The 56,438-nt window shown below is 54.4% G+C and carries 57 protein-coding genes, 1 tRNA gene and 3 pseudogenes (1 of these 61 only partly in view); 35 read left to right on the forward strand and 26 right to left on the reverse strand.

Annotated elements, in window-relative coordinates; all coding sequences use genetic code 11:
- Nucleotides 1-17, reverse strand: the beginning of a protein-coding gene (locus QMG90_RS07960) for a hypothetical protein (protein WP_283283291.1). Its footprint begins 466 nt before the window's first position; 17 of the gene's 483 nt are visible here — the first part of the coding sequence; it begins with the start codon at nucleotides 15-17; its stop codon lies off the left edge, out of view.
- 196 nt (nucleotides 18-213) lie between these two features.
- On the opposite strand from QMG90_RS07960, the gene QMG90_RS07965 reads away from it, so the two are divergent.
- The 4 genes from QMG90_RS07965 (at nucleotide 214) to QMG90_RS07980 (ending at nucleotide 2,670) form a co-directional block, all read left to right on the forward strand.
- Complete coding sequence (locus QMG90_RS07965) at nucleotides 214-1,266, forward strand: DNA-methyltransferase (RefSeq protein ID WP_283283292.1); 1,053 nt, start codon at nucleotides 214-216, stop codon at nucleotides 1,264-1,266.
- Nucleotides 1,267-1,332: 66 nt separating this feature from the next.
- On the forward strand, nucleotides 1,333-1,581 hold the full coding sequence (locus QMG90_RS07970; protein WP_283283293.1) for a class II holin family protein: 249 nt from the start codon (nucleotides 1,333-1,335) through the stop codon (nucleotides 1,579-1,581).
- A 1-nt stretch (nucleotide 1,582) separates the two neighbouring features.
- Entirely contained in the window at nucleotides 1,583-2,107 is a 525-nt protein-coding gene (locus QMG90_RS07975) for a lysozyme (RefSeq protein ID WP_283283294.1), read from the forward strand.
- Nucleotides 2,104-2,670 (forward strand): hypothetical protein, encoded by a 567-nt coding sequence (locus QMG90_RS07980; protein ID WP_283283295.1) that lies wholly within the window; start codon nucleotides 2,104-2,106, stop codon nucleotides 2,668-2,670. Before QMG90_RS07975 ends, QMG90_RS07980 begins: the two co-directional genes overlap by 4 nt.
- Nucleotides 2,671-2,708: 38 nt before the next feature.
- On the opposite strand, the gene QMG90_RS07985 is transcribed toward QMG90_RS07980, so the two are convergent.
- Nucleotides 2,709-2,972, reverse strand: a complete 264-nt coding sequence (locus tag QMG90_RS07985) for a hypothetical protein (protein ID WP_283283296.1) — start codon at nucleotides 2,970-2,972, stop codon at nucleotides 2,709-2,711.
- A 345-nt stretch (nucleotides 2,973-3,317) separates the two neighbouring features.
- Here QMG90_RS07985 and QMG90_RS07990 point away from each other — a divergent pair, with 345 nt between their 5' ends.
- The 21 genes and pseudogenes from QMG90_RS07990 to QMG90_RS08090 all read left to right on the forward strand — a co-directional run bounded on the left by QMG90_RS07990 (nucleotide 3,318) and on the right by QMG90_RS08090 (nucleotide 23,640).
- A complete protein-coding gene (locus QMG90_RS07990; RefSeq protein ID WP_283283913.1) occupies nucleotides 3,318-3,806 on the forward strand; it encodes a DUF1441 family protein in 489 nt (162 codons plus the stop codon).
- The gene (locus QMG90_RS07995; RefSeq protein WP_283283297.1) at nucleotides 3,806-5,914 is read left to right on the forward strand and encodes a phage terminase large subunit family protein; all 2,109 of its coding nucleotides are present in this window, start codon (nucleotides 3,806-3,808) and stop codon (nucleotides 5,912-5,914) included. Before QMG90_RS07990 ends, QMG90_RS07995 begins: the two co-directional genes overlap by 1 nt.
- Complete coding sequence (locus QMG90_RS08000) at nucleotides 5,911-6,123, forward strand: DUF6148 family protein (RefSeq protein ID WP_283283298.1); 213 nt, start codon at nucleotides 5,911-5,913, stop codon at nucleotides 6,121-6,123. Before QMG90_RS07995 ends, QMG90_RS08000 begins: the two co-directional genes overlap by 4 nt.
- Complete coding sequence (locus QMG90_RS08005) at nucleotides 6,123-7,634, forward strand: phage portal protein (protein ID WP_430381675.1); 1,512 nt, start codon at nucleotides 6,123-6,125, stop codon at nucleotides 7,632-7,634. The genes QMG90_RS08000 and QMG90_RS08005 overlap by 1 nt, the downstream gene beginning before the upstream one ends.
- Nucleotides 7,579-9,603 carry a ClpP-like prohead protease/major capsid protein fusion protein gene (locus QMG90_RS08010; RefSeq protein WP_283283300.1) on the forward strand — a complete coding sequence of 675 codons (2,025 nt, stop codon included), beginning with the start codon at nucleotides 7,579-7,581 and terminating at the stop codon, nucleotides 9,601-9,603. The genes QMG90_RS08005 and QMG90_RS08010 overlap by 56 nt, the downstream gene beginning before the upstream one ends.
- Nucleotides 9,604-9,683: 80 nt before the next feature.
- A complete protein-coding gene (locus tag QMG90_RS08015; protein ID WP_283283301.1) occupies nucleotides 9,684-10,010 on the forward strand; it encodes a DUF2190 family protein in 327 nt (108 codons plus the stop codon).
- On the forward strand, nucleotides 10,003-10,278 hold the full coding sequence (locus QMG90_RS08020) for an ATP-binding protein (protein WP_283283302.1): 276 nt from the start codon (nucleotides 10,003-10,005) through the stop codon (nucleotides 10,276-10,278). Before QMG90_RS08015 ends, QMG90_RS08020 begins: the two co-directional genes overlap by 8 nt.
- A gap of 8 nt (nucleotides 10,279-10,286) precedes the next feature.
- Entirely contained in the window at nucleotides 10,287-10,841 is a 555-nt protein-coding gene (locus QMG90_RS08025) for a phage tail protein (protein WP_283283303.1), read from the forward strand.
- A complete protein-coding gene (gene gpU / locus QMG90_RS08030; RefSeq protein WP_283283304.1) occupies nucleotides 10,838-11,236 on the forward strand; it encodes a phage tail terminator protein in 399 nt (132 codons plus the stop codon). Before QMG90_RS08025 ends, gpU begins: the two co-directional genes overlap by 4 nt.
- A 7-nt stretch (nucleotides 11,237-11,243) precedes the next feature.
- Nucleotides 11,244-11,981, forward strand: a complete 738-nt coding sequence (locus QMG90_RS08035; protein WP_283283305.1) for a phage tail protein — start codon at nucleotides 11,244-11,246, stop codon at nucleotides 11,979-11,981.
- Nucleotides 11,982-12,017: 36 nt separating this feature from the next.
- Nucleotides 12,018-12,443: a phage tail assembly chaperone G gene (gpG, locus tag QMG90_RS08040; protein WP_283283306.1), complete on the forward strand. Its 426-nt coding sequence runs from the start codon at nucleotides 12,018-12,020 to the stop codon at nucleotides 12,441-12,443.
- A gap of 8 nt (nucleotides 12,444-12,451) precedes the next feature.
- Nucleotides 12,452-12,766 (forward strand): annotated as a pseudogene (locus QMG90_RS08045) (phage tail assembly protein T); the annotation flags it as partial.
- On the forward strand, nucleotides 12,750-15,260 hold the full coding sequence (locus tag QMG90_RS08050) for a phage tail tape measure protein (protein WP_283283307.1): 2,511 nt from the start codon (nucleotides 12,750-12,752) through the stop codon (nucleotides 15,258-15,260). The pseudogene QMG90_RS08045 and the gene QMG90_RS08050, both read left to right, overlap by 17 nt.
- A 5-nt stretch (nucleotides 15,261-15,265) precedes the next feature.
- A complete protein-coding gene (locus QMG90_RS08055) occupies nucleotides 15,266-15,613 on the forward strand; it encodes a phage tail protein (protein WP_283283308.1) in 348 nt (115 codons plus the stop codon).
- Nucleotides 15,610-16,365, forward strand: a complete 756-nt coding sequence (locus tag QMG90_RS08060) for a phage minor tail protein L (RefSeq protein ID WP_283283309.1) — start codon at nucleotides 15,610-15,612, stop codon at nucleotides 16,363-16,365. The genes QMG90_RS08055 and QMG90_RS08060 overlap by 4 nt, the downstream gene beginning before the upstream one ends.
- 1 nt (nucleotide 16,366) lies before the next feature.
- The gene (locus QMG90_RS08065) at nucleotides 16,367-17,077 is read left to right on the forward strand and encodes a C40 family peptidase (RefSeq protein ID WP_283283310.1); all 711 of its coding nucleotides are present in this window, start codon (nucleotides 16,367-16,369) and stop codon (nucleotides 17,075-17,077) included.
- Between the two features lie 30 nt (nucleotides 17,078-17,107).
- Nucleotides 17,108-17,443: a hypothetical protein gene (locus QMG90_RS08070; RefSeq protein ID WP_283283311.1), complete on the forward strand. Its 336-nt coding sequence runs from the start codon at nucleotides 17,108-17,110 to the stop codon at nucleotides 17,441-17,443.
- A gap of 44 nt (nucleotides 17,444-17,487) precedes the next feature.
- Entirely contained in the window at nucleotides 17,488-18,090 is a 603-nt protein-coding gene (locus QMG90_RS08075; protein WP_283283312.1) for a tail assembly protein, read from the forward strand.
- A 58-nt stretch (nucleotides 18,091-18,148) separates the two neighbouring features.
- The gene (locus tag QMG90_RS08080; RefSeq protein ID WP_283283313.1) at nucleotides 18,149-21,355 is read left to right on the forward strand and encodes a TipJ family phage tail tip protein; all 3,207 of its coding nucleotides are present in this window, start codon (nucleotides 18,149-18,151) and stop codon (nucleotides 21,353-21,355) included.
- A 1-nt stretch (nucleotide 21,356) separates the two neighbouring features.
- Nucleotides 21,357-22,322 (forward strand): DUF6453 family protein, encoded by a 966-nt coding sequence (locus QMG90_RS08085; RefSeq protein ID WP_283283314.1) that lies wholly within the window; start codon nucleotides 21,357-21,359, stop codon nucleotides 22,320-22,322.
- Between the two features lie 64 nt (nucleotides 22,323-22,386).
- Nucleotides 22,387-23,640 carry a pyocin knob domain-containing protein gene (locus QMG90_RS08090; protein ID WP_283283315.1) on the forward strand — a complete coding sequence of 418 codons (1,254 nt, stop codon included), beginning with the start codon at nucleotides 22,387-22,389 and terminating at the stop codon, nucleotides 23,638-23,640.
- Here QMG90_RS08090 and QMG90_RS08095 read toward each other — a convergent pair.
- Both QMG90_RS08095 and QMG90_RS08100 read right to left on the reverse strand, forming a co-directional pair.
- Entirely contained in the window at nucleotides 23,624-24,154 is a 531-nt protein-coding gene (locus QMG90_RS08095; protein ID WP_283283316.1) for a tail fiber domain-containing protein, read from the reverse strand. The two genes, QMG90_RS08090 and QMG90_RS08095, sit on opposite strands and share 17 nt — an antisense overlap.
- 101 nt (nucleotides 24,155-24,255) lie before the next feature.
- A pseudogene (locus tag QMG90_RS08100) lies at nucleotides 24,256-24,750 on the reverse strand (phage tail fiber protein); the annotation flags it as partial.
- A gap of 373 nt (nucleotides 24,751-25,123) precedes the next feature.
- Here QMG90_RS08100 and QMG90_RS08105 point away from each other — a divergent pair.
- Genes QMG90_RS08105 through QMG90_RS08115 form a run of 3 tightly spaced genes read left to right on the forward strand, consistent with a single transcriptional unit; the run spans nucleotide 25,124 to nucleotide 27,307 of the window.
- A complete protein-coding gene (locus QMG90_RS08105) occupies nucleotides 25,124-25,717 on the forward strand; it encodes a recombinase family protein (protein ID WP_283283914.1) in 594 nt (197 codons plus the stop codon).
- Nucleotides 25,718-25,760: 43 nt separating this feature from the next.
- A complete protein-coding gene (locus tag QMG90_RS08110) occupies nucleotides 25,761-26,045 on the forward strand; it encodes a hypothetical protein (protein WP_283283318.1) in 285 nt (94 codons plus the stop codon).
- Nucleotides 26,045-27,307 carry a Y-family DNA polymerase gene (locus QMG90_RS08115; RefSeq protein ID WP_283283319.1) on the forward strand — a complete coding sequence of 421 codons (1,263 nt, stop codon included), beginning with the start codon at nucleotides 26,045-26,047 and terminating at the stop codon, nucleotides 27,305-27,307. Before QMG90_RS08110 ends, QMG90_RS08115 begins: the two co-directional genes overlap by 1 nt.
- A gap of 45 nt (nucleotides 27,308-27,352) precedes the next feature.
- Here the strand turns inward: QMG90_RS08115 and QMG90_RS08120 are convergent, their stop codons facing one another.
- The 6 genes from QMG90_RS08120 to QMG90_RS08145 form a co-directional block, all read right to left on the reverse strand.
- Complete coding sequence (locus QMG90_RS08120) at nucleotides 27,353-27,724, reverse strand: winged helix-turn-helix domain-containing protein (RefSeq protein ID WP_283283320.1); 372 nt, start codon at nucleotides 27,722-27,724, stop codon at nucleotides 27,353-27,355.
- 284 nt (nucleotides 27,725-28,008) lie between these two features.
- The gene (locus QMG90_RS08125; protein WP_283283321.1) at nucleotides 28,009-28,554 is read right to left on the reverse strand and encodes a TSUP family transporter; all 546 of its coding nucleotides are present in this window, start codon (nucleotides 28,552-28,554) and stop codon (nucleotides 28,009-28,011) included.
- Nucleotides 28,555-28,782: 228 nt separating this feature from the next.
- On the reverse strand, nucleotides 28,783-29,454 hold the full coding sequence (locus QMG90_RS08130) for an SOS response-associated peptidase (protein ID WP_283283322.1): 672 nt from the start codon (nucleotides 29,452-29,454) through the stop codon (nucleotides 28,783-28,785).
- 172 nt (nucleotides 29,455-29,626) lie between these two features.
- Nucleotides 29,627-29,703 (reverse strand) — tRNA-Pro (locus QMG90_RS08135).
- A 75-nt stretch (nucleotides 29,704-29,778) separates the two neighbouring features.
- Nucleotides 29,779-31,539 carry an LPS biosynthesis-modulating metalloenzyme YejM gene (gene yejM / locus QMG90_RS08140; RefSeq protein ID WP_283283323.1) on the reverse strand — a complete coding sequence of 587 codons (1,761 nt, stop codon included), beginning with the start codon at nucleotides 31,537-31,539 and terminating at the stop codon, nucleotides 29,779-29,781.
- Nucleotides 31,540-31,558: 19 nt separating this feature from the next.
- Nucleotides 31,559-31,786 (reverse strand): YejL family protein, encoded by a 228-nt coding sequence (locus QMG90_RS08145; RefSeq protein WP_283283324.1) that lies wholly within the window; start codon nucleotides 31,784-31,786, stop codon nucleotides 31,559-31,561.
- Between the two features lie 133 nt (nucleotides 31,787-31,919).
- Here QMG90_RS08145 and yejK point away from each other — a divergent pair, with 133 nt between their 5' ends.
- Nucleotides 31,920-32,927, forward strand: a complete 1,008-nt coding sequence (gene yejK, locus QMG90_RS08150) for a nucleoid-associated protein YejK (RefSeq protein ID WP_283283325.1) — start codon at nucleotides 31,920-31,922, stop codon at nucleotides 32,925-32,927.
- Nucleotides 32,928-32,978: 51 nt separating this feature from the next.
- Here yejK and rplY read toward each other — a convergent pair whose 3' ends face one another.
- Together rplY and QMG90_RS08160 are read right to left on the reverse strand one after the other, a co-directional pair.
- A complete protein-coding gene (gene rplY / locus QMG90_RS08155) occupies nucleotides 32,979-33,263 on the reverse strand; it encodes a 50S ribosomal protein L25 (protein WP_283283326.1) in 285 nt (94 codons plus the stop codon).
- Between the two features lie 128 nt (nucleotides 33,264-33,391).
- On the reverse strand, nucleotides 33,392-34,225 hold the full coding sequence (locus tag QMG90_RS08160; protein ID WP_283283327.1) for a helix-turn-helix transcriptional regulator: 834 nt from the start codon (nucleotides 34,223-34,225) through the stop codon (nucleotides 33,392-33,394).
- 97 nt (nucleotides 34,226-34,322) lie between these two features.
- Here QMG90_RS08160 and QMG90_RS08165 point away from each other — a divergent pair, with 97 nt between their 5' ends.
- Nucleotides 34,323-35,213 carry an SDR family oxidoreductase gene (locus QMG90_RS08165; RefSeq protein ID WP_283283328.1) on the forward strand — a complete coding sequence of 297 codons (891 nt, stop codon included), beginning with the start codon at nucleotides 34,323-34,325 and terminating at the stop codon, nucleotides 35,211-35,213.
- Here the strand turns inward: QMG90_RS08165 and radD are convergent.
- A pseudogene (radD, locus tag QMG90_RS08170) lies at nucleotides 35,205-36,966 on the reverse strand (DNA repair helicase RadD). The gene QMG90_RS08165 and the pseudogene radD sit on opposite strands and share 9 nt — an antisense overlap.
- A gap of 150 nt (nucleotides 36,967-37,116) precedes the next feature.
- Between radD and rsuA the strand changes: the two are divergent.
- The 3 genes from rsuA (at nucleotide 37,117) to QMG90_RS08185 (ending at nucleotide 39,716) form a co-directional block, all read left to right on the forward strand.
- Nucleotides 37,117-37,824, forward strand: coding sequence for a 16S rRNA pseudouridine(516) synthase RsuA (gene rsuA, locus QMG90_RS08175; protein ID WP_283283329.1), 708 nt, complete (start codon nucleotides 37,117-37,119; stop codon nucleotides 37,822-37,824).
- 15 nt (nucleotides 37,825-37,839) lie between these two features.
- Complete coding sequence (locus QMG90_RS08180; RefSeq protein WP_283283330.1) at nucleotides 37,840-39,036, forward strand: Bcr/CflA family multidrug efflux MFS transporter; 1,197 nt, start codon at nucleotides 37,840-37,842, stop codon at nucleotides 39,034-39,036.
- Between the two features lie 335 nt (nucleotides 39,037-39,371).
- On the forward strand, nucleotides 39,372-39,716 hold the full coding sequence (locus tag QMG90_RS08185) for a YejG family protein (RefSeq protein WP_283283331.1): 345 nt from the start codon (nucleotides 39,372-39,374) through the stop codon (nucleotides 39,714-39,716).
- Between the two features lie 3 nt (nucleotides 39,717-39,719).
- On the opposite strand, the gene yejF is transcribed toward QMG90_RS08185, so the two are convergent.
- The 9 genes from yejF to QMG90_RS08230 all read right to left on the reverse strand — a co-directional run bounded on the left by yejF (nucleotide 39,720) and on the right by QMG90_RS08230 (nucleotide 51,351).
- Nucleotides 39,720-41,309 carry a microcin C ABC transporter ATP-binding protein YejF gene (gene yejF, locus QMG90_RS08190; protein ID WP_283283332.1) on the reverse strand — a complete coding sequence of 530 codons (1,590 nt, stop codon included), beginning with the start codon at nucleotides 41,307-41,309 and terminating at the stop codon, nucleotides 39,720-39,722.
- 1 nt (nucleotide 41,310) lies between these two features.
- Nucleotides 41,311-42,336 (reverse strand): microcin C ABC transporter permease, encoded by a 1,026-nt coding sequence (locus tag QMG90_RS08195; RefSeq protein ID WP_283283333.1) that lies wholly within the window; start codon nucleotides 42,334-42,336, stop codon nucleotides 41,311-41,313.
- On the reverse strand, nucleotides 42,336-43,430 hold the full coding sequence (locus QMG90_RS08200; RefSeq protein WP_283283334.1) for a microcin C ABC transporter permease YejB: 1,095 nt from the start codon (nucleotides 43,428-43,430) through the stop codon (nucleotides 42,336-42,338). The genes QMG90_RS08195 and QMG90_RS08200 overlap by 1 nt, the downstream gene beginning before the upstream one ends.
- Nucleotides 43,431-43,438: 8 nt before the next feature.
- Nucleotides 43,439-45,244 carry an extracellular solute-binding protein gene (locus tag QMG90_RS08205; protein WP_283283335.1) on the reverse strand — a complete coding sequence of 602 codons (1,806 nt, stop codon included), beginning with the start codon at nucleotides 45,242-45,244 and terminating at the stop codon, nucleotides 43,439-43,441.
- A gap of 70 nt (nucleotides 45,245-45,314) precedes the next feature.
- A complete protein-coding gene (locus QMG90_RS08210) occupies nucleotides 45,315-46,877 on the reverse strand; it encodes a cyclic di-GMP phosphodiesterase (protein ID WP_283283336.1) in 1,563 nt (520 codons plus the stop codon).
- A gap of 166 nt (nucleotides 46,878-47,043) precedes the next feature.
- Nucleotides 47,044-47,613 (reverse strand): bifunctional murein DD-endopeptidase/murein LD-carboxypeptidase, encoded by a 570-nt coding sequence (mepS, locus tag QMG90_RS08215; RefSeq protein WP_283283337.1) that lies wholly within the window; start codon nucleotides 47,611-47,613, stop codon nucleotides 47,044-47,046.
- A 418-nt stretch (nucleotides 47,614-48,031) separates the two neighbouring features.
- Entirely contained in the window at nucleotides 48,032-48,745 is a 714-nt protein-coding gene (locus QMG90_RS08220; RefSeq protein ID WP_283283338.1) for a phosphatase PAP2 family protein, read from the reverse strand.
- Between the two features lie 43 nt (nucleotides 48,746-48,788).
- On the reverse strand, nucleotides 48,789-49,766 hold the full coding sequence (locus QMG90_RS08225; protein WP_283283339.1) for a CobW family GTP-binding protein: 978 nt from the start codon (nucleotides 49,764-49,766) through the stop codon (nucleotides 48,789-48,791).
- Between the two features lie 118 nt (nucleotides 49,767-49,884).
- Entirely contained in the window at nucleotides 49,885-51,351 is a 1,467-nt protein-coding gene (locus QMG90_RS08230) for a mannitol dehydrogenase family protein (protein WP_283283340.1), read from the reverse strand.
- A 206-nt stretch (nucleotides 51,352-51,557) separates the two neighbouring features.
- Between QMG90_RS08230 and uxuA the strand changes: the two genes are divergently transcribed.
- Nucleotides 51,558-52,748: a mannonate dehydratase gene (gene uxuA / locus QMG90_RS08235; protein ID WP_283283341.1), complete on the forward strand. Its 1,191-nt coding sequence runs from the start codon at nucleotides 51,558-51,560 to the stop codon at nucleotides 52,746-52,748.
- A gap of 48 nt (nucleotides 52,749-52,796) precedes the next feature.
- Here uxuA and yeiP read toward each other — a convergent pair whose 3' ends face one another.
- Nucleotides 52,797-53,369 carry an elongation factor P-like protein YeiP gene (gene yeiP, locus QMG90_RS08240; RefSeq protein ID WP_283283342.1) on the reverse strand — a complete coding sequence of 191 codons (573 nt, stop codon included), beginning with the start codon at nucleotides 53,367-53,369 and terminating at the stop codon, nucleotides 52,797-52,799.
- Nucleotides 53,370-53,504: 135 nt separating this feature from the next.
- Between yeiP and QMG90_RS08245 the strand changes: the two genes are divergently transcribed.
- A complete protein-coding gene (locus QMG90_RS08245; protein WP_283283343.1) occupies nucleotides 53,505-53,771 on the forward strand; it encodes a YkgJ family cysteine cluster protein in 267 nt (88 codons plus the stop codon).
- 23 nt (nucleotides 53,772-53,794) lie between these two features.
- Here QMG90_RS08245 and copM read toward each other — a convergent pair whose 3' ends face one another.
- The 3 genes from copM to QMG90_RS08260 form a co-directional block, all read right to left on the reverse strand.
- Nucleotides 53,795-54,145: a CopM family metallochaperone gene (gene copM / locus QMG90_RS08250; protein ID WP_283283344.1), complete on the reverse strand. Its 351-nt coding sequence runs from the start codon at nucleotides 54,143-54,145 to the stop codon at nucleotides 53,795-53,797.
- 82 nt (nucleotides 54,146-54,227) lie between these two features.
- Entirely contained in the window at nucleotides 54,228-55,691 is a 1,464-nt protein-coding gene (locus QMG90_RS08255) for a Cu(+)/Ag(+) sensor histidine kinase (RefSeq protein ID WP_283283345.1), read from the reverse strand.
- A complete protein-coding gene (locus QMG90_RS08260) occupies nucleotides 55,681-56,364 on the reverse strand; it encodes a copper/silver response regulator transcription factor (protein WP_283283346.1) in 684 nt (227 codons plus the stop codon). The genes QMG90_RS08255 and QMG90_RS08260 overlap by 11 nt, the downstream gene beginning before the upstream one ends.
- Nucleotides 56,365-56,438: the final 74 nt, after the last annotated feature.

Raw genomic sequence — 56,438 nt, forward strand, 5'->3', positions numbered from 1 at the left:
TCATTTGCACCGAACATGTAGTCTCCTTAGTTCCATTTAGGATGTTAATCGCGCCTCCAATAACTGGGGGCTTTCTGCTGTGAAAATGGGCGGCTGGTGGGTGTTGTAGCACCCAACCAGCCATTCGCTCATGCTTCTGATCACAAGCGAACCAGGGCCCACCGCTTTAGCGCAAAAGCATAGTGAGCCTATCAGAGTCCCGCTTACTGATCTATGAAAAATACTGTAAAAATATCCAGTGTTGAATTGATCAACGCTGATTGCCTATTTTACCTCGGCTCTCTTCCTGATGACTCCATCGATCTAATTGTTACCGATCCGCCTTACTTCAAAGTGAAGCCGGATGGATGGGACAATCAGTGGAATGGTGATGAGGATTATCTGCGCTGGCTGGATAGTTGCCTCGCCGAATTCTGGCGTGTGCTGAAGCCCGCGGGAAGTCTTTATCTGTTCTGCGGTCACCGGCTGGCGTCAGATATCGAAATCATGATGCGTGAGCGGTTCAACGTTCTGAACCACATTATCTGGGCAAAACCTTCGGGGCGCTGGAACGGATGCAACAAAGAAAGCCTGCGGGCTTACTTCCCGGCGACCGAACGCATCATTTTCGCAGAGCATTATCAGGGGCCATACAGCCCGAAGAGTGACGGTTTTGCGGAAAAGAGCACCGAATTAAAACAGCATGTTATGGCTCCGCTGATTTCATATTTCAGGGGAGCGCGTGATGCGCTGGGTGTGAGTTCAAAACAGATAGCCGATGCCACAGGAAAGAAAAACATGGTGTCGCACTGGTTCGGTACCAGCCAGTGGCAGTTGCCGAACGAGCAGGACTATCTCAGGCTCCAGGATCTGTTTACCCAAACAGCGAATGATAAACACCAGAACGGTGAACTTGAACAGCCGCACCACCAGCTGGTGGCCACGTGGCATTCGTTAAACCGAAAATATTCAGAGCTTCTGGAGGAGTATCAATCTCTCCGGCGCTATTTCTCTGTGAATGTGACCGTACCCTTTACCGACGTATGGACACATAAACCCGTCCAGTTTTATCCCGGCAAGCATCCCTGCGAGAAACCGGCTGATATGCTGCGGCAGATAATCACTGCCAGCAGCAGGCCCGGCGATCTTGTTGCTGACTTTTTCATGGGGTCAGGTTCGACGATTAAGGCCGCTATAGAGCTGGGTCGTCGTGCGGTAGGGATTGAACTGGAAACCGAAAGGTTCATCCAGACCGTCAACGAGGTGCGGGGGCTGACAGGGAAATAATTCATGCGAGGCGGCTATGAGTCGCCTTTTATTTTCCCTCAATACACCTCAAGCGGGAGGTGTCGGATGAAAAACATCATGCCTGACAAAATAGCTTCGGTGGTGGGGTATTGCACATCAGGTAGCCTCATTTGCTGGGGCAGTTTCGCCAGATGGGTGCGAGACCTTGACTGGAACATGATCGCTGTCGTCGGCGGCTTCATTATCGGCCTGCTGACTTTCTTCGTGAACTTCTATTTTAAACGTCGCCAGATCAAAGCCTATGAGGCGGCGCTGGCGCGCGGCTATATTACGCCCCCTCCTCAGGATAAATGATATGGCAGCGCTAAAGAAAGCTGGTGGTGCAGCCGGTATCATCTGTTCCGTTGCCGTAATTATCTCGATTGTTCTTGGAAACGGACATGTACGAACCAATGAGCGCGGTCTCGAGTTAATCGGTAATGCGGAATCCTGCCGCCGTGATCCTTACGTTTGTCCTGCTGGGGTGCTGACTGATGGTATGGGCAATACTCACGGCGTTAAGCGAGGCACCATTAAGAACGACCAGCAGATCGCGGCAGAGTGGGAAGCAAACATCCTTGATGCTGAGTCCTGCGTGAATCGTTATGGCAATGGACGAAACCTGTCCGACGATACGTTCAGCGCCGCTGTGTCGGTAACTTTCCGCTCAGGATGCGGCAATATGCGCGGCTCGACTATGTTCTCTTTATTCCGCAGCGGTGACCTGAAGGCAGCCTGTTATCAGTTTTCGCGCTGGGTGTATGGTGGTGGCCGTGTTCTTCCCGGACTGGTTAAGCGTGCCGGTAAAGAAGAGACTCTCTGCCTGGATGGTGTGAAATGATAACCCTGGAAGATATCAAACTGTCCTGGCGCTCGTTGTCGCTGGTGGCTGTGGTGATCGTCATCGCTGTGCTGTGTGTATTGCTGGCAAATAGCCGCGCAAACCTTGCCACTGTGCAGAGCGACAATAACGTTCTGCGCAATGACAACGCTCTGCAGGGGCAGGTTATCGCCACGCAGGCATTCAATTTCAACCGGTTTAATCAGGTAGCAGAGCATGCCAGCAGCCTCAATTCTCTGATTGATGCCAGCACCGATAAAACCATCATTGAGTACCGGGAGATCCTTAAACGTGAAAAGACTTGTGATCTGCCTGTTCCTGCTGATGTCGCTGGTGGGTTGCTCGACTACGCGAACAGTTTACGTGCCAGCGCAATGCACACCGATTCCGGGAACGCTGACGCAGCCGGTGATAGCACCACTACCGCCAGCACGCTGACATATTGCCAGGCGGTTCTGTGGATTAAGCCGCTGCTGGCAGCGATCGAGAAAGCAAATAATCAGCTATCAGGAATACGTGAAATAGAGAAAACCAGAGCCTCGCATCGCGAGGCTTTTAAATAGTAAGCATAAAAAATCAAATCATTAAGTGTGGTGAGGGGTTATGACTCTGTACTTGAAAGTAAAAGCATCACTTTTTGATGCAACTGTTCTTCATAGCCCTCAGGTGCTGGATAATCAAATTTTATAGGCCTCGCTTCCTTCATGGCTTTTTCGTATCCTTTTGCGAGTAATCCTGGCTCCTTAGCCATACTATTAAAGCATGTCGTCAGGATAGTTATAGCTATTCGTGAAGCGTGTAGGTCGATGTTTAATTGATCGATGTTGTCTTCAAGGTCCTTTATTCGCATTTCAAGCTCTGACATGAAATCACCTATTAAGTTATGAACAAAATGTTCATGCCTATCATAACACTTACAAGCTGATTTAATGATCACGTGCCGTTAATGTCGAAATGAAATAAATGAAGCTAGCCAATTACCTGTTAGTTTCATCATCGAGCGTCTGTAACATAAGCCTTATCTGCGATATTGATAACCATTATCATTTTGCGGGTCCTCCCGGCAGGGTGGCCTGCCACGAGGCGGCGGGCACGCGGAAAACGGCTAGTTTTTGCGATCCGTAGTCATCATCATCATCTGCGCAGGTTATTGATTTTTCTACACCCGAATTTGCAAAGATGTCGAATTGTACAAAAAGTGTTCACCATCATGGACCAGGAAATCGCATCTTTAAAACTCAACATTAATCAGCTTGCCGGGATCACCGGTGTCCACCGCCAGACCGTGGCAGCGCGGCTGAAAAATGTCAGCCCAGCCACCGGCAGTAACAGCAAACTCAAGTTTTATCTCATCACTGAAATCCTGACAGAGCTGATGGTTCCAACGGTATCAGCTGATCTGGAGGATATGCCTCCGGCTGATCGCCTGGCGCACTGGAAGGCCGAAAACGAACGCCTCAGGTTTGAACTGGATACCGGCCAGCTTATTCCGGCAGATGAGGTGGCTCGCGAATATTCATTAATGGCGAAATCAGTCGTCATGATTCTTGAAACACTTCCGGACATCCTTGAGCGCGACTGCGGGCTGACGCCAGCAGCGGTCACCCGCGTCCAGAGCGTCATTGATGACCTGCGCGATCAGTTAGCGCAAAAGGTGCTGGAAGCTGAAGCAGAGGAGGTTGAGCCAGAGGAGGACTGATGGCAAAGCGGGCATCAGCACGAGGCATTCGCCGTGATATTTCCAGTATCTTACGTGCCCCACGCCGTATGCAGGTGGCCGATGCGGTCAGTGCTTATATGCGTGTTCCAGTGGGCGCAGGCAACTCCATCCCGTGGGATCCGGATCTGGCTCCCTATGTAATAGAACCCATGAACTGCCTGACATCGCGCGAATACGATGCCGTGGTGTTTGTGGGTCCGGCACGTACCGGGAAAACCATCGGTCTGATCGATGGCTGGATTGTCTACAACATCGTTTGTGATCCGGCGGATATGCTGGTCATTCAGGTGTCGGAAGAGAAAGCGCGGGAACACTCGAAAAAGCGTCTTGATCGCACATTCCGTCGCAGCCCGGAAGTTCAAAGCCGGTTAAGCCCACGTCGCAACGACAATAACGTGTACGACAGGACGTTCCGGGCCGGGAACTACCTGAAGCTGGGCTGGCCGTCGGTCAATATCATGTCGTCGTCGGATTATAAAAGTGTGGCGCTGACGGATTACGATCGCTTTCCTGAAGATATCGACGGCGAGGGTGATGCCTTCCTGCTGGCATCAAAACGTACACAGACTTTTATGTCCTCGGGCATGACGCTGGTGGAGAGCTCACCCGGTCGCGATATCCGGGACACGAAATGGCGCCGCAGCTCGCCACACGAAGCACCACCGACCACGGGTATTCTGTCGCTCTATAACCGGGGCGACCGCCGCCGCCTTTACTGGCCGTGCCCGCATTGCGGCGAGTATTTCCAGCCTGAAATCGACAATATGACAGGTTACCGGGACAACCCCGACCCTGTCACGGCCAGTGAATCGGCTTTTCTTCAGTGCCCGGCCTGCCACGGCAAAATTCAGCCCGAAATGAAGCGCGAACTGAACATGAAGCATGTCTGGCTTCGCGACGGGCAGCAAATTGACCGTCACGGGAAGATTACCGGGGAAGGCCGGCGTTCCCGTATTGCGTCGTTCTGGATGGAAGGCCCGGCAGCGGCATACCAGACATGGTCACAGATGATTTACAAATTCCTGACGGCAGAGCAGGAATATGAGGCAACACAGAGCGAGGAAACGCTGAAAACGGTGGTAAACACCGACTTCGGGCGTCCTTATCTGCCGCGCGCCAGCCTGGAACAACGTAAAAGCGAGTTGCTGGAGCAGCGTGCGGAGGAGGTTCCGAAGCGTTCTGTTCCGGACGGGGTGGCTTTTCTTACCGCAACGGTCGACGTCCAGGGTGGCCGGAACCGGCGTTTTGTCATTCAGGTGACCGGCTATGGTCAGCAGGGCGAACGATGGCTGGTTGATCGCTACAACATCCGTCAGTCGATGCGTATCAATGCCGATGGTGAAAGCTATCCCATTGACCCGGCGAGCTACCCGGAGGACTGGGATCTTCTCCTGAGTGATGTGTTCGAAAAATCTTGGCCACTTGCCAGTGATGAAACGAAGTGCATGCGGCTTATGGCGATGGCTGTGGACTCAGGTGGGGAAGATGGCGTTACGGACAATGCCTATAAGTTCTGGCGCAAATGCCGCCGGGAAGGTTTCGGCAAGAGAGTATTTCTCTTCAAGGGAGACGGGCAGCGCCGCGCCAAACTCATCACCCGCACTTATCCGGATAATACCGGGCGATCCACACGACGGGCAAAAGCTGCCGGTGACGTTCCTCTTTACCTTCTGCAGACCGATGCGCTCAAAGACCGTGTCAACAATGCGCTGTGGCGGGATTCGCCGGGGCCGGGCTATGTGCATTTCCCCAAATGGCTGGGCCCGTGGTTTTACGATGAGCTGACTTACGAGGAGCGTTCTCCCGATGGTAAGTGGAGCAAACCCGGCCACGGTGCCAACGAGGCGTTTGACCTGATGGTCTACGCCGACGCGCTGGCGATCCTTCACGGCTACGAGAAGATTAAATGGTCAGATGCACCGGAGTGGGCATGCAGGGAAACCTGGACTGAAAGCCGGCAGGAGAAATCGACCGAACCACCATCCGCAGTACCGGCAAAACCTGTTCCGGCAGTGAAAGCAAAACGGCGCAAGCCAGCGGCTGACTCAGATTCAAATCCATGGGCCACATCAGGAGGCTGGGTGTGAAACAAAGCGATATCGAAACCATGATCCAGAAATATGTGGACGCGGAAATGGCCGTGCTGGACGGGAAGTCCATTACGTTCAACGGGCAACAGATGACGTTTGAGAACCTCTCAGAGATCCGCAAGGGGCGGCAGGAGTGGGAACGCCGTCTGACAGTCTTCATCACCAAGCGCCGGGGAAATCCTGGCTATCGTCTGGCGAGGTTTTAATGTCAATCATTGATGATGCAATCGGCCTCTTTTCACCGGCATGGAAAGCGTCCCGGCTTCGCGCCCGGGCAGTGATCCGGGCTTATGAAGCGGCCAGACCATCGCGGACGCATAAAGCGCGACGTGAAAATCGGTCAGCAAACCAGCTCAGCCAGATGGGCGCTGTCTCCCTGCGTGAGCAGGCGCGATGGCTCGATAACAATAATGACCTTGTCATCGGCATTTTCGACAAACTGGAGGAGCGGGTGGTGGGGGCGAACGGGATCGTTGTCGAACCTCACCCCAGGCTGACCAATGGCAAGCTGGCGAAAAAGCTGGTGGTGGATATTCGCACGAAATTTGCAGAATGGTCTGTGAAACCGGATGTCACCGGGCAGTTTACCCGTCCGGTGCTGGAGCGCCTGATGCTGCGCAGCTGGCTGCGTGACGGTGAAGTCTTTGCCCAGCTGGTCAATGGTACCGGAAACGGACTGGAGCCGTCAGCACGCATCCCTTTCTGGCTGGAAGCGCTGGAAGCTGATTTTGTTCCGATGACCAGTGACGAATCAGCAAAGCTGAGCCAGGGGGTATACCTCGATGACTGGGGGCGCCCGAAGGGATATATGGTTTATAAATCTCTCCCGGTGACCGGCAAGCAGCTCGATACCAAAACTATCGATGTCGAAAATATGCTGCATCTGAAGTTTACGCGCCGTCTGCATCAGACCCGCGGGAACTCACTGCTTTCCGGTGTGCTGATGCGCCTCAGCGCGCTGAAAGAATACGAGGATGCTGAGCTTACGGCGGCGCGGATCGCCGCAGCGCTGGGGATGTATATCAAAAAGGGTGACGGGCAAAGTTACGACGAAGAGTCTACCTCAGGCACTAAAGACAGCGACCGCGAGCTGATGATTCAGCCGGGCATCATCTATGACGATCTGGAGCCCGGTGAAGAAATCGGGATGATCAAGTCGGACCGTCCCAATCCCAATCTCGAATCCTTTCGCAACGGGCAACTGCGTGCGGTTGCCGCAGGCTCCCGTCTCAGTTTTTCCAGCACAGCGAGAAACTATAACGGCACCTACAGCGCCCAGCGGCAGGAGCTGGTGGAATCCACCGACGGGTATCTCATCCTTCAGAACTGGTTTATCGGCGCTGTCACCCGACCGATGTACCGCGCCTGGCTGAAAATCGCTGTGGCGTCCGGGGAGATCAAAATTCCCCGTGGTGTCGACATGGATACGCTCTACACCGCGGTGTATTCCGGTCCGGTGATGCCGTGGATTGATCCGGTAAAAGAGGCCACTGCCTGGAAGATGCAGATTCGTGGCGGTGCAGCAACGGAATCGGACTGGGTTCGCGCCAGCGGCCGCAATCCGGATGACGTAAAGACGCGGCGTAAAGCTGAGATCGATGAAAACAACGAGCTGGGGCTGAAATTCGATACGGACCCGGCTAACGATAAAGGAGGCACCAGTGCCGAAGCCAAAGAACCGGGCGCTCAACCGTCCGAAAGCCAGCGCAGGCAGTAATTCGTGGTTCCGCATGCAGGCCAGTGCTGATAACGATGCAGATATTTATATCTACGACGAAATTGGTTACTGGGGAGTGACGGCGCGCCAGTTCGTCAACGAGCTGAAGGCGCTGGGTGATGTCACCCACATCAACCTTTACATTAATTCGCCGGGTGGCGATGTCTTTGATGGCATCGCCATTTTTAATGCCCTTAAACATCACGGCGCCGCGATCACCGTCCATATCGATGGTCTGGCAGCGTCCATGGCGTCGGTCATTGCGATGGTGGGTAACCCGGTGATCATGCCGGAAAACACCATGATGATGATTCATAAGCCATGGGGGTTTGCGGGTGGTGATGCCAGTGACATGCGGGATTATGCCGATCTTCTCGACAAGGTTGAGTCAGTTCTGATCCCGGCCTATGCGCAGAAGACAGGAAAATCTGCCGAAGAAATTGCGGCAATGCTGGAAGACGAAACCTGGATGGACGGTAACGAGTGCGTTGCGCTGGGTTTTGCTGATCAGGTTGCACCCTCCCTGCAGGCGATGGCCTGTATTCACTCAAAACGTATTGAGGAATTTGAAAAAATGCCAAACAGCATTCGTAATATGATCACCCCGCCGCGCAACAGCACTCAACGTGAGGCTCCTGCGGCACAGACCCAGACTACTCAGACCCTGACCACGCAAACACCGGCAGTTGCTGACGAGGCTGCAATCCGCGCTCAGGTGCTCGCAGAGCAGAAAGCCCGTGTGAACGCCATCGGCGATCTCTTTGCCATGTTTGGCGGTAAGCATCAGGATCTGATGGCGCAGTGCGTCGCGGATCCTGAATGCTCCGTTCAACAGGCGAAAGACCTGCTTCTGGCCGAACTGGGCAAAAACTCCACACCATCAGACAAAACTACCCAGGCGCATATTTACGCTGGTAATGGCAACTTTGTCGCGGATGGTATTCGCCAGGCGCTGATGGCGCGCGCCGGTTTCGACAAACAGGAGCGCGACAACGTCTACAACGGGATGACGCTGCGCGAGTATGCGCGTATGGCGCTGACAGAGCGTGGTATTGGTGTGTCCAGCTATAACCCGATGCAGATGGTGGGGCTGGCGCTGACGCACAGTTCCTCGGACTTTGGCAACATCCTGCTTGATGTGTCGAATAAGGCGCTGCTGCAGGGGTGGGATGAAGCAGAAGAGACCTTCCAGCGCTGGACGAAAAAAGGGCAGTTATCCGACTTCAAAACCGCACATCGTGTAGGTATGGGGGGCTTCCCGTCGCTCCGCCGGGTGCGTGAAGGGGCTGAGTACAAATACGTGACCACCGGGGATAAAGGCGAAACCATCGCGCTGGCCACCTATGGTGAAATCTTCTCCATCACCCGTCAGGCGATCATCAATGATGACCTGAATCAGCTGACTGACGTGCCGATGAAAATGGGGCGCGCGGCTAAAGGGACCATTGGTGATCTGGTTTATGCTGTTCTGACCACGAACCCGAAACTCTCTGACGGGAAAGCACTGTTCCACGCTGACCACAAAAACCTCTCCACCGGGGCGATTTCGGTATCCTCAATTGACGCCGCGCGCCAGCTGATGCGCCTGCAGAAAGAAGGTTCCCGTTCCCTGAATATCCGTCCGGCTTACATGCTGGTTCCGGTCGGTCTGGAAACGCTGGCCAGCCAGACCATCAAGTCGGCGAGCGTGAAAGGGGCAGATATCAATGCCGGAATTATCAACCCGATCCAGAACTTCGCAGAAGTGATTGCGGAAGCGCGACTGGATGAGGCTGATGCGAAAGCCTGGTATCTGACTGCGGCGATGGGCACCGACACTATCGAAGTGGCTTACCTGAACGGTGTCGATACGCCGTACATCGACCAGCAGGAAGGTTTCACCACCGACGGCATTGCGACAAAAGTGCGTATTGATGCCGGTGTGGCGCCGCTGGATTATCGCGGCCTGGTCAAATCAAGCGGCCAGTAACAGCACGACGAATCCGACGCCCGTAAGGGCTTTTTTTATACCTGAAATCAGCCCCGTCGGGGGCTGAGCGGAGAAGAACTATGTCGAAGAATTATGTGCAGGACGGGAAGACCATTCCCCTGGCGAATACCGGCACTGATGCAATCCTCAGTGGTACGCCGGTTGCCATCGGCACAGTGGTCGCCGTGGCGATCACGGATATTGCGCCGGGCCAGACGGGTGATGGTTTTGCGGAAGGCGTTTTCGTCCTTCCAAAACTGCCCGCGGATGCGATTTCTGCCGGTGTTAAGGTTTACCTCAAGGCTGGTGTTATCCAGCTGGCGGCAACGGATGCAGTCGCTGCGGGCGTGGCGTGGGAGGGTGCGGCAGCTGGCGTGAGCGTCGTTGACGTGAAGATCAATGGCTAACCCGTTTGACACAATGGCTGGTCGCATGGATGCGGCCACTGTCCGGAAAATGGGGAGAACCGCGGTTATCAACGGCGTGCCGGTGGATGTCATCCCAGCAGAGCTTATTGAACAAATGGGGCCGGTGTCGGGGAACATGGTATCGCTGGTGGTTTTCTCGGAGACTTACCGCCCGCGGCGCAATGACGACGTGGTGTATGAGGGCGAGACCTTCAGTGTTACCCGCCACGACAAATTCAACGGAAAGCCGCGCATCTTTATTGAATAGGAGGATTTATGTCAATAAAGGGGCTCGAACAGGCAATTGCCAATCTTAACAGCATCAGTAAAACCGCCGTACCGCGCGCATCTGCGCAGTCAGTCAATAATATCGCCGGGCAGGCGATAAATCGCAGTGTGTCAGTGGTGTCAAAGGCAACGCGGGTGCCGCGAAAACTGGTGAAGCAGCGTGCCAGACTGCGACGAGCGACCGTCAGAAAACCCCGGGCGTTAATCAGGGTGAACCGCGGTAACCTGCCCGCGATTAAGCTCGGTACCGCCAGCGTCAGACTGTCGCGCCGCAAACGTGATAAAGGGAGCGCAAATAGCGTGCTGCAAATCGGGCCGTTTCGCTTTCCGGGCGCATTTATTCAGCAACTGGCGAACGGGCGCTGGCATGTGCTGCGCAGAACCACAAAGAGCCGTTATCCCATTGAGGTGATCAGCATTCCCCTCGCAGCACCGCTGACGGCGGCATTCCGGACCGAGCTGCCGAAGCTCATGGACGACAGAATGCCGGAAGTCATGCGGCAGAACCTTAAAAACCAACTGAGACTGGTGCTCATCCGATGAAAAACCCCCAAATTCGTGCCGCGGTGCTTGCGGCATTAAAGCGAAATATCACTCAACCAGTGACCTATTTTGACGGTCGTCCGGGATTTATTGATGAGCAGGATCTCCCGGCCATTGCGGTTTACCTGACAGACGCCCGATCGACGGATGACGCCGTTGATGAGGACATGTGGACAGCGGTCCTGCATACCGAAGTTTTTCTAAAAGCGAGTGACACCGACTCGGCGCTGGATGAGTGGATGGAAAGTCAGGTCTATCCCGCGATGGCCGATGTACCGGAGCTGGCCGGGTTAATCGAAACCATGAGTGCGCTCGGGTACGACTACCAGCGCGATGATGAGGCGATGACGTGGGGATCGGCAGATCTCAGTTATTCAATCAGCTACGTAATGTGAGGACACTATGCCAACACCAAACCCGCTGGCGCCTGTAAAAGGTGCCGGTACCACATTCTGGATTTATGGCGGTTCCGGCGATCCGTTTGCCAACCCGCTGTCTGATATCGACTGGACCCGCCTGGCGCAGGTGAAGGATTTAACCCCCGGCGAAATGACCGCGGATTCGGAAGACGACACCTACATCGATGATGAAAACGCCGACTGGACCAGCACCGCGCAGGGGCAGAAATCTGCCGGTGACACGTCGGTCACGCTGGGATGGAAACCGGGCGAAGCCGGGCAGAAAGACCTGGTGAGCTGGTTCAATGACGGTACCGTCCGGGCGTACAAGATTAAATACCCCAATGGCACCGTGGATGTGTTTAAAGGCTGGCCGAGCAGCCTCGGCAAGACCATCACCTCGAAGGAAGTCATTACCCGCACGGTGAAGATCACCAACTCCGGGAAACCGAATCTGGCGGAAGAGAGTGGTGCGCCGGTGATTGCGGTTACCGGCGTCTCGCTCGATAAAACCACTGCGGCCGTCGCTGTCGGAGCAACCGTGACGTTAAACGTCTCGGTGCTGCCCGCCGGTGCGTCGGATAAATCGTTCCGCGTGTCCACCTCTGATCCCGAAAAAGCCACAGCCAGCGTCAGTGGCAACATCGTTACGGTGACCGGTGTTGACGCGGGTGTGGTGCCGGTGGTGGTGATGACGAACGACGGCAACTTTGTGGGCATCTGCGAAGTGACCGTATCCTGATAAACGGGGCTCCGGCCCCGCCTCCCGGAGTACAGCATGTTTTTAAAAACCGATGAAATGACCCGCAACGGGCAGACCATTATCCTGTTCGAACTGTCCGCGCTGCAGCGCATCAGTCATCTTGAATATCTGAAAAACATCGAAGCGATCGAAGAGGGTGATTTTCAGAAAGCCATGGAGGTGACCGTGCAGACCGGTGCCTGGGTGGTCGCCATGTCTCTCTGGCACGGGCATACCCTGAAAGGCACCCTTAAGGAAGGGGCGGTTGCGGAATACGTGAAAATTCAGCAGGAGGTGTTGTCCACCTGGCCGCTGGATTTAATCGCCGAAGCGGACTTCCGGGTGAAACAGCTCTCCGGCATGCTGCCGCCACCTGATGAGGAAGATGTTGCAATCGACACCACTGCGCAGGCGGATGATACCGAGCCGGTGTCCGCGGAAAAGTCCTTGCCAGTGAGCTGACCTTTGTCATGAAGCTGGCGCGTGAGTTCGGTCGCCCGGACTGGCGCACCATGCTGGCTGGCATGTCCTCAACAGAATACGGCGACTGGCATATTTTCTACCGGGACAACTACTTTCATGACGTGCAGCTTGATCTGCATTTTTCCGGGTTGCTCTACACCCTCTCAACGATGTTTTTCAGTGATCCTGAACTGACCCCCGGCGCATTCAGCGTCCTTTCCCCGACATCTGACACGCTCCCGGACGACGCGCCGGACGACGATGTGCTGATGGCAAAAGCAGCAGGCATTACAGGAGGCGTTCGCTATGGCCCAGACGGCAGTCGGTGATCTGGTCGTAAACCTTGACGTCAATTCGTCAAAGTTTACTGAGCAGGTCAGCTACGCTCAGCGGCAGCTGAAGCAAACCGGTGACGCTGCAAATGACGCGGCATTACGTATTCAGCAGTCGTTCAGCAGGCAGCAAAGCGCGGCGCAGAAGGCCGGAATATCCGTCGGCCAGTACACCGCGGCGATGCGGATGCTTCCGGCGCAGTTTACCGACGTGGCCACCCAGCTCGCTGGTGGCCAGAGTCCGTGGCTTATCCTGCTCCAGCAGGGTGGTCAGATTAAGGACTCCTTCGGCGGGATCATCCCGACGTTCCGTGCCCTGACCAGCGCGATATCACCACTGGCGATTGGTTTCGGCGCGCTGGCGACGGCGACAGGTGCCGTTGTGTATGCCTGGTACCAGGGCTCCTCCACACTGTCTGATTTCAATAAAACGCTGGTGCTGTCAGGTAACAGCGCGGGGCTGACGGCTAACCGGATGCTGACACTGGTCCGCGCCGGGCAGAGTGCCGGGCTGACGTTTAACCAGTCCGGCGAAGCGCTGACAGCACTGGTAAACGCAGGCGTTCGCGCCGGTGCGCGGTTTGACGACATGAGCCAGGCCGTGGCCCGATTCACACAGGCGTCCGGCCTGCCGCTGGACAAAGTCGCCGCGGCGTTCGGTAAGCTGACGAATGACCCGACGTCCGGTCTGATTGCGATGGCGCAGCAGTTCCATAACGTGACGGCAGAGCAGATTGCTTACGTCGCGCAGCTGCAGCGGTCCGGTAATGAAGCGGCGGCTCTGCAGGCGGCAAACGATGCCGCCACAACCGGGTTCAACACGCAGACCAAAAGCCTGCGCGACAACATGGGCACGATAGAGGCCGCGGCGGATTCCCTTAAGCGGGCGTTTAAATCCATGTGGGACGCGGCGCTGGATATCGGGCGCCCGGACAGCGCGCAGGAAATGCTGAGCAAAGCGGAGGCCGCGTTCAGGCGTGCGGACCAGACGTGGGAGCTGGAAAAAAACGACCGCTTCATTAACGAAGAGGCGCGGGCCCGCTTCTGGAATGACCGTGAAACGGCACGGCTGGCGCTGGATATGGCGCAGCAGCAGGCCGGAATAGCGAAAGCGAACGAGGCTAATGCAGAGAAGGAAGCTGCCGCCGAGGCAGACCGCCAGAAATATGCGGTTCAGGCGCAGGCGAATTACGCGAAAACGCAGAGCGCGCTGGAGAAATACACAGCACGCCAGAACGAGCTTAACAACGCGCTGAAAGAAGGGCGGATCCTCCAGGCTGACTACAACATCAACATGTCGGCGGCTAAAAAAGAGTACGAGGACACGCTCAAAAAAACGCAGGCAGTCAAAACCCCGGCAGGAACCCGCACTGTCGATACCGCGAGCGCGCAGACGCTGGAGCTGGAAACGCAACTGAGGACGCTGCAGGAGCACAGGGGTATCAACGATACCATCGGCCAGCAGCGCCAGAACCTGTGGCGACAGCAGGCGCGCTTTACGGTGCTGGAGGATGCGGCAAAAACCCGCACGCTGAGTAACGAAGAGAAATCCCTGCTCGCCAGTAAAAACGAGGTGCTGTCCCGCGCTGAACTGAATGCCCGTCTGGGCGATCAGATCGTGGCGCAGGAGCGGCTCAACCGCCTGCAGGATTCTTCGCAGAAATACGTCACGCAGATGGGTGAGAAAACCCGTGCGCTGCTGGACAGCGCCGGAGCGGGTAGCCGTGACACGCAGCGGCGCAATGAAGAAGCGCAACTTCGTCAGGGCTGGATGAATGCCGGTGGTTCTGATACCGACCAGGGTTACCAGAACGAACTGGCCGCACTGAAAAACTACTATGCTGCCCAGGATACCCTGCGTGGCGACTGGTTATCCGGCGCGAAATCGGCCTGGGCTGATTATGTCGATTCTGCGTCAGATGCCTACGGTCAGGTTAAATCAGCGGCTGCAAGCGCCTTTGACGGGTTTTCAAAAAACCTCGGCGACATGCTGGTATCAGGTAAAGCAAAGTGGGCCGACTTCACCCGCTCCACACTGTCGATGCTGGCTCAAATTGCCATGAAGCAGGCGCTGGTAGGGCTGGCAAATTCAGCCTCAACAGCGTTTGGTTTTGCCGGTGGCGGCTTCACCGGATCCGGCGGGAAATATGAGCCTGCCGGGGTGGTTCACCGTGGTGAGTTCGTTTTTCACAAAGAGGCGACCAGCCGGATCGGCGTTGACAACCTGTACAGGCTGATGCGTGGCTATGCAACCGGAGGTTATGTCGGCAATGGTTCAGGTGCAATGGCGACGCCGTTTGGTGTGAGTGTTTATGCGCCTGTTTCGGTGACAACCGGTCAGCAGCAGGCTGGGGCTGATACGCAAAACAGCAACGTTCAACTCGGTCAGGCTTATCAGCGTGTGATCGACAAATCTGTCAGGGACGGCATCGTCCGGGAAATTCGCCCGGGCGGTATTCTGTGGAATGCCAATAAAAACAGGTGATCACTATGGCTGTTGAAGTATTTATCTGGTCGATTCAGGCGACTGGTCAGCCAACGACCAAAAGCAAGGACACAATCCGTAAAGCTCAGTTTGGCGACGGTTATGCGCAGGTGAGCGGTTCGGGTCTGAATGACGAAACGTTGGAGTTTGATTACACCTTCCGCGGGCGACCGGAGACCGGGCTGGAGATTTATGCCTTCCTGCGCCGCCATAAAACGAAGTCATTTTTATTTGCGCCGCCCTTCGGTGAACTGGCGCTGTGGCGTGTTCAGGCGGACAGCCTTCAGAAGGTCATTCTTGGCAAAAAAGTGATGACGGTAACTGCAACCTTTGAACAGGCATTTGCACCATGAGTCTTAATGCTGACTATCAGAAACTGGAGCCCGGTAATGAAATCCGGCTTTTTGAAGTGGACGGTACCGCGTTCGGTGTATCGGATGTGATGTACTTCCATGCATATAATATCCAGCACACCCCGGAAGAGATCACCAGTGCTGGCGGTGATGAGTCAAAGCTGCAGGCCAAATCGGTCTGGTGGCAGGGAAACGAATACCGTGCGTGGCCATGCCAGATTGAAGGCATCGAGGCGTCGACAGATGGTACGAGCGCGCAGCCAAAGCTGTCGGTCGCAGACCTGGAAAGTTCGATCACGGCATTGTGCCTGGCTTATGACGATCTCGTTCTGGCTAAGGTCATTATCCATGACACGCTGGCACAGTATCTCGATGCGCGGAATTTTACTGGTGGCAATCCCGCGGCAGACCCGACGCAGGAAAAGCTGAGAAGCTTTTATATTGACGGGAAAGAGCTCGAAACAAACGAAGTTGTCCAGTTCGTTCTGAGCAGCCCGATGGATCTGCAGGGGCAGATGCTACCAACGCGCCAGCTTCATTCGCTGTGTACCTGGTGTATCCGCAACAAATACCGCTCCGGCGACGGCTGTGATTATGCCGGGACTCTGTATTTCGACAAAAATAACACCCCTGTCACTGATCCGTCGCTCGATGAGTGCAACGGCACGCTGACTGCCTGCAAGCTGCGGCATGGTGCAAACAATGAACTGCCGTTCGGTGGCTTCCCCGGCACGTCACTTATCAGGAGCTGATATGCGACAGAAAACCATTGATGCCATCATGGCGCATGCTGCTGCGGAATATCCGCGGGAATGCTGCGGTGTTGTCGCGCAGAAAAGCCGGGTTGAGCGGTATTTTCCCTGCCATAACCTGGCCCCGGCGCCGGAGGAACAGTTTCTTCTCTCCCCGGAGGATTATGCAGCGGCGGAAGACTGGGGGACGGCGATAGCGATCGTTCACAGTCACCCCGATGCCACGACACAACCGAGTGAGCTGGACAAGGCGCAGTGTGACACGACGCTGCTGCCCTGGCATATTGTCAGCTGGCCGGAAGGCGACCTGCGCACCATCCAGCCGCGCGGCGAGCTGCCGCTGCTGGAGCGTCCGTTCGTGCTCGGTCATTTCGACTGCTGGGGGCTGGTGATGAGTTACTTCCGGCAGACGCACGGCATTGAACTGACCGATTACCGGGTGGATTACCCGTGGTGGGAAGACCAGTATCCGGACAATTTTTACCGGGACTGCTGGTATGATTGTGGATTCCGGGAGTTCGACGGGCCGCCGTTACCGGGTGATCTTGTGATCATGCAGGTCCAGGCGAATAAATGGAACCACGCGGGGATCCTGATGGACGGCAACATGCTGCTGCACCACCTCTACGGTCATCTGAGCAAGCGCACACCCTATGGCGGCTACTGGATGGAACGAACTATGAAGGTTCTTCGTTATAAATCTCTGTGCTAACCTCTTTCTTATTTGATGAGGAACAGGGATATGAAACAAGCTATTTTCATTTTTCTATTGTTTGGTTTATTCGGTTGTAGTGCTTCCTCTTTACAGCAAGATGAACCAATTTATTCAGGACATTCATCTAAAAAGGCGTCTGATGTAAATAAGTGTTTGGCGCCAAAATGGCAGGAATTACACCCGCAAGCAACAAGTATTGAAACTGAATCAGGTTATAGAATTTCGGCAGCAGATGATTTATTTGGTGTCTTATCAATGGCGGTTATCCAGGATAATGTTAAGGGTGGCTCCGACATCAAAGTTTTTGCAGCCAGTAAAGGAATAGGGGACCCGTGGGGGAGCGCAGCACGCTCCTGTATTTAGTGAGAAAGCCACCGTTAAAGGTGGCTTTTTTGTTGGAGTGGTATATGCAGGAAATCATGACGCGTATTGAGTTAGGAGGCGTTCTCGGGAAAACTTTCGGGAAAGTACATAATCGATTAATAATGACCACAAACGAAGCGGTAAATGCACTTGCTAAAACTGTTAATGGTTTTGAAAAATTCCTTAATACAAGCAGAATGCGCGGACTTACATATGCCGTATTTAAAGGCAAAAAAAATATCGGCGTGGATGAATTAGGATTCCCTGTCTCTGGTGATGTTATTCGAATCGTTCCTGTTGTTATAGGTAGTAAAAAAGCTGGAGTCCTTCAAACAATACTGGGTGCTGTGCTGGTAGTCGCTGGTGCGCTTGGTGCCACTATCGGGCAAGCATGGGGCGGCGCTGCATGGGGACCAGCCGCCATGAAGATTGGCGCAGCTTTGATGATTGGCGGCGTTGTGCAAATGCTCTCACCACAAACCGCCGGTCTTGCCAGTAAACAGGATGCCGACAACCGTGCTTCTTATGCCTTTGGCGGGGTGACGAACACTGCTGCTCAGGGTTATCCGGTCCCACTTCTTTACGGTAAACGTCGTATCGGCGGTGCGATTGTTTCGGCGGGGATCTACGTCGAAGATCAGCAATAGTTCTCCATTCTTCTCATTTTCTCAGGCCACCTTCAGGTGGTTTTTTTGTGGGCAAAATATGGCTAAAGATATTAAGGGGCGCAAAGGTGGCGGTTCCAGTTCCCGCACACCCACAGAACAACCAGATGATCTGCAGTCGGTTGCTAAAGCAAAACTTCTTATCGCGCTGGGAGAGGGTGAGTTTGCCGGTGGCCTGACCGGGAGAAATATCTATCTGGACGGCACCCCGCTGGAGAACAGCGATGGTTCGCAAAATTTCGGCGGTGTGGTGTGGGAATTTCGCCCGGGCACGCAGGCGCAGAAATATATCCAGGGGATCCCCGGCACTGAAAATGAAATTAACGTCGGTACCGAAGTTTCAAGCACGACGGCCTGGACGCATACTTTCACCAGTACGCAGCTATCAGCCATTCGTCTTCGTATCAAGTGGCCGTCACTGTTCCGTCAGGAAGACGATGGCGATCTCACAGGTAACACGGTCAGTTATGCCATCGATTTACAGACGGATGGCGGCGCATGGCAGACCGTCCTTACCACAAGTGTTAAAGGTAAAACGACCTCAGGCTATGAACGCAGCCACCGAATTGATCTGCCGGTTGCAGGAACCACCTGGACGGTTCGCCTTCGTAAATTAACCGCTGACGCCAGTAGCGCAAAAATCGGCGATACGATGACACTGCAAAGCTATACGGAAGTGATCGACGCCAAGCTGCGCTATCCGAACACGGCGTTGCTCTACATTGAGTTTGACTCGAGTCAGTTCAATGGTTCTGTTCCGCAGATCTCCTGTGAGCCACGCGGTCGGGTTATCCGGGTTCCGGATAACTACGACCCGGAAACCAGAACGTATAGCGGCACATGGACAGGGGCCTTTAAGTGGGCATGGACGGACAACCCGGCATGGATTTTTTACGATCTGGTGGTTACCGACCGGTTTGGTCTGGGAAATCGCCTGACGGCAGCAAACATCGACAAATGGTCGTTGTATCAGGTGGCGCAGTATTGTGATCAGCCAGTTCCTGATGGAAAAGGCGGCAGCGGTACTGAGCCGCGCTATATCTGTAATGTGTATGTGCAGGATCGCAATGACGCATACACCGTTCTGCGGGATTTTGCCGCCATCTTCCGTGGAATGACCTACTGGGGTGGCGATCAGATTGTCGCCCTGGCTGATATGCCCCGTGACATAGACTACGTCTACACGCGCGCTAACGTGACAGACGGCGTTTTCAACTATTCCAGCAGCACATCCAAAACGCGTTACACAAACGCACTGGTGTCGTGGTCTGATCCTGCTAATGCCTATGCCGACGCCATGGAGCCGGTATTTGAGCAGGCGCTGGTGGCGCGTTACGGCTTCAATCAGCTGGAAATGACGGCGATCGGCTGCACCCGACAATCCGAAGCCAACCGCAAAGGGCGCTGGGGCATCCTCACCAATAACAAAGATCGCGTCGTTTCTTTTTCTGTCGGCCTTGACGGGAATATTCCGCAGCCTGGGTATGTCATCGCCGTTGCGGACGAAAAACTGTCCGGGAAAGTGACGGGTGGGCGTATCAGTGCTGTTAACGGGCGTGTCATTACGCTTGACCGGGTAGCCGATGTGAGCGCGGGTGGCAGGCTGATTCTGAACCTGCCATCCGGCGCGGCGCAGGCCAGAACGGTGCAGTCGGTAAACGGCAGGGCTGTGACCGTCACCACGGCATACAGTGAAACGCCACAGCCGGAAAGTATCTGGGTAGCAGAGTCTGGAGAACTGTATGCGCAGCAATACCGCGTTATCAGCGTGACAGACAACAATGACGGGACATTCAGTATTTCCGGGGCTTTCTACGACCCGGATAAATTTCCCCGCATTGATACGGGTGCCATCATTGACCAGCGCCCGGTCTCGGTTGTCCCGCCGGGTAACCAGAGCGCGCCGGGTAATATTGTCATCGGCAGCTACTCGACTGTCAGCCAGGGGATCAGTCAGAAAACGATGCGGGTGACATGGGACGTGACCACAAATGCCATTTCCTATGAAGCCCAGTGGCGGCGAAATGATGGGAACTGGGTCAATGTACCGCGCAGCTCCACCACCTCGTTTGAAGTGCCGTCAATCTACACCGGACGATATCTGGTAAGGGTGCGGGCAATCAATGCGGCGGAAATTTCCAGCGGCTGGGGCTATTCGGTCGAGAAAACACTCACCGGGAAGGTCGGTAATCCACCGAAGCCGGTAGGGTTTACCGCGACTGGGATCAACTGGGGGATCCGACTTAACTGGGGATTTCCGGCCAACACCGGCGATACGCTGAAAACGGAAATTCAGTACACGGCGAATGCTGACTTTTCGGAGCCGTTGTTGCTCAGCGATGTTCCGTATCCGTCATCAGAATACATCCAGCTCGGGCTAAAGGCGGGGCAGGAGTTCTGGTACCGCGCGCAGCTGGTCGACAAGTCCGGTAATGAATCCGGGTTTACCGACTGGCTTCGCGGTATGTCTAACGATAACGCAGACGACTATCTCGGCGATATCGCTGACGATTTCATGAAGTCCGCCGACGGTGACAGGCTGACCAGCGACATCAATACCAATCTTGAAGCTGTATTACAGAATGCGCTGGCGAACAACGATGCGGTTGACCACCAGTGGCGCCAGTATGGTGAAGTGCGTGCCGATATCCTGATTGTCAAAACAACCGTTGCGGAAGTGGATAAGGCAATGGCTGAGCTGTCGACCACTGTCCAGGCACAGATCAGTGACGTCACTGCCTCGCTCGAAGACAAGCTTACAGCGACAGTGGATGCCGATGGCGCTACCGCTATTTATACCCTGAAAGCAGGCGTCAGAATTAACGGGGTAATGTACAACGCCGGGATGAGCATTGCAGTACTTGCTCAGGCGGGGCAGCCGATTGTTACGCGGGTTGGTTTCAACGCTAACCAGTTTGTTCTGATGAGTGGCAGCGGAGATACGCAGTATTCGCCGTTTGCCGTCATCAACGGGCAGGTGTTCATCAGTTCGGCGTTTATCCAGGATGGCTCAGTCACCAACGCGAAGATCGGCAACAACATCCGATCAAATACCTTTGTTGCTGGACCTACCGGTTCCGGCTGGAACATCGACAAGAGCGGTGACTGTGAATTCCACGGGAAGCTGTATGCCACAAGCGGCCAGTTTGGCTTCGCTGGCAACGGCAATGGTGTCACGATTGACGGGAAAGGGATTACCGTTGCGCTGACGGGGGGCGGAAAAGTCGTGGTAGGGGAGTGGTCCTGATATGGCAAAGGGGATTTACATCGACCTGAACGACGGCAGACCGCCGATGGAAATAACAGCGGGGCTTCGTGCCCCGTCTTTTTGCATGCGCACCCCGGATGATTTCAACGGGAGAACGCGGACGATCACCGGACTAGTCAGCGGGAGCCAGGTCATATTCATTCCGGATGTTGGCTGTGTCTTTACCTACATTGGAACGGACACCATTCCGACGATCGTGAACCTGAAGAGCATCAGCATTTCGGGCGGCAGCATTACCATGAACAACGATGCCGGTAACATTGGTAATTTCGATAAAAAATGTTTTCCGGGCACCGTCATGCAGATCCTGCCTGCCAGCAGCGCAACGAATGGCATCGGACTGTTTGTCGCCAGTTCGACGGATTTCACTGCAATAACCACGAGTACACGTTTACTGACCTGCGTGGCCTCTGGCGTTAAAACGGTAACCGGCGCGACGACGGTATCTGCGATAGCGGGGAAAACGATCAGCGCCGGGGCCATTATGTTCGCGAAGTGGGATAACTCCGGCGTCAGCGTGACAAAATCTGGCGCAAATATCTGGGTGAATAACATCACTGACGCATTCCCTGTCGATGCTTCGGTGTCGATGACCTATGCCATTTTTGACAACGTTGATCCGGTGCCGGGAAGAGGAATAACCATCATGGCCGGGAGCCGGTGCGTGTTCTCCACCGTTTCCCGTCCTTTTGTTTACAGCGGTGCCGCCTGGACGCCTTCATGGAATAACACGGCGATTGGCTCACGAATGGTTTTGCTCGGGACTTTCGGCATGGCGACGACCTATTCCGGCAACCGGAATATCCTGAAGCACGCCGGGATCAGAATGTCCGGCGGAAACGTGGCGCTGGAGAGAGGTAAGGATATCGAATGGTGGGTAGATTCTGCATTTACCGGCCGTGACCAGATCGGGATATCCCTGCCTTTACTTGACCCGATTTACTGAATTTAACTGCATAACTGAACCCTGTTCCGGCAGGGTTTTTTATTGCCTGAAAACAGGAGCCATTATGTCTGCAGGAACATTAACCCTGACAAATAACTCAGCATCTGTGAGCGGAGCAGGTACGACGTTTACCACTGATCTGGCCGCAGGTGATTTCATTGTGGCGACGGTCGGCGGCGTGCCATACACATTGCCGGTTAAAGCCGTAAGCAGCAATACCGCGCTGACACTCGTCAGTAATTTCTCAGGTCCGACACAGGCAGGTGTGGCGTGGATGGCGGTTCCACGCGTAGCGCTCAATATGGTTACCGCTGCGCTGGTGGTTCAAAGCACCGAAGCATTGCGTGGTCTCAATTACGATAAGCAAAACTGGCAACAGATTTTCAGTGGTACCGGTACGGTCACAGTGACGCTCCCTGACGGTAGTTCTTTTAGCGGTCCTGCATGGGGTGGGATTATTAGTGCGTTGAATGAAGTCTCCGAATCTGTCTCCGGAAAGATGGACAAAAGCGAGAACCTTGCCGATCTGCCAGACGCTTCTGTCGCTCGCACAAACCTCGGTTTAGGAAGTAGCGCAACTAAGGATGTAGGCACCGAATCCAATAATGTCATGCAGGTGGGTGCATTTGGGTTAGGGACGGCGCTGCCGCCAAACACAACTGACAGCAATGCAAACAATGCTGTTTTAAACGGTATTTATTATTCAAATGGCGCAGCTGCAATCAATTATTACAGTGGTTATACCCCGCTGCTGTCCCTTTCCAGACTTTCAGGTAATCAGACACAAATCCAGGCAAATACCTCTGGAATACTTGCCGTCAGATGTAGCTCAAATAATGTGTGGTCAGCCTGGATTACTCACTACAACACTGCAAATACAACGAGGGCAAGTGACGGCACGTTGAAAGCGTCCTCGCCAGTAATACGACTATTCGCAGATGGTCGCTATGAGACGAATGAGGAGGCAGAAGGTTGCGTTGTAAGACGCCTTGACGTTGGCAGCTATCTGATTGAAGGCTGTAACGCGCTCAACTCGGACGCCGCCTGGGGCGGGATTGATGGTGGGTTCGACATTCCCACCGATCGAAACAGGCAGCCGCTGATCTGGCTCGATTACGAGGTGAATGCTGACGGCTCGGTGCTGGTTAAGACCTACCACCGGAGGAACGCCGGTTCACCGCCGTTCGCGCATAACGAAATTGATGGTCTCGCCGAGGGCGATCCGGTCGATATTCCCTGCGACCAGTATGTGAGCGTTCGGGTGGAAATGCCCGCGAACAGTATTTGGGAAATGAAAAGCACTATGACAAAAGTTTGATTGCTTCATTTAAATCAGATAGTTGTTTATCTCTTATTTTATCTTTTTCCATCAGTAAGGTGATTACGGTAAGGGCATCCATCAGCAAGGGATTAGTATCGAGTGTTAATATTTCCCGAAGCGACCCGTCTTCATTTACTGCACCGTTCACTCTCTTGATATATTGCGCGTCTATTTTTTCCAGATCCTGTGCGACAAATCCTCGACGAAGATGCCCGGTTTCGTCGTTTTTATATTTAAAGGTTACTGGCTTCATTGCCTCAATGTTGGCCCAGGATTCACTACCATCGGTATAATTTACATCCAGTTTAAGAGTGATGTCTGATACCGCGGTGGTAGTAATTTCCCGCCAGCCCTGCGCCGCACCAGACTCATGGGTCTGCGCAAAAAAGCGGTTGTTGCGCCCAGCGAAAGCGGATTGAATCGCTGATGTTAGTCGTATCTTAACCCCTGCTGCGTTGTAATTAAAAATGGGGGAATTTGTTGTACCTAAATAGAATCCGCACATATCCATAGCTGACCAGTCATTGTCGACAGCTAATGTACCGATGCCAAAATCCCCTTCAGAAAGTAATTCCCCTGTGGTGCTGTAGGCATCCCTTGTCGCGCTACTTCCTAAACCGACGTTTCACCTTCCGACACGGCCGCCAGCTCCGCTTCATTCTGCCGCATTTTTTTGTTGTACAAAGAATCGACAGGCATTTCGACCCGAACGCTCACATACTGATCGGCGGGGATATCGACTGGATCACCTTCGGCGAGGCCATCTATTATGTTGCGCGCGTACGGCGGTGAACCGGCATTTTCCCGATGGTAGGTTTTGACCAGCACTGAGGCGTCAGCATTCACTTCGTAATCAAGCCAGATCAGTGGCTGTTTGTTCCGGTCAGTGGGAATATCGAACCCGCCATCAATCCCGCCCCAGGCGGCGTCTGAATTAAGCGCATCACAGCCTTCAACCAGGTAAACCCCCGCAGACAGCCGCGTAACCGTGCAGCCTTCGGCTTCTTCATTTGTCTCGTAGCGCCCGTCAGAAAACAGCTTAATGACTGGTGATGCCGCTTTTAGCGTGCCGTCGCTGGCCTTAGTGGTGTTTGCTGTTGAATAAAACTCAAACCATCCAGCATAGACAGCAGCTTCAAGTGATCTCAAATATGCACGATTATTCCTGAATGCTAGCTGGGCGTTGTAATCCGATGATTGTGCATGCAGCAAGGTCATCCCCATGACTACTCCGCCGGTTGGTGTACTGAGGGAAGCGGTCCAGAAATTAGTCCTGTCTACAAACTCGTTTGCGTTTCGTCCTGACCCTCCTCGGCTTGCTCCGCCGACACCTGATGAGTCGACTGTAACAACATTGGAATTTCCGGTACCGATGTTTAAAACTGCCGCACCTCCTAAACCGACGTTTTATAGATTGCCTTTGCTGATGAAAAAGTTACCGTTTTCTTCATTTTCGCAGAAGAAAAGTAGGTTAAAAATTATGCAAATTGGCTATGTCAGGGTGTCAACAAATGACCAAAACACAGATCTGCAAAGAGAAGCGCTCGAGCGGTCAGGATGTGAGCAGATTTTTGAAGAAAAAATGAGCGGTACGATCGCAAACCGGCCAGCTCTGAAAAAGTTACTCCGTACGCTCAAAGAGGGTGACACACTGGTTGTCTGGAAACTCGATCGGTTGGGTCGTAGCATGCGTAATCTCGTGTTGCTGGTCGACGAATTACGCCAGCGCGGTATTCATTTTCGTAGCCTGACAGACAGCATCGACACTTCCAGCCCGATGGGGCGGTTTATTTTTCACATCATGTCCGCGCTGGCTGAGATGGAGCGTGAGCTTATCGTCGAGCGAACCCGTGCGGGGCTGGCGGCGGCGCGCGCAAAAGGGCGAATAGGCGGGCGGCGACCAAAGCTTTCGCCGGAGCAATGGGCTCAGGCGGGCCGACTCATTCAAAACGGCCTTGACCGGAAACAGGTGGCGATCATCTATGACGTTGCCGTCTGCACGTTATACAAAAAATTTCCGGCAAATAATGGCTTACAGGAAACTGTGGAAACAGGTGTTGATCTGCTGAGATAATAAATCTACTGTATATATAAACAGTATTTATTGGAGGTGCTTCATGCAGCAGTCAATCCTCACCGTATGCGGCATCCGACAGGGAGCGGAGGTGTTTGAAATTCAGTCGGGGTACGCGATTGTTGACCGAGCAGGCAAGCCGGATACCTCATGTGTTTTGCTGATAGCCTTTTGTGGGCATCAGCAGTTTGCCAGGCTCGCCGGTACATCACTCATCACGGAGGATGGTGAAGTAATCGAGGGTGATGGCCTTGATGATGTCGAAGTAATAGGCGTCGTAACGCATCTTATCAGCCGGGCTGGTTTCGACGATCTGCCGGTGATGTGATGTTCGCACTTGTCGATGTGAATAGCTTTTACGCAAGCTGCGAGCGGGTATTCAGGCCGGATTTAAAAGGAAGACCTGTAGTCGTGCTGTCAAACAATGACGGGTGCGTTATCGCGCGTTCTGTTGAAGCCAAACCATTTGTAAAAATGGGTGAGCCGTACTTCAAGCAGAAGGACCACTTCCGGCGCAATGGCGTCGTCTGTTTCAGTTCTAACTATGAGCTGTATGCCGACATGAGTCACCGAGTCATGACAACACTTGAGGAGCTGGCACCCCGTGTTGAAATTTACTCTATCGACGAGGCCTTCTGCGACCTGACTGGTGTGCGGAATTGTCGGGTGCTGGAAGAGTTTGGACGAGAGCTGAAAAATGCCGTTTACCGGAATACTGCTTTGCCAGTGGGAGTGGGCATCGCGCAGACGAAGACGCTGGCGAAACTGGCGAACTACGCAGCAAAGACATGGAAGGCCACCGGCGGTGTCGTTGACCTTTCGAACGTAGAGCGCCAGCGCAAACTGATGTCTCTGTTGCCAGTGGACGAGGTGTGGGGAGTCGGGCGCCGTATATCGAAAAAGCTGGAGATGATGGGGATCAAAACAGTTCTCCAACTGGCGGAAACAGATATCAGGTTTATCCGTAAGCACTTCAATGTCGTTCTGGAAAGAACAGTGCGCGAGCTGTGTGGTGAGCCTTGTCTCGAAATTGAAGAGTTTGCCCCGACAAAACAGGAAATTGTCTGCAGCAGGTCGTTTGGGGAGCGCATCACTGACTATGAAGACATGCGCCAGGCGATATGCAGTTACGCCGAGCGCGCAGCGGAGAAATTAAGGGGTGAGCATCAGTATTGTCGGTACATTTCAGCATTCGTGAAGACGTCGCCGTTTGCACTCAACGAGCCATATTACGGCTGTAACATGTCGGTGAAGCTGATGACGCCAACGCAGGACAGTCGGGATATTATCGACGCTGCTGTGCGCTGTCTGGATGAGATATGGAAGGACGGATACCGGTACCAGAAAGCGGGCGTTATGTTGGGCGACTTCTTCAGCCAGGGCGTGGCGCAGCTTAACCTGTTCGACGACAATGCACCGCGGAGAAATAGCGCGCAACTGATGGAGGTACTGGACCGCCTGAACGCTCGGGATGGGAAGGGCGCGTTGTTTTTTGCCGGGCAGGGGATTCAGCAGCCGTGGCAGATGAAGCGTGAAATGCTTTCCCCACGATACACCACAAGGTATTCTGATTTCCTTAGGGTCCGATGAATTTTAATGGATTCTTAGTCCGTTAAGTGCCATAAGCGGAGGTCGCTAGCTATCTCCGAAGATAATTTTTTCGAGATCCTGCAAGTCCTGCTGTGATTGCTCGTTAAGGTTAGCCTCTACCTTGTCGTACCATGTAAGAAGTTTCTTGCCAAGTGGTGTCAAAACCGAGCCTCCGCCTTTACTGCCGCCTGTTGATGTAATGACCACCGGCTTACCTATGCCTTTGTTGAGCGTATCAATCAGGAGCCACGCCCTTTTATAGGGGATTCCCAGATCTTTTGCGGCAGCTGAGAGGGAATGAAACCCATCTATAGCGCGTAACAGATCGATTTTCCCCGGTCCCAGCGAGATATTGTCATTGATGTAAATTCGGGGTCTGACCAAAATAAAATCAGACATAAGCGTTTTTTTATTCATCCTGAGAACTCCGGGCAAAGTTTTTTTACCGGGTGTGTTTGAAAGTTTTGATGGCAGAGATAAGAAGGATCACACCAAGTAAAGTCATAAGTGCTTTAACCGGGAACAGGCCGACCATAAGTCCACCAATTGCTGCGCCAATTACTGAACCGATGACCATCCATACAAACAGTGGCCTTTCTTTCTTCAGAACCAGGAAAGCATCTGCATTTGTATAACGGAAAAACCAACAATCATCGTTGGCAGGCTGATCATCAGTGAAAGGCTGCCGGCCAGTTTGATATCTACCCCGAAAAGGATAACGATTGTGGGGATAAGAAGCTCTCCACCAGCCACTCCAGCAAAGCTGCGACTATCCCGATAAAGAACCCTGAAACCACACCCGCAATAATTGTGGCAAGGCCGGGTTGAAATAACCCGCCTGAAATACTGTGCAGCGGCATCCAGGCTTCAGAGAGCATGACAAAAGACAGTAAAACAAGCAGGATCAGAATAATTCTGTCCAGCCAGATTCTGGACATCTTAATGGCACGACCTGCGGCCCACCATGCTCCAATAAGACTTCCTGCCAGCAAGTTTATGACAATATCAAGATGCGCCACCAACTGATCGAGAGATATAGATTTTGTTCGGAAAATTAAAGCAATAGCCACCACGGTGAGACTCATTGCTTTGTTAAAAATGACAGCTTCCAGGGTCGCGATTTTGAAACTACCGATCAGGACGGGAAGGCGAAATTCAGCCCCTCCGAGGCCAACCAACCCGCCTAAAGCCCCTATTATCGCGCCTGAGAAAACCCCTTTTCCATTCCTGTTTGAAACTGACGACATGCGTTCCTCTCTGATTCGTTATGTCATTTTTGACATAACGAAAGCATAGCATTGCAGATCAGTTGTCTGGTAGTTGATTGTAAAGGCGAGGATTGATCCAGATTAAAACTTATTCAATTTACCTGCTCCCCGTTGTTTTACACACCACAATTTATGTAATGCCTTCATGGGATATTAAAACAACTACGAACTTCTGCTATTCGCTCATAGCAGACGAGTTCACGTTCTCTAATTGACAGCCTCAATTAACTCCGGGCCTTGATTTTTCACATTACCAACGGCACGCGTCACGGCGTGCCAGGTGAAGAGGTCAGCAGACAATGAACAGTCACTAGCGATCTCTTCTGCTTCTTTCCCGCTAATATCCTGCCGCATCCATTCACGCGCTGCTTCAGGGGACAATACCAACGGTCGGCGGTAATGGATATCCACCAGGCCTCTGTCAGCTGCTGCCGTTACAATCAAAAAACCTTCAGCCTCATCTCCACGTTCAAGCGACGTGCTACCGATAGCCGCCATGAATATTGGTTTCCCGTCTTTCCTGTGAATGAAGTAGGGCTGTTTATGGCCGTCTTCCTTCGTCCACTCAAACCATCCATCCGCAAAAACGATTGCCCTGCCATGCTGCCACAAAGGTTTGAACATTCTGCTGGTGGCAGCTGTTTCGACGCGCGCATTAATCAACGGCGGCTTATCCCACCAACCGGGTGCATATCCCCAAAGAACAGGATCAAGATGCAGTTGTTCGTCCCGTTCGCTCAGTAATAAAACTTTGGTTCCAGGTGCCACGTTGTAGCGCCCAATCGGTTCAGGGTCATAGGGAATATCTCGTTCAGCCTCATCGGCCAGATACGCCAGATACTCTTCGCGAGTTTGTGCCTGGGCAAACCTTCCGCACATGAAAACCTCCAGTCGTCAGACTGAAAGTATAGGCAATGAAATAGGGGGAGTGGAGCAGGGGGACTGGTGCTTTTTCGTCAGGGTTTCACCTTCATTTCACCTTCATTTCACCTTGTGAAATAATTGTAAACGAAAAAAGCAGCCGTAAGGGGCTGCTTTAAAAGGGAAATTTTGGTCGGCACGAGAGGATTTGAACCTCCGACCCCTGACACCCCATGACAGTGCGCTACCAGGCTGCGCTACGTGCCGACACGTGCGCTAATACTACCCGTTTCAGTGTCGATTGCAAGCCAGCCTCCTGCTGAGTGATTCATAATTAATCAATCAGTTAGCGATAAAGCGTTTTTCGTCCGTGAGAACCTGCAACAGCAGACTTAGCTGAGGTTTCTGGTCGCGCAGCTTCTCGCCGTTACGATCCCAGGTGGTGTATTTGCCGTTGTGATCGAGCACCACGGTGATCTCCGGTGTAGTGATGGCCAGCGTGTTATTGTTGGCGGCGGTCACCCAGTTATGGCGACGCACTGCGGAGAACAGATCCTGGCCCTGCGAGTATTCGTTTGCTGGCGTACTGACGTGCAGCAGGCGCTGCATCAGCGTGGTCATCACATCTTTATGGTCAGTCAACGCGTTGATGCGCTGGGCAGGCGTTCCCGGCCAGTGAATGATGAGCGGAACCTGCAACGCATCGCGCGACCATTCAAACCCGTTACGTTTGTCGCCAAGTGGCACCCCGTGACCGGCGGTAATAATCACCACGGTGTTATCCAGTTTCCCGGCAGCCTCGAGCGTGGTCAGTACCCGGGCGATCTGGCTGTCAACATCCGCTGCCGCACGCGAGTAGCGGCGCGTGAAGCCCTGTTTTTGACTGTCATCGAGATTGGTGCCGTTGAAGGCAATCCACGAGAACCAGCGGTTATCTTCCTGGGCGTTGCCTTCCAGCCAGTTCACCCACTGCGTCGCGGTCTGGTCGTCAGTCTGCGTCTTCGCTGGCGGCAGCGAGAAGTCGGAGAGTAGCGCCTGGCGGTACATCGGGCTGTTGAAGCCATCAGAAGAGAAGAGCCCCAACTGGTAGCCCTGCTGATTGAGCGCGGTTACCAGCGCGGCAGGTGTGCGCGTAGACAACACGCCGTCCATATAGCCCGCGGAAATACCGTAGAACAGGCCGAAGATGCCGCTATCGACGGTATCGCCTGAACTCATGTGCTGGGTAAAGCGGATGTTTTTCTCCGCAAACCCGGCCAGTTCCGGCATCAGTTTTTCATAGCGGGAATAATTCAGGCCATCGACGGTAATCAACAGCACATTTTGCCCCGCGCCCATATCGCGGAAGTGCAGATCGCTTAACGGATACTGCACCGACACCGCTTCCGGATCGCCTTGCTCAATCAGGCGGCGCTGGTAATCCTGCGCATCAAGCAGACCATGTTTTTCCAGAAACCGACGCGCGGTCATCGGATAGGAGAGAGGGAGATTCGCTCTCTGCATGGTGATCGGGCGATAGAAATTGGCATCAGCCCAGATATACAACACGTGCGAGGCGATAAAAGAGATAAAAAACAGCCAGGCGACCGGTTTCGCATAGCGGCGGCGGCGCGTCAGGCTGCGCAGCTTTTGCCAGCTCCAGGTGGCGAACAGCATCTCAATGAGCAGAATGACCGGTACGCTGATAAACATCAGCTGCCAGTCGCGCGCCATTTCGTTCTGGTCCGGGTTAACGACCAGTTCCCAGACGATGGGATTAAGATGCAGGTGGAAACGGGTGAAAACTTCGCTGTCGATTAACAGCAACGTCATGCCCGCGGTGGCAAAAATGGCGGACAAAACCCGCATCAGCCGCTGCGACATGACGATGAACGTCAGAGGAAACAGGATTAGTACATAAGAGGCAAAGACCAGAAAACTAAAATGCCCGATGATCGTCAGGTACGAATAGAGGCGGCCCGCGAGCGTCGTCGGCCAGTCGGCGACAAACAGATAGCGGCTACCGAGAACCATGGCCAACAGCATGTTGAACAGGGCGAACCAGTGCCCCCAGCTAACCATCTGGGAGACTTTTTCACGGTAGGACTGACGATGCGTCACCATATGCTGTTGTTTGTTTTCCTTAGTGAGCCTGGTCGTCGCTGACGGAAGTTTGCAGAGCCTGGGCAAAAGAACGCACAATGGCCTGACGTTGTGCCGGCGCAACGCTGGTATTGATCAGATTCGTCACCATATTGCCCAGCACCATCAGGGAAAGATCGGTTGGGGCTTTATGTTTTTCCAGTACGTTGACCAGCTCATTGAGCAATTGTTCAACGTGTTCATCACTATAGCGGGAGAGTTGCGGCATAAATCAAAATCTGTTTGTTCATGAAAGGGCAACATATTACCGTAGCACCAGCTTTTTTTCCGCTTTTTTTCTACGCTTGCGCAGTCGCGCCGCGGGTGGTTGAATACCGCCCGGTCTAAAAGGAGAGTTTAACATGAGTCTGGATATCAACCAGATTGCCTTACATCAGCTTATCAAGCGCGATGAGCAAACCCTTGAGCTGGTGCTGCGCGATACCTTGCTTGAACCGACGGCAACCGTCGAAGAGATGATGGCCGAGCTGAACCGCGTCTACAGCGCAAAAAATAAAGCCTATGGCCTGTTTAACGAAGAGAGCGAGCTGGCGCAGGCGTTGCGTCTGCATCGTCAGGGCGAAGAAGACTTTCTCGCCTTCAGCCGCGCCGCCACTGGTCGCCTGCGCGATGAACTGGCGAAATACCCGTTTGCCGAAGGCGGTATTGTGCTGTTTTGCCATTACCGTTATCTGGCGGTGGAATATCTGTTGGTCACGGTGCTGAACAACCTGAGCAGCATGCGTGTCAACGAACAACTGGATATCAGCGCGACGCACTATCTCGATATCAACCATGCCGATATTGTGGCCCGTATCGATCTGACCGAATGGGAAACCAACCCGGAATCCACCCGCTACCTGACGTTCCTGAAAGGGCGTGTCGGGCGTAAAGTGGCCGATTTCTTTATGGATTTCCTCGGCGCCAGCGAAGGGCTTAACGCGAAAGCGCAAAACCGTGGGCTGCTGCAGGCCGTGGACGATTTCACCGCCGAAGCGCAGCTCGACAAGTCCGAACGCCAGAACGTGCGTCAGCAGGTCTATACCTACTGCAACGAGCAACTGCAGGCGGGGGAAGAGATTGAACTGGAATCGCTGTCCAACGAGCTTGCCGGGGTCAGCGAGGTCAGCTTCCAGCAGTTTACGGCAGAGAAAGGCTATGAGCTGGAAGAGAGTTTCCCGGCGGATCGCAGCACGCTGCGCCAGTTGACCAAATATGCGGGAAGCGGCGGCGGCCTGACGATCAATTTCGACGCCATGCTACTGGGCGAACGCATTTTCTGGGATCCGGCGACCGATACCCTGACCATCAAGGGAACGCCGCCAAACCTGCGCGATCAGCTTCAGCGCCGCACCTCCGGTGGTCGCTGACAGGCATAAAAAAACCCCGCAGCGCGGGGTTTTCTCTCAACTCGTCAGCGATCACGCGCGAACGAAGTCGATGTGAGACAGTTTCGGCTTGAACGGGTGACGCTGAACAGCCTGAACTTTCACTTTTTCTTCTTTGCCGTCGATGACCAGAGTCAGAACGTCGCTGTAGAACTCTGCTTTATTCTGCATGTTCCACACCTGGTCCTGATCCAGTTCGATAGCAACCGGAGCAGCTTTGCCACCGTAAACGATAGCCGGGAATTTGTTAGCTGCACGCAGGCGGCGGCTCGCACCCTTACCCTGCTCTTTACGTACTTCAACGGTAATAGTAAACATTGATATCTCTCTGTTATGTCAATTCTGCTACAGGCGACCCAGCAGCAGATCGTTATTCTGCTTTGCGAATGCAAAAGCGGGCGGTATTATAGCCGCGAATGCACGCCACGGCAATCAAAACCGCCGCTTCAGGCTGGCGGGGGCGTCGCCATCCACTGGCGGATGCGTAATTCGCTGTCGCGGTTTGCCGGATTAAAAATCATCAGGTTAAGATCCGCGCGTCCCTCCACTGAGAAGGTCGAAAATTCCAGATCGATATCGCCAATCGTCGGGTGATGCAATTGTTTAATGCCTTCGCCGTGACCGGTTACGTCATTGCGACGCCAGAGCGCATCGAACTCAACGCTGGTGTGCCGCAGGTCGCTCACTAACTGTGCCATCTCCGCCGAGTCGCCCGCCCGCGCCACGTCAGCGCGAAACGCGCCAACCACCGCCTCCGCCACGCTGGACCAGTTTTTCTGTGCCGCGCGGGTGTGCGAGTCACTGAATAAACGCCGCAGAATATTGCGCTGGTCGCGGGGCAGTTTTGCATAATCGGTCAGTACCACTGCGGCGGCAGGGTTCCAGGCGATCACATCCCAGAAAATGTTTTTTACGATTGCCGGACTGGCGGGCAGCGCGTCCAGCACCCGCTGCAGGCGCGGCGTGATCTCATCGGCGCCCTGATAGTGCGATTCCGGTAAATGACCGAATGCGAGAATAAAAACATGATCGCGTTCCGGCGCCGTCAACCGCAGGCCAGCGGCGATGCGGTTAAGCACCTCTTTTGACGGCGTACCGCCGCGCCCCTGCTCAAGCCACGTATACCAGGTCGGGCTGATGTTTGCCAGTTGCGCGACCTCTTCACGGCGCAACCCCGGCGTGCGGCGGCGTTCCGGTCGGAAGCCGAAAGAGACGGGATCAAGCCGCGCGCGACAGGCCTTCAGAAAACTGCCGAGGGCGTTAATGGTGTCTTCAGACATGCTTATCCTGTTAGTCGTTATACTACGATAATATCACTACTTTTATAGTATAACGCCGCGGGTAAGATGTCATGACTGACTTATCAGGAGGCATCTTATGCGTGTATTTCTTACCGGAGCAACGGGGTTTATTGGTTCCCATCTTATTCCTGAACTGCGCTCTGCCGGGCATCAGGTCATCGGTCTGGCGCGCTCTGACGCCAGCGCCAGCGCGCTGACCGGCGCGGGGATCGAGGTGCATCGTGGGTCGCTCGAGGAACCCGATTCACTACTGGCGGGTGTGGCGCAGGCCGACGCAGTCATTCATACTGCCTTCGATCACGACTTCAGCCGTTTTGTCGAAAATTGCCAGAAAGACAGCCGGGTGATTGCCGCGCTCGGTTCTGCGCTGAAAGGCTCGTCGCGACCGCTGATCATCACTTCCGGTACCGGGATGGGCGATCCGGGGCATGGCGAACTGGCGATAGAAAGGGTGTTTAACCCGGCGCATCCCAACCCGCGTGTCGCCTCTGAGCTGGCAGGTCACGCGCTGCTGGAGCAGGGCGTGGATGTACGAGTCATGCGGTTGCCACAGGTGCACGACACCCGCCGCCAGGGGCTGATCTCCTACTATATTTCGCTCAGCCGGGAAAAAGGCAGCGCGGCGGTCATTGGCGAGGGACTCAACAGCTGGTCGGCGGCGCATGTGACTGACGTGGCGCGGCTCTACCGGCTGGCGCTGGAGCAGGGCGCGCGCGGCGAACGCTACCATGCGGTTGCCGAGCAGGAGATAACTTCACGGGCGATAGCCGACGTGGTGGGCGCAGGGCTGGGCGTTCCGGTGGTGTCGCTGGCCGCAACGGAGGCGCAGGCCTATTTCGGTTGGTTTTCCACCTTTGCCTCGCTTGATTTACGCGCCTCGGGCGACTGGACGCAGCAGCGGCTTGGCTGGCGGCCTGTCGGACCGTCGCTGGTGGATGACTTACGGGCGATGGATTATTCAGCGTAACTCGTTGGCCCGGCGGAAGCGGCCTTCGTAATCGAAGACTTTTTCCCGCACCTGCCAGAATTGCCCTTTTTTACGGGCGACGACGAAATCCGGATGGCGCAGCAACGCCTGCTGCGCCAGAATGTCTGCGACGGTGATCCAGCGCAGCGGCACGCCGCCGGGCGTTCGGGTGTGCGGGCGAATAAACAGTTGCTCAAACGCAGTGCGCTGCGCGGGCGTCCGCAGGCGAAAACGTTCGCTGACGTCGGCGCCGTCTTCATCAAAATAGGTGACTTTCAGCCAGTCGCCTTTTTCATCGGCTCCCTGTTGCAGCACCATGCCGCTACAGCGCAGCACCAGCGCGTCCTTGAGCTTCAGCGCCGCTTTCAGCATATCGTCAGGGTCAACCAGTATTGTGTCGCACTCGCGGCAGCGGCGGGCAGCGATGTCATTTTCCGCGTTACACTGCGGACAGTTTTTAAAGCGAAAACGGTAGTCGCATTGTGCGCGGTGCCCGTCATCGTCTTCAAACCAGCCCTGGCAGCGGCGGCCGAAATGCTCAATCAGCGTGCCGTCGGCAGTAGTCTTTCCCCAGAATGTATTGGCAAAGCCGCAATCGGGGCAGAAAACCTGCACCGGGACATTGTCACTTTTCCCTTTGGGCGACCCCACTTCCGGCGTATAGAGATCGTGCGGGTTTCCGGCGTAATCGAGGATCAGACAATCGGTTTTGCCCGGGGCGAGACGCAGCCCGCGCCCGACGATTTGCTGATACAGGCTGACGGATTCGGTCGGGCGCAGAATGGCGATGAGATCCACATGCGGCGCGTCAAAGCCAGTAGTCAGTACTGAAACGTTCACCAGAAAGCGAAAACTGCTGCGCTTTAAAGGCGGCGATTAACGCGTCACGCTGTGGGCCGGGGGTTTCGCCGGTGATCAGCCGCGCATTGTCGGCGGGCAGCAGGCCGGTGATTTCCCGCGCATGTTCGACGGTGGCGGCGAAAATCATCACCCCTTTGCGCGTTTCAGCGAACTCGACAATCTGGCTGATGATATGCGGCGTGATGCGCTGCTGTTTTTTCAGTTCGTGGTTGAGATCCGCTTCGCTGAACAGGCCGTTGCTCTGCGCCTGCAGGCAGCTGAAATCATACTGCACGACCGGCATATCCAGCCGTTCCGGCGGCGTCAGATAGCCATGCTTGATCATGTAACGCAGGGGGAGTTCATAGATGCAGTCGCGAAACAGCGCCTTTTCGGTGCCGCGCACCATACCGTGGTAGTGAAACTGGTAGATCCAGCCTTTGCCGAGGCGAAACGGCGTGGCGGTCAGACCCAACAGACGAAGGTGCGGGTTCACGGTTTTCAGGTGGCTGAGAATTTGCTGATACTGGCTTTCGTCGTCATCGCCAATACGATGGCATTCATCAACAATTAGCAGTGAAAACTCGCCCTGAAAGCTTTCCAGATTGCGGGCAACGGACTGCACACTGCCAAAAACTACTTTGCCGTGGCTTTCTTTGCGCTTCAGCCCGGCGGCGAAAATGTCGGCCTCCAGCCCCAGCGCACGGTATTTGGCGTGGTTTTGCGCGACCAGTTCTTTCACATGCGCCAGCACCAGCACGCGCCCACGAGCCAGCCGCGCCAGTTCGGCAATCACCAGGCTTTTCCCGGCGCCGGTGGGCAGCACGATCACGGCGGGTTCAGAGTGATGGCGAAAGTGGGCGAGGGTGGCGTCAACGGCTTCCTGCTGATAGGGGCGAAGTGTAAAAGTCATAAGTCTGCTGTTTTCATGATCACGCCTACAGTATGCCACGAATCTTTTTCCTTGAGTGACGAAAGGAGCCCGTTATACTGATCACAGTTATTGCTTCTTTTTCGGGATGTTTTCCCGACCTCCGGCATTTTGACAGGCTAAAAAAACCTCATGCGACTTGATAAGTTTATCGCTCAGCAACTCGGCGTCAGCCGTGCTATTGCCGGGCGTGAAATTCGCGCCAGCCGCGTTACCGTGGATGGCGACATTGTGAAAAACACCGCTTTTAAACTGCTTCCTGAGCATGTTGTGGATTATGATGGCAACCCGCTGATCCAACAGAGCGGCCCGCGCTATTTTATGCTGAACAAGCCGGAAGGCTACGTCTGCTCCACAGACGATCCGGATCATCCAACCGTGCTCTATTTTCTTGACGAGCCGGTGGCGCACAAGCTGCATGCGGCAGGGCGTCTGGATATCGACACCACCGGGCTGGTGCTGATGACTGATGACGGCCAGTGGTCGCACCGCATCACCTCGCCGAAACACCATTGTGAAAAAACCTATCTGGTGACGCTGGAATCGCCGGTCAGCGATGAAACGGCTACGCGGTTTGCGCAGGGCATTCAATTGCACAATGAAAAATCGCTCACTAAACCCGCTGAGCTGGAAGTGATCACCCCGACGCAGGTGCGTCTGACGATCAGCGAAGGACGCTATCATCAGGTGAAACGCATGTTCGCTGCGGTCGGCAACCATGTTGTCGGCCTGCATCGTGAACGGATCGGCGGTATTACGCTTGATCCGCAACTGGAGCCGGGGGAATACCGCCCGCTCACCGAAGAAGAAATCGCCAGTGTCGGCATGCCTTCCCACTAATCTGAGGAGCTTTTTGTGACATCCAGGCAGAATTCTTCACTGGGTATTGTTTTTATTCTTGGCCTGCTGGCCATGCTGATGCCACTGTCGATCGATATGTATTTACCCGCGCTGCCGGTGATTTCGTCGCAGTTCGGCGTTCCGGCAGGCAGCGCGCAGATGACGCTCAGCACCTATATTCTGGGGTTTGCACTGGGCCAGTTGTTGTACGGCCCGATGGCGGACAGCATCGGGCGTAAGCCGGTGATCCTCGGCGGTACGCTGGTGTTTGCCGCAGCGGCGGTGGCCTGTGCGCTGTCACAGACCATCGATCAACTGATTGTGATGCGTTTCTTCCACGGCCTTGCGGCGGCAGCGGCAAGCGTAGTGATCAACGCCCTGATGCGTGATATCTACCCGAAAGAAGAATTCTCCCGCATGATGTCCTTCGTCATGCTGGTGACGACCATTGCGCCGCTGGTGGCGCCAATGGTCGGTGGCGCGGTGCTGGTCTGGTTCAGCTGGCATATGATTTTCTGGATCCTCGCCATTGCCGCGCTGCTGGCCTCGTTGATGGTGTTCTTTTTTATTCACGAAACGCTGCCGGTCGAGCGGCGGCAAAAGTTTCACATTCGCACCACAACCGGCAATTTCGCGACGCTGTTTCGCCATAAACGCGTGCTGAGTTATATGCTTGCCAGCGGTTTCAGCTTCGCCGGCATGTTCTCCTTCCTGAGCGCCGGTCCGTTTGTCTATATCGAGCTTAACCACGTCTCCCCGCAGCACTTTGGTTACTACTTTGCGCTCAACGTCGTCTTCTTGTTCATCATGACCATTATTAACAGCCGCTTTGTGCGTCGGGTAGGGGCGCTGAACATGTTCCGCGCCGGGTTATGGATCCAGTTTGTGATGGCGCTGTGGATGGTGGTCTGTGCGCTGCTCGGTGTGGGGTTCTGGTCACTGGTGATGGGCATTGCCGTGTTTGTTGGCTGCGTGGCGATGGTGTCGTCAAATGCGATGGCGGTCATTCTTGATGAGTTTCCGCACATGGCGGGCACGGCGTCATCGCTCGCGGGGACGTTCCGTTTCGGTATTGGCGCCATTGTGGGCGCTGCCCTGTCGCTGGCTACGTTTACCACCAGTTGGCCGATGCTGATTTCCATGATTTTGTGCGCCAGTTGTTCGTTGCTTTTCTATCTTTACGCCAGCCGCCCCAGGAAAATCATTCACTAAACCTGCTTCTATGGGGGTAAATTGGCCCCCTTTCTTGACACATATCAACGGAGTTTCTGTTCGTTGTTCTGATGGATGTTTCTTTTATGTAAAATCAATTTATGTAAAAAGTCACATCGTTGTAGACAAAAAGGTTGTGTTAGATCACAGAAACGGGTACATATAGCGCAAAATGCATTCGTAGCAGTTTTGTAAAACGCAGGATAATAAATCGTTAAACCTTGCCAGGTGCAGATGTAAACGTTTTCCTGGCGGCTTGCAGGACGATCTGTCAACGATGTGTTAATATAAATGTGAAATTATTGTGAAGTTTTGTTTTTTCCTGGGGAAAAATCGTGAATACCATGCAGCTTTCCATCGTTCACCGCTTGCCGCAGAGCTATCGCTGGTCTGCCGGTTTTGCAGGTTCAAGAGTTGAACCGATTCCGCAAAACGGTCCACTGAGCGATAACAGCCTTGTTGGCCTCAAACTGCTGAGCCCGGACGGTGAAAAAGCCTGGCCGGTGATGCATACGCTCAGTCAGGCATTAACGGATATCGAAGTGGCGTGTTCCGTGCTGGAATGCGAAGGCGAACCCTGCCTGTTTGTGAACTGTCAGGACGAGTACGCCGCAACCTGTCGCCTGAAAAATTTCGGCGTGGCGATTGCGGAGCCGTTTTCCGGTAATAATCCTTTCTGACCGTCAGCTCAACGACAGTAGCTGACGGGTATACTCCTGCTGCGGTGCGGCAAAAACGCGCTGACACTCTCCTTGCTCCACAACTTCCCCCTGACGCAACACAATCACCTGATGACACAGCGATCGGACCACATGGAGATCGTGGCTGATGAATATGTAAGCCAGGCGATGTTTCTCCTGTAATGCCTTGAGCAGCGCAAGAATTTGCGCCTGCACGGTTCTGTCCAGCGACGAGGTGGGTTCATCCAGCACAATCAGTTCGGGCTTGAGGATCAGCGCGCGGGCGATGGCAATACGCTGTCGCTGGCCGCCGGAAAACGCCGCCGGGTAACGCTGACGGGTTTGCGGATCAAGCCCCACCTCCTGCATCACGCGGATCACTTCTTCTTCACGCTGCGCGGGAGTGAGCGTGGGCTGGTGAACGCGCAACCCCTCTTCGATAATCTGCAATACGTTAAGACGCGGGTTCAGCGACGAGTTCGGGTCCTGAAACACTACCTGAATGCGATGACGCAGCGGCAGCATCTGCTTGCGGTTGCGGCCCTGTAACGCCTGCCCGTCAAAGACAATCGAACCTTCCGAGGCAATCAGCCGCAGCAGTGCCAGCCCGGTGGTGCTTTTACCTGAGCCTGATTCGCCGACCAGCCCCAGCGTTTCCCCCGGACGCAGCGAAAAGCTGATCGCTTTCACCACGCGGTTGCTGTCGACCACGCGACGCAACACACCTTTGCGCACCGGAAACGCCACGCTCAGTTTCTCAATCTGCAACAGGGGTTTGGCATCCCCGGTGATCGGGACAGGATCGCCGGACGGCTCACTGTCGATAAGCTTGCGGGTGTAAGGGTGAACAGGGGCAGAAAAGAGCGCGCTGGCGCGGTTCTGCTCCACACAGCGACCGTCCTGCATCACTGCCACATTGTCGGCCAGTTTGCGCACGATGCTCAGGTTGTGGGTGATGAACAACAGGCCCATATTGAGCTCGTCGCGCAGTTCGCGCAGCAGTTGCAGAATTTGCGCCTGCACCGAAACATCCAGCGCGGTGGTGGGTTCGTCGGCGATCAACAGCTCAGGTCGTGTCAGCAACGCCATGGCAATCATAACGCGCTGGCGTTCGCCGCCGGAAAGCTGATGCGGGTAATCCGCCAGTCGCTTCGGCGCATTGCGGATCCCGACGCGCTCAAGGCAGTCGAGGATTTCCGCCCGCGCAGCCTCCTTGCGCATCCCCCGGTGCAGTGAAAGCACCTCGTACAGTTGTTTCTCCAGCGTATGCAGCGGGTTCAGCGACACCATCGGCTCCTGGAAAATCATCGCGATGCGGTTACCACGAATTCCCCGCAGGGTGCGTTCATCGGCATGCAGCAAAGACTGACCGTGAAAATGGATATCCCCGGTCGGGTAGCTGACCGGTGGGGAAGGGAGCAGCCGCAGCACCGAAAGGGCGGATACGCTTTTCCCGGAACCGGACTCGCCCACCAGCGCCAGGGTTTCGCCCGCGTTAACCTGCAACGACAAATCGCTCACCACCGTACGGCTTTCGCCGCGATCGGTAAAGGCGATGGAGAGGTTTTCGATGGTCAGTAAGGGAGAGGTCATCCTACACCGCCTTGTTGGGGTCGAAGGCATCGCGCACGGCTTCGCCAATAAAAATCAGCAGCGACAGCAGCACTGCCACTGATAAAAACGCGGTAATACCAAGCCACGGCGCCTGCAGGTTATTTTTCCCCTGCAACAGTAACTCGCCGAGCGACGGCGAGCCCAGCGGCAGCCCGAAGCCGAGGAAATCCAGCGAGGTCAGCGTAGTGATGGAACTGCACAGAATAAATGGCAGGAAGGTAAGCGTCGCGACCATTGCGTTGGGCAGCATATGACGGAAGATAATACCGCGGTCGCTCACCCCCAGCGCCTGTGCGGCGCGAATGTAGTCGAAATTCCGTGTGCGCAGGAATTCAGCGCGCACCACGCCCACCAGCGCCATCCAGCCAAACAATACGGTGATGGCGAGCAGCCACCAGAAATTGGGTTGTACCACGCTCGACAGCAGGATAATTAAAAACAGCGTCGGCATGCCGGACCACACTTCAATAAAGCGCTGGCCCCAGAGATCGACTTTTCCGCCGTAATACCCCTGCAATGCGCCCGCCAGCACACCCATCACGCTGGAGCACAGCGTCAGCATCAGGCCGAACAGTACGGAAATGCGGGTGCCGTAGAGAATGCGCGCCAGCACGTCACCGCCATTGGCGTCAGTCCCCAGCCAGTTAGTCGCCGAGGGCGGAGAAGGGAAGGGGCGATCGGTGGCGAAATTGATGCTGGTGGCACCAAAGCGAACCGGCGCCCAGAGCACCCAGCCGTTATCTTCCAGTTGCTTTTGCAGCCACGGATCCTGGTAATCGGCGCTGGTGGTAAAGACGCCGCCAAACTGCTGCTCGGTGTAGTTTTTCAGAAAGGGCACGTACAAGCTGCCGCGATACTCGACAAGTAACGGTTTGTCGTTCGCCAGCAGTTCTGAAAACAGGCTACAGGTAAACAGGATGAGAAATAGCCACAGAGACCAGTAACCGCGACGGTTATGGCGAAAGCGCGCCCAGCGGGCCTGGTTGACGGGACTTAATAGCGGCATCAGCGGCCCTCAAAATCAATGCGTGGGTCCACCAGCGTATAGCTGATATCGCTGATGATATTCAGCAGCAGACCAATCAGGGTGAAGATGTAAAGCGTGCCAAACATTACCGGGTAATCGCGGGAGAGCGTGGCTTCGTAGCCCAGCAACCCCAGGCCGTTGAGGGAGAACATCACTTCAATCAGCAGGGAACCGGTAAAAAACATGCTGATGAAGGTGGCAGGAAAGCCGGCGATCACCAGCAGCATCGCGTTACGGAAAATGTGTTTCCACAGAATGTTATGTTCGCTTACCCCTTTGGCGCGTGCGGTGACCACGTACTGCTTGCGGATCTCATCAAGGAACGAGTTTTTGGTCAACATGGTCAGCGCTGCAAAGCCGCCAATCACCGTCGCCAGCACCGGTAGAGTGATGTGCCAGAGGTAATCGGTAATCTGTTTATACCATGGCAGGGAATCGAAATTGGCGGAGGTCAGCCCGCGCAGCGGGAAGAGATCGTAATAGCTGCCGCCCGCGAAAAAGACGATCAGCAAAATGGCGAACAGGAACGCCGGGATCGCGTAGCCGATAATGATGAATGCGCTGCTCCAGATGTCGAACCGGCTGCCGTTTTGCACCGCTTTACGAATGCCAAGCGGAATCGAGACCAGATAGATGATAAGCGTGCTCCAGATACCGAGCGACACGGAGACCGGCAGACTGTCCTTCACCAGTTGTAATACCGACGCGCTGCGGAACAGGCTGTTACCGAAGTCAAAACGCAGGTACTCGCCCAGCATTTTGAAATAACGCTCATGAATGGGTTTATCGAAGCCGTAGCGGTGCGTGATTTCAGCAATGACTTCCGGATCCAACCCGCGTGCGCCGCGGTACTGGCCGTCGCTGACGTTACCGACGCCAGTGCGAGCATGCGTGGCGCCCATTCCTTCGCCACCCGCGCCGGGCAGGGCGCTGCGATCGCCGAACTGAATCGCCGCAATGGCCTGGTCAACCGGGCCGCCAGGCGCAATTTGCACGATAAAAAAGTTGATGGTGATGATCGCCCACAAGGTCGGGATCACCAGTAATAATCGGCGGATCAGGTACGCGCCCATAGGGTTCCTTAACGTCTGTCTGCGGGCAGCTTCGCGGCTTTATTCACGTCATACCACCAGGTATCGAAGCCGAGCGAGTAAACGGGGCGCATGACCGGGTGGGAAAACTTATCCCAGTATGCGATGCGATCTTCTGCCATGTACCACATGGGTAACTGATAGTAATTCCATGTGAGGACGCGGTCCAGTGCGCGTCCGAGGGGAAGGAGTTTCTCTTTGTTTCCCTGCCAGCGGATGATCCCGGCGATGAGTTTATCGATCACCGGATTTTTAACGCCCGGGGCGTTATAGGTGGAATCGACATACTGCGAGGCCCAGGCGATTTGCAGATCGGAGCTCGGCCACGGTGTCGCCTGCCACAGCACCGGCATCATGTCGTAGTCGCGGCTGCGCAGACGATTGTTGAGTTGCGCGTTATCCACCTGACGAATCTCAAGCGTGACGCCGAGACGGCTGAGGCTGTGCTGGAAGGGAAGTACCCACTGATTGTTGCCGCCGGACCCCAGCAGCAGTTCAAAGCGCAGCGGCTTGCCGGTCTGCGCGTTCACCCGCTGCTGACCTTTCAGCGGCCATCCGGCTTCATCAAGCAATTTGCTGGCTTTCAGCAGGTTATCGCGATCAAACCCGCCACCGTCTGATACCGGCGGCTGGTAGATGCTGGTAAACACTTCTGGCGGCAGGTCAGGTTTCATGGGCGCCAGCAGCACGAGCTCATCGGCGTCAGGATAGTTGCGCGCCGCATATTCGGTGTTCTGGAAATAGCTGTTCGCGCGGCTGTAGGCAGAATAGAACAGGGCTTTGTTCATCCATTCGAAATCAAATGCCAGCGTAATGGCTTCACGCACTTTGCGGTCGCTGAATACCGGACGCTGGACGTTGAACGCCAGCCAGCGGGTATTCTGCGCTGAGGTGTTCTTCTGCGCATCCATGACAATGTTGTGATTATCAAAGTTTTTGCCGATGTAGCGGGTCGCCCAGTTTTTAGCGCTGCTTTCGATGCGCATGTCGAACGCGCCTGCCTTAAAGGCTTCAAAGGCCACATTGTCATCGAGGTAGTAGTCGTAGCGGAGGGTATCGAAATTCCAGCGTCCGCGGTTGACGGGCAGGCTGGCACCCCAGTAATCCTTCACCCGGGAATAGATAATATACTGCCCCATTTTCCAGCCAGTGATGCGGTAGGGGCCGCTGGCAAGCGGCGGCATGGCGAGCGGGTCGCTGAGCTTGTGATCGCGCCAGAAGGATTCCGGCATAATGGGCAGAGTGAACAGGCTGAGCATGTTCTCTTTGCCCGGCTGGCCCAGCTCAATGCGGACAGTGAGCGGCGCGATGGCTTTGACCGTTGTGCCTTTGTAGTACAACCGGAACTGCGGCACGCCTTCGGTCATAAACTTCTGAAAAGTAAACGCGACGTCTTTCGCGGTGATCGGCGAGCCGTCATGATAACGGGCTTTCGGGTTCAGGGTGATTTCGGCCCAGGAAAAATCCGCTGCGTAACGCGTGGTTTCCGCGACGAGCGGGTAGTAGCTGCCGGGTTCATCATCCGAGGTGGTAAACAGGGAGTCGTAGAGCGATTCGGTACGAACACCCGCTTTGCCGCGCAGGGCATAGCGGTTGAAGTTATCAAAGGTGCCAATTTCCGATAGCGTCACCGCACCGCCTTTTGGCGCGGCCGGGTTAACGTAATCAAAGTGGTTAAAATTAACGGCATATTTAGGTTCGCCGATCACGGCAAACGCATAGCTCTCTTCGATTGTCTGCGCCTGGACTGGCAGGCTGAGCAGGGCAATCAGTATGAGACACAGACGTAGAATCATAACCGGGCAGCATCCTTTTGCGGGCCGTTCAACGCGAACTAACCTCTTGTCCCTGAATAATATGTGACACTCAGTCGCTTGTGAAATATTTCGCAGGTTCGTTCCAGGCGTCAAGGAAGCGGTCGAGGGGGATCGGGCGGCTAATCCAGTAACCCTGCAGAAAATTCACGCCATGATCACGCAGCCATTCCGCCTGCTCCTGCGTCTCCACACCTTCGGCAACGGTGACCAGATTCATTCGTTTCGCCAGCGTCAGCACAGCATCCAGCACCGGTGAGGTTACCGTTTCCGTCCCGATGGCCTTGATAAACCCACGGTCGATTTTCAGGTAATCAAACGCGTAGCGTTCGAGGTAAATCAGCGCGCTGTGCCCGGTGCCGAAATCGTCAATGGCGATTTCAAACCCTTCGTGATGCAGCCATTCGAAGACTTTCATTGCCTCCTGCTGCTGGAGCGTATCGCGTTCGGTAATTTCGAGCACCACCTGGAAATAATTCGGCGGTAAGGCGGCGCTCAACGCACGCATATCGTCCTGAAAACTCGGGGTATGCAAATGCCCTGGCGCGATGTTGATCCCCAGTTTTGCCCCCGGCGGCAGGATTTTCTGCAACACCGGCGCGTCGCGGGCGATCAGTTCGAACAGATGTTGCGTCAACGGCACAATCAGATTTTGCGCTTCGGCGAAGTTGATAAACGCATCCGGGGGAATTTCGCCGGCTGAGGGATGTTTCCAGCGCATCAGCACTTCAGCACCGCGAATTTTCATATCGCTGGATGAGACTACCGGCTGGTAAACCACATAAAACTGGTTGCGCTTAATGGCAGTGAGGATCTCTTTCCCGGGGCGATTACCGATGTTGAGAATATAAAAGCACAGCAACCCGGTCAGCAGACCAACGACGATCATCAGCAACACCGCATATTGCGTATCCTGTACGCTCCACATGGTGCCGTAGAGGTAAACCTGAAGCGGCAGCTTATCGATTTTCGCAATACGCACCGGTTTGACGTTGAGCATCGCCGGATCAATCAGCTTACTGGAAAACGTTGCCAGCGCGCGGTTGTGCACCACCAGCGCGATACCGGAAAAGTTATTCTGCTTTGCCGAGTAGAGCAGGAAAGGGGTCAGGTTGGCATTCACGGAAGCAAAAACGCCGTGATTTTTCATCAGCGGATTGCGCACCCAGATAGCGAACGCCGGGCTGGAGGGCATCATCGGCGTGCCGGAAAGCAGTTGCATATCTGACACTTTGCCGGGATCGACATCGGTGGAGAGGCTGTCAAACGGCAGGTTCATGGCGCCCGTGGCGGACGAACAAACCGCACGTTTGTCGATGACCAGCAAAAAGGCGCGCACGTTAACGCTGAAGGCCGCCCGGGCGGTAAGCTCCTGCTGGATCTGGTTGCAGGGGCTCATGGTCAGCGGCTGCAGGTAATCGATGGTCGTAAGAAGCTCATTAAAATAGTTGTTCAGGTAGGAATGCAGGTTCTTGATTATCGAATCGAACTGTTCGGTCCGTTTATGATGGATCACCGTGTACTGGAGGCTGCCGGCCAGCAATGCAGCCAGCACTCCCGCCAGGAAGCTGTATAACACAATCTTCCGGCCGACAGAAAAATAGCGGGTAAGCATAAACGGACATTATCCCTGAAGGTTGGATATGAAGGGCAAACGGCTAAACAAAGTATAGATACTGTCATGGCCGCTTCTCTGCGCATCAGCATAAAAAAAAACACTGCCGCAGCAGTGTTTTTTTCGCTTCCTGCCGTCGGCCAAGGGTAACCGACAACAGAAGAAATTACGAGCGGCTCAGTACGCGACGCGCTTCGTTGTAGCGCTTGTTCCAGTATGGCTCATTCATGCTGGAGATCGTTACGCCACTGCTGGTAGACGCATGGACAAACTGATTATTGCCAATGTAGATGCCCACATGGCGACCGGTTGACCCGGCACGGAACAGAACCAGATCGCCGGTGCGCAGTTGACCACGCTTAATAGACTTACCGGTTTCCTGTTGTTCCCAGGTAGAGCGAGGCAGCTCTAAACCAAACTGTTCGCGGAACGTGCGCTGAACAAAGGCAGAGCAATCGATGCCACGTTTGGTATCGCCACCCAGACGGTAACGAACACCTTTCCAGCTGGCGTATTGATCCATCAGGCGCGTCTTAACGTCGAGGTTACGCACCATGGTTTCAAATTCATCCTGAGAGGCTTGCAGTGAAGAGGGATCTTCCATACCCACAACACGCGTCTCAGGATGCATATTCTTAGCGGTATTTGTTGAGCTACATGCAGAAAGCAGAACGGCGACTGCAACCGCGGGAATCGCCCGCAGAATATATCTCAAAATCGGTTGAGATTTGACCATTTCGTTTATTTTCCCTTGAAGTCCTTAACGAAGAAATCGTTATAAAAAATGCCAAACGTACCGAGACTAAATACCGACAGACAATGAGACAATCGAGAATCCGCAAAACTGTGGACTGACACACAAAATTATTCACAGTGCGAATAATTAACGCCTGCACGGCAAAACGAGATTGAGGTTACCTGATCGGGTTTGGCATTGCGAGCGCTTTTGCCTCTTTTTTTATAAGAAAAAGTGATACAGAAAGTGACAAACCGGCATAGCGAGAAATAGGCCCTTTTTTGCTGCTTAATTAGCCAATTGATTCATTTCTAAGGCACTTTCGTGTGACGGGAAGATGACAGGGTTGAATAATAAAACATCACTTTAGCTTCAGGGATCATTGTGATCCCTGATAGCGAATGTTAATTGATTTTGCTTAATTGTATATTTTTTGTTTCTTTATATGCGGAAGATATTTATCAAACAGATGAATAATCTTATCGCTGAGCGGTGTCATGAGCACCCATGGCAAACCCATCAGCACCGCAGTCATTGAACCTACCGCAATATCGGTAAACCAGTGTGCGCCAATCATCAGGCGAGGAAACGCAAAAACCACCACAATAATAAGGGAAATAGCGAACGCTTTCGCGCCGAAATAGCGCCACATAAATCCGGCGAAAATGAGCAGCATCATTCCGTGATCGCCCGGGAAACTGTCTTTCGATGCATCCTTGGTCGGAAAAGGCAGCAGATCGTTAACCCGATAAATATCGCTGAAAAAGAGCGTCGGGCTGGCGCGCTTCACTGGCATCAGATGTTGCGCCAACTGGTTGATGACCACCGCTGTCAGCAGCATAGTCAGGCCGATCATCACCACGCGGCGACGTCCGGCATCATCGGCTTTGCGCCAGAAGCTCAGCATCAGGCAGCCCATCGCCAGTAGTGAACAGGCATCAAAGGCGCGGTTGTTGGTGATCGCCAGGAACCAGACGTAAGCGCGGCTTTCGCCCAGACCGTGGTTAAAGAAGTGGAAAATAGTCGAATCAAACACAGACCAGTAACCGTGATTGACCGGCAAGTACCAGGACAAAAATAGCGCCACGCCTGCGGCGCTCAGCAGAACGTTAAGGAAAAATCGGGTTTTCATTGTTGTATCATGGGTAATAGTAATGGTGGCAACGATAACGAGGTCAATCTAAACGAAGCTTCAACAGAGCCGCCTGTAAGGGGTTCCAGTCAACGTCAGCGTCATTGATAAGCTCAATGCGACTATCCGGGGGCGCGACGTTCTGTGTTTCAATATGCAGATCCAGCCCCTGACGATTAATGCGCACCAGCCCTTCCGGGATACGCAGCACGCCCTTCACACGGGTCACCGGCGCGAGCCGCGCCCATTCGAGCAAGCCGATGGTATCGAACTTGGTGTCTGCATCGAAAATCCAGCCGCAGGCGTGATAGCCCTGACCGCTGTTGGTGCTGCGACGCCAGCGCTGATGCTCGGGAAGGCTGAGTGCCGCCAGCCCTTTGGTGACCGCATGTGAATGGGAATGCTCAGCGCTTTCCGGCAACGGCGCCAGGTTCTGACGCGGTGCATCGAGCAATGTCAGTGGGATTGCGCCCTGAGTGGCATGGTGTAATTCACGACCATCACCGCTCTGAGCCCACCAGTTTTCCAGCGCCTGCTGGCTTTCCGGCGTTTCGCGATCCTGCTTGTTGGCAATCACCATATCTGCGGCAGCAAGCTGATCGCGGAAGTTCTGATTATTGAGAACTTTATCATCCAGCAACTGGCGGGGATCCAGCACGCACAGCGTGGCGCGCAGATCAATCCATGGTTCGTAGACTGGCGCGGTGAGTATGTCGAGGATCTGTTTCGGATGGCCCAGCCCGGTCGGTTCAATCAGCAGCCGGTCGGGCTTGCCCTGTCTCAGCAGGGTATTCAGCCCCACCTGCATTGGCAAACCATTCACACAACACATGCATCCGCCGGGAATTTCCTTCAGCAACGCGCCACTGTCTGCCAGTAGCGCGCCATCAATACCTACTTCACCAAATTCGTTGACCAGCACGGCCCACTTTTCATCGGCAGGCTTGTGCGCCAGAAGATGCAGGATCGACGTGGTTTTTCCGCTACCAAGGAAGCCGGTAATCAGATTCGTTTTGGTCACGAGCACTCCAGAAAAGGTTACAGTCATCACATAACTGACCATCCTGGCGAAAAAATATCAGAATGAGAAGTTGTAAGGCGGACAAATATCCCGCTTGCCCGCTAAACCGCAGAAAATGCTAACTTCGCAGCGTGGTAATCAGCGCGTTCAGCGCGCCGTTATCGGCAATGCACTGCCAGGCCTGCTGCACCGCCGCCACAAAACGGGCATCGCGCGGCAGGTCGTTGCCAAAGATTTCGCTCAGCGTCAGCAGCGCCGTGACGCGTTCATCGTCGCGGCTCCCGGCGATCCGCTGGCGAATTTTCTCTGCCAGCGGGTCGCGCACGTCGATGGCGTGACCGGCATCATCCGTGCCGCTGACGTAGCGCATCCACCCGGCGACGCCGAGCGCCAGTAAGGGCCACGCGCTGTGGCGCGCCAGATGTACGCGAATGCCGTCCAGCATGCGCTGAGGCAGTTTCTGGCTACCGTCCATCGCAATCTGCCAGGTGCGATGTTGCAGCGCCGGATTGCTGAAACGCTCGATCAGGCTGTCGGCGTAGGCCGTCAGATCCACGCCAGTGATGCACAGTGTTGGCGCCTGTTCAGTGAGCATCAGGCGCCTGGCCGCCTGGCGGAAATCCGCATTCTGCATGCAGTCGCTGATATGCTGAAAACCGGCAAGATAACCGAGATACGCGAGGAATGAATGGCTGCCGTTCAGCATACGAAGTTTCATCTGTTCCCACGGCCGCACATCGCTGACCATCTGTACGCCAGCCACTTCCCATGCCGGGCGACCGGCAACGAAATGATCTTCGATTACCCACTGGATAAACGGCTCACCGCTGATGGCGCACGGATCAGGCACCCCGAGGAGGGCCGCGATTTCACTCAGCGAATCGTCTGTCGCGGCGGGCACAATACGATCGACCATGGTGCCAGGAAAACTGACATTTTCAGCAATCCACGCCGCCAGCGCCGGGGAACGTTTTTCCGCCATGCCCAGCACGGCATTCTTCACCACGTGGCCGTTATCAGGAATGTTATCGCAGGAGAGCACGGTAAACGGCGGCAGACCACGGGCGTGACGGCGATGCAGGGCTTCGACCAGGATCCCCGGCGCAGAGTGGGGCGCTTGCGGGTTTTCCAGATCATGCACAATGCGCGGCTGAGTGACGTCGAGCTGGCCGGTGGCCGGATCGATGCAATAGCCTTTTTCGGTGATGGTCAAAGAGACAATCGCCACCTGCGGCTCGCAGAATTTTTCGATAATCGCCGCCAGTGAGTCCAGTTTTGCGTTCAGGCATTCATGCACCGCGCCGACCACGATGGCCTGATTTCCGGCGGCCCCTTTTTCCAGCACCGTGTAGAGATGATCCTGTTCGCGCAACTGCGTCATTAATTGATCGCCGCTGAACAGGCTGATTTCGCAAATGCCCCAGTCGCCTCCCGTGGCGTTCAACACCCGGTCGGTCAGCAGCGCCTGATGGGCGCGGTGAAAGGCACCAAAGCCGAAATGCACAATGCGTGAGCGGAGCTGCTGCCGGTCATAGGTGGGCAGTTGCACGCTGTCGGGAAGTCGGGTGGTGGCAATGTTCTTCATTCTGTATACACCTGAATAACGATTAGTTAACAAGCGTCAGTGTAAAGTTATATGACAACAATTTAAATTGGTGTGCCTTGTTTCTGTGGTTAATGTGAGCTGGATCAATCAATGCTGCCGGGGTATTTGACCATTATGGCTAAGCCTGTATGGTAGTCGTCATTACGTTTTTTATTATTGGTATAACAACTTTAGAGGGTGAGACCATGGAGCAAACCTGGCGTTGGTATGGACCGAATGATCCGGTATCTCTTGATGATGTGCGTCAGGCGGGGGCGACCGGCGTCGTGACTGCGCTGCACCATATCCCGAATGGACAAGTCTGGCCGGTTGAGGAAATTAAAAAGCGTCAGGCGCTGCTGGCGGAAAAAGGGCTGACCTGGTCCGTGGTCGAGAGCATTCCGGTGCATGAAGATATCAAAACCCATAGCGGGCAGTGTGAGACCTGGATTGCCAACTATCAGCAGAGCATTCGCAATCTGGCGGCCTGCGGCATTGATACCGTGTGCTACAACTTCATGCCGATCCTCGACTGGACGCGTACCGACCTCGAATATCAACTGCCGGACGGCTCAAAAGCGCTGCGCTTTGACCAAATCGCCTTTGCGGCCTTCGAGCTGCATATCCTCAAGCGTGAAGGCGCTGAAGCGGATTACAGCGCCGACGAACAGCGTCAGGCGCAGGCGTATTTCCGCGCGATGCGCGAAGACGATATTAACAAGCTGACGCGCAATATCATTGCCGGGCTTCCGGGTGCGGAAGAGGGCTACACCCTTGATCAGTTCCGTGCGCGTCTGGCGGAATATGACCATATCAGCAAAGAGACACTGCGCGAGAATATGGCCCGTTTCCTGCGCGCCATTGTGCCGGTGGCAGAAGAAGTGGGCGTGCGTCTGGCTGTTCACCCGGACGACCCGCCGCGCCCGATCCTCGGTCTGCCGCGTATTGTGTCGACCATTGAAGATATGCAGTGGCTGAAAGAGACCGTCGACAGCATCAACAACGGTTTCACCATGTGCACCGGCTCCTACGGCGTGCGCGCCGATAACGACCTGGTGAAGATGATTGAAACCTTCGGCGATCGCATTCACTTCACGCACCTGCGCGCCACCTGCCGGGAAGACAACCCGAAAACTTTCCATGAAGGGGCGCATCTGTACGGTGACGTCAACATGGTGGCGGTGGTGGATGCGATTCTGAGCGAAGAGCAACGGCGTAAAAAAGCGGGTGATCTGCGTCCGATTCCGTTCCGTCCGGACCACGGTCATCAGATGCTCGACGATCTGAAAAAGAAAACCAATCCAGGTTATTCGGCGATTGGGCGTCTGAAGGGGATGGCGGAAGTGCGCGGCGTTGAGCTGGCGCTGAAAATGACGAAATACCCTGACTTGTTGTAATCAGGCGCAATGAAAAAGGACGGTGAAAACCGTCCTTTTTTACGTTTATCAGTCCGCGCGACCCATATAGCGTTTTTCTTCGATATGGATGCGGATCTTCTCACCGGTGGTGAGGTATTCCGGCACCTGAACCACCAGACCCGTGGTCAGCGTCGCAGGCTTGGTACGGGAGCTGGCGGACGCGCCTTTGATGCCCGGCGCCGTTTCAACGATTTCCAGATCCACCGTCTGCGGCAATTCCAGCGCCAGCAACTGGCTGTCCCACAGCAGCACCTGCATTTCAGGCATCCCGCCTTCCGGAATGAACTGCAGCTCTTCTTCAATCTGATCTTTGGTAAAGGTGTACGGCGTGTAGTCTTCTTTATCCATGAACACGTATTCGTCGCCGTCGACATAAGAGAAGTCAACGAAACGGCGGGTCAGCGTAACGGTATCCAGAATGTCGTCACCTTTAAAACGCTCTTCGACTTTCAGGCCAGTGCGGACATCGGAGAAGCGCATTTTGTACAGCGTTGCGGCGCCACGGGCGCTCGGTGACTGAATATCAATGTCTTTCACAATCAGCAGTTTGCCGTTGTAATTCAGCACCATACCTTTCTTAATTTCGTTCGCTCTTGGCATTGCAGTAATCCTGTCTTTAAAGGTGTCAAAAATATCGCGTCAAAGTACTCGCGCCGGGCCTTTCAGGCAAGTGGAATTCGCCGGTTTTGTGAAAAGGTGATAAGGTGCGCAGCCAGACTCTCAGGAGATACCGTTATGAATTGCCGTCCGGACTGTGGCGCCTGTTGTATCGCGCCGTCAATTTCCAGCCCAATCCCCGGCATGCCGCACGGAAAACCGTCGAACGTCCGGTGTGTTCAACTGTCGGACGACAACTTATGCAACATTTTTGGCTCGGACTCACGTCCCGCGGTTTGCAGCAGCCTGAAACCGTCCCTGGAGATGTGTGCAACGAATCGCGATGAAGCGATGACCTGGCTTATCAGCCTTGAGGCTGAAACCGCTCCCGTCTCAGCCGGATAACGCAACATCGCGGTGTGGCAGGCTTATTTGTGGTTGCTAAGCCATTTATTCATCATTTCAATCTCGCCTTTCTGCGCCTTAATGATATCTTCTGCCAGCTTGCGCATTTCGGGATCTTTACCGTATTTCAGTTCGGTCTCGGCCATGGCAATAGCGCCTTCGTGATGGGCGGTCATCCCTTTCGCAAACGCTTTATCAGGATCCGGATCTTTGACCCCCTCCATCATCTTATCGTGCATGGTCGTCATTCCGCTCATATATTCCTGAGAGGACGCGGACGCGCCTTTATCAGGCATCGCCATTGACGAATGCTCAGCGGAGAAAGCGGCGCCAGTTACCATTAATAGCAGAAAAAGTGATGTTTTCAGTTTCATAAACGGACTCCTTAACTCGGTTAGACACGGCGTTATTATAGTTCAGCAACATGAAAAGCCCTTTATTACCGGAAGATTACCGCTATCGCGGATTTCCCGGCCGCGGCACAGATAATGTAAATCGCGTGGAGACGCTATCGGATTCGACGCTCACTTTTCCGTGGTGAGCGGTCACTATCGATTTAACAATCGCCAGACCGATGCCACTGCCTTCGCCTTTGCGTTGTCGGGAAGGGTCGACCCGGTAAAACCGATCAAAAAGCCGTGCTAAATGTGCTTCAGGGATTGGTTTGCCCGGGTTTTCAATAATGAGTTCAACGTGGTTTGCCTGTTCGGTGACCGACACCGTCACCGTCTGCCCTTCCGGCGTGTAACGAATCGCGTTCGACAGGAGATTATTGATGGCTCTTCGGTACATCAGGGGATCGCCTTCAATCACACAGGGGGCGCCGTTAAAGGCCAGCGTGATGCCGCGCTCCTCCGCCCAGGCCTCGAAGAAATCAAAAACTTTGATCACTTCCGCGCTCAAATCAAATTTCACCGTCTCGGGAATTAACTGGTTATTATCAGCCTGGGCGAGAAAAAGCATATCGCTGACCATTTTTGTCATGCGGTTATATTCTTCCAGGCTGGAATAAAGCACATCTTCCAGCTCACTTTGCGTCCGGTGCTGACTCAGGGCGATTTCGGTTTGGGTGACCAGATTAGTAATCGGGGTTCTGATTTCGTGCGCGATATCGGCGGAGAAATTGGCCTGCCGGGTAAAAACATCCTCAATTCTTTCAATCATGTGATTAAACGAGATCACCAGTTGTTCCAGTTCAATCGGCACCCGGGACGGTTCCAGCCGGACATCCAGGTTCTCGGAAGTAATATTTTTAATCGCATCGCTCACATTGCGCAGCGGCTGATGACCTTTACGCACGGCAATATGGATAGTGATGATAATCAGCAAACTGATGACGACAGCAATGGCGATTAAATTCTTTTTTAGCGCCGCAAGATAATGGAGATGGAAATTGATGGAAAGACCAATCAGCAGTTGATAAGGCTGCGGTTTTCCATCGCGGATATAGTCGCCCGACGAGGCGATTATCCTGAACGTTTCTCTTTTCATTTGCGCGCCCGAATGCGTTGAAACGGCGCTGTGATTATCCGCCGTCCAGGTAAAAATCTCACCGGCAGGGCGGTTTACGGGAAAGGTGACGTCCTTCAGGGCCGGTAATAACGATGCTCCCTGTGACGTACTGAACAGGATTTCGCCCTGCGCGTCCTGCAGCACCGCCGAAATACCGCGATAGCTGGCAAGAAATTCGCGCATTTTAGTTATTTTTTGTCCTTCCGACGTTGCGGAAGCGTGGAGGATATTATTCAGTGTGGCATTGATTTGCTGCAGATCGCTGACATCCTGTTCGGCAAAATGTTTTTCAACGGAATGCAGCATAATCCAGGTAAAAGCAATAAACGCCAGAATCGTTGACAGGCTGATAAAAAATGTCAGCCGCAGGGCCAGAGAGAACGGGCGGTGGGAGAGATTAATGCGCATCCGGAACCTCTAACATATAGCCAACGCCGCGCACCGTCTGGATTAATTTCGGCTCAAAATCATTGTCGATTTTGCCGCGAAGGCGCTTCACCGCCACATCTATTGCATTGGTGTCGCTGTCAAAGTTCATATCCCAGACCTGAGAGGCGATCAGGGAGCGGGGGAGAACCTCTCCCTGATGGCGAATAAAAAATTCCAGCAGGCTGAACTCTTTACTCGTCAGCAGGATGCGCTTTCCGGCCCGGATGACTTTTCTCGAGACCAGATCAAGCGTCAGATCGGCGACCTGAAACTGACTTTCAGAGATAACCGTGTTGCCGCGACGCAGCAGGGTGCGGACACGGGCAAGCAGCTCGGCGAAGGCAAACGGTTTCACCAGATAATCATCAGCGCCCAGTTCAAGCCCTTTGACCCGATGCTCAACGGTGCCAAGCGCCGTCAACAGCAAAACGGGCATTCCCTTACCGGCCGAGCGCAACATGCGGATAATCTCCCAGCCGTTGACGTCAGGGAGCATGATGTCGAGGATCAGCAGATCGTACTCAGCGGTCATCGCCAGATGATAGCCCGTCAGGCCATTATCCGCGTGATCGACCACGAACCCGGCCTCGGTCAGCCCTTTGCTGAGATATTCCCCTGTTTTAATTTCGTCTTCGACGATCAGTATTTTCATGTTACTCCCCGGTCAGCCTGTTACTGACATTCTAGTGAGCACCTGTCGCTTATCAACGGCTTAATCCCAAAATG

This window comes from Trabulsiella odontotermitis, assembly GCF_030053895.1.
GTDB classification, from domain to species: Bacteria; Pseudomonadota; Gammaproteobacteria; order Enterobacterales; family Enterobacteriaceae; genus Trabulsiella; species Trabulsiella odontotermitis_C.

Coding starts and splice junctions, on each gene's coding strand:
- QMG90_RS07965 (WP_283283292.1), top strand. CDS start 214: ATGAAAAATACTGTAAAAATATCCAGTGTTGAATTGATCAACGCTGAT.
- QMG90_RS07970 (WP_283283293.1), top strand. CDS start 1,333: ATGAAAAACATCATGCCTGACAAAATAGCTTCGGTGGTGGGGTATTGC.
- QMG90_RS07975 (WP_283283294.1), top strand. CDS start 1,583: ATGGCAGCGCTAAAGAAAGCTGGTGGTGCAGCCGGTATCATCTGTTCC.
- QMG90_RS07980 (WP_283283295.1), top strand. CDS start 2,104: ATGATAACCCTGGAAGATATCAAACTGTCCTGGCGCTCGTTGTCGCTG.
- QMG90_RS07985 (WP_283283296.1), bottom strand. CDS start 2,972: ATGTCAGAGCTTGAAATGCGAATAAAGGACCTTGAAGACAACATCGAT.
- QMG90_RS07990 (WP_283283913.1), top strand. CDS start 3,318: ATGGACCAGGAAATCGCATCTTTAAAACTCAACATTAATCAGCTTGCC.
- QMG90_RS07995 (WP_283283297.1), top strand. CDS start 3,806: ATGGCAAAGCGGGCATCAGCACGAGGCATTCGCCGTGATATTTCCAGT.
- QMG90_RS08005 (WP_430381675.1), top strand. CDS start 6,123: ATGTCAATCATTGATGATGCAATCGGCCTCTTTTCACCGGCATGGAAA.
- QMG90_RS08015 (WP_283283301.1), top strand. CDS start 9,684: ATGTCGAAGAATTATGTGCAGGACGGGAAGACCATTCCCCTGGCGAAT.
- QMG90_RS08020 (WP_283283302.1), top strand. CDS start 10,003: ATGGCTAACCCGTTTGACACAATGGCTGGTCGCATGGATGCGGCCACT.
- QMG90_RS08025 (WP_283283303.1), top strand. CDS start 10,287: ATGTCAATAAAGGGGCTCGAACAGGCAATTGCCAATCTTAACAGCATC.
- gpU (WP_283283304.1), top strand. CDS start 10,838: ATGAAAAACCCCCAAATTCGTGCCGCGGTGCTTGCGGCATTAAAGCGA.
- QMG90_RS08035 (WP_283283305.1), top strand. CDS start 11,244: ATGCCAACACCAAACCCGCTGGCGCCTGTAAAAGGTGCCGGTACCACA.
- gpG (WP_283283306.1), top strand. CDS start 12,018: ATGTTTTTAAAAACCGATGAAATGACCCGCAACGGGCAGACCATTATC.
- QMG90_RS08050 (WP_283283307.1), top strand. CDS start 12,750: ATGGCCCAGACGGCAGTCGGTGATCTGGTCGTAAACCTTGACGTCAAT.
- QMG90_RS08055 (WP_283283308.1), top strand. CDS start 15,266: ATGGCTGTTGAAGTATTTATCTGGTCGATTCAGGCGACTGGTCAGCCA.
- QMG90_RS08060 (WP_283283309.1), top strand. CDS start 15,610: ATGAGTCTTAATGCTGACTATCAGAAACTGGAGCCCGGTAATGAAATC.
- QMG90_RS08065 (WP_283283310.1), top strand. CDS start 16,367: ATGCGACAGAAAACCATTGATGCCATCATGGCGCATGCTGCTGCGGAA.
- QMG90_RS08070 (WP_283283311.1), top strand. CDS start 17,108: ATGAAACAAGCTATTTTCATTTTTCTATTGTTTGGTTTATTCGGTTGT.
- QMG90_RS08075 (WP_283283312.1), top strand. CDS start 17,488: ATGCAGGAAATCATGACGCGTATTGAGTTAGGAGGCGTTCTCGGGAAA.
- QMG90_RS08080 (WP_283283313.1), top strand. CDS start 18,149: ATGGCTAAAGATATTAAGGGGCGCAAAGGTGGCGGTTCCAGTTCCCGC.
- QMG90_RS08085 (WP_283283314.1), top strand. CDS start 21,357: ATGGCAAAGGGGATTTACATCGACCTGAACGACGGCAGACCGCCGATG.
- QMG90_RS08090 (WP_283283315.1), top strand. CDS start 22,387: ATGTCTGCAGGAACATTAACCCTGACAAATAACTCAGCATCTGTGAGC.
- QMG90_RS08095 (WP_283283316.1), bottom strand. CDS start 24,154: ATGGATATGTGCGGATTCTATTTAGGTACAACAAATTCCCCCATTTTT.
- QMG90_RS08105 (WP_283283914.1), top strand. CDS start 25,124: ATGCAAATTGGCTATGTCAGGGTGTCAACAAATGACCAAAACACAGAT.
- QMG90_RS08110 (WP_283283318.1), top strand. CDS start 25,761: ATGCAGCAGTCAATCCTCACCGTATGCGGCATCCGACAGGGAGCGGAG.
- QMG90_RS08115 (WP_283283319.1), top strand. CDS start 26,045: ATGTTCGCACTTGTCGATGTGAATAGCTTTTACGCAAGCTGCGAGCGG.
- QMG90_RS08120 (WP_283283320.1), bottom strand. CDS start 27,724: ATGAATAAAAAAACGCTTATGTCTGATTTTATTTTGGTCAGACCCCGA.
- QMG90_RS08125 (WP_283283321.1), bottom strand. CDS start 28,554: ATGTCGTCAGTTTCAAACAGGAATGGAAAAGGGGTTTTCTCAGGCGCG.
- QMG90_RS08130 (WP_283283322.1), bottom strand. CDS start 29,454: ATGTGCGGAAGGTTTGCCCAGGCACAAACTCGCGAAGAGTATCTGGCG.
- yejM (WP_283283323.1), bottom strand. CDS start 31,539: ATGGTGACGCATCGTCAGTCCTACCGTGAAAAAGTCTCCCAGATGGTT.
- QMG90_RS08145 (WP_283283324.1), bottom strand. CDS start 31,786: ATGCCGCAACTCTCCCGCTATAGTGATGAACACGTTGAACAATTGCTC.
- yejK (WP_283283325.1), top strand. CDS start 31,920: ATGAGTCTGGATATCAACCAGATTGCCTTACATCAGCTTATCAAGCGC.
- rplY (WP_283283326.1), bottom strand. CDS start 33,263: ATGTTTACTATTACCGTTGAAGTACGTAAAGAGCAGGGTAAGGGTGCG.
- QMG90_RS08160 (WP_283283327.1), bottom strand. CDS start 34,225: ATGTCTGAAGACACCATTAACGCCCTCGGCAGTTTTCTGAAGGCCTGT.
- QMG90_RS08165 (WP_283283328.1), top strand. CDS start 34,323: ATGCGTGTATTTCTTACCGGAGCAACGGGGTTTATTGGTTCCCATCTT.
- rsuA (WP_283283329.1), top strand. CDS start 37,117: ATGCGACTTGATAAGTTTATCGCTCAGCAACTCGGCGTCAGCCGTGCT.
- yejF (WP_283283332.1), bottom strand. CDS start 41,309: ATGACCTCTCCCTTACTGACCATCGAAAACCTCTCCATCGCCTTTACC.
- QMG90_RS08195 (WP_283283333.1), bottom strand. CDS start 42,336: ATGCCGCTATTAAGTCCCGTCAACCAGGCCCGCTGGGCGCGCTTTCGC.
- QMG90_RS08200 (WP_283283334.1), bottom strand. CDS start 43,430: ATGGGCGCGTACCTGATCCGCCGATTATTACTGGTGATCCCGACCTTG.
- QMG90_RS08205 (WP_283283335.1), bottom strand. CDS start 45,244: ATGATTCTACGTCTGTGTCTCATACTGATTGCCCTGCTCAGCCTGCCA.
- QMG90_RS08210 (WP_283283336.1), bottom strand. CDS start 46,877: ATGCTTACCCGCTATTTTTCTGTCGGCCGGAAGATTGTGTTATACAGC.
- mepS (WP_283283337.1), bottom strand. CDS start 47,613: ATGGTCAAATCTCAACCGATTTTGAGATATATTCTGCGGGCGATTCCC.
- QMG90_RS08220 (WP_283283338.1), bottom strand. CDS start 48,745: ATGAAAACCCGATTTTTCCTTAACGTTCTGCTGAGCGCCGCAGGCGTG.
- QMG90_RS08230 (WP_283283340.1), bottom strand. CDS start 51,351: ATGAAGAACATTGCCACCACCCGACTTCCCGACAGCGTGCAACTGCCC.
- uxuA (WP_283283341.1), top strand. CDS start 51,558: ATGGAGCAAACCTGGCGTTGGTATGGACCGAATGATCCGGTATCTCTT.
- yeiP (WP_283283342.1), bottom strand. CDS start 53,369: ATGCCAAGAGCGAACGAAATTAAGAAAGGTATGGTGCTGAATTACAAC.
- QMG90_RS08245 (WP_283283343.1), top strand. CDS start 53,505: ATGAATTGCCGTCCGGACTGTGGCGCCTGTTGTATCGCGCCGTCAATT.
- copM (WP_283283344.1), bottom strand. CDS start 54,145: ATGAAACTGAAAACATCACTTTTTCTGCTATTAATGGTAACTGGCGCC.
- QMG90_RS08255 (WP_283283345.1), bottom strand. CDS start 55,691: ATGCGCATTAATCTCTCCCACCGCCCGTTCTCTCTGGCCCTGCGGCTG.
- QMG90_RS08260 (WP_283283346.1), bottom strand. CDS start 56,364: ATGAAAATACTGATCGTCGAAGACGAAATTAAAACAGGGGAATATCTC.